The following is a 45,031-nucleotide window of genomic DNA, read 5'->3' as shown; positions in this document are numbered from 1 at the left end:
CTCGCTACGCTCGCCACTTCCCCCGCTCTGGCGGGGGAAGCTAAGATGCCATAATCCTAGCCTCCCCCGTCGGTACGGGGGAGGGGGACCGCGTAAGCGGTGGAAGGGGCGCTTCTAACGATACCGCTGATATAATGACAAGGACTGTCCTACGAAGTTTTCTAGCTTCGTAGGGCAGCCCTTTCTCTCTCGGGAAGTGCGCCCTCAGGCGAGCTTCTCCGTATCGACCGTCTGGATGGCAATGTCCTTGATGGAGACCGGATATGCCTCTCCTGCGACAATCGCCTTCTTGTCAATGACGTTCTGCAGACAGGTCGCGACCTCCGCCTTCGTGAGTCCGTCCTCCGGATCCATCAGGTTTACCGTCAGCTCCTTGCCGCTGGACATCTTCATCGTCATGCGCAGCTGTTTCTTCGTCGACATTGTGCTTACCTCCTTTCCTCCGTATTCTCAGCGCCCTCCTCAGTCCTCGAGGACGGCAGAGTCCGTGCGCGTCACCATACTCAGACCGTGGCGCTGGAGATCCGCGAAGCCCTTGCCGACCGCAAGCGCATCCGCATCTGTGAGCGTCGGCGCAATGGCGCTGATCGTACGGTTCTTGTAGATGTTCTTCCCATCCGTACCGACGCCGGTGATGACCCTGAGCGTGATCTTGCTCGCTGCATCTTTGCGTGCCATGTGGATCAACTCCTTTCTCTTTTGATATCCGTAAGCGCTTTACACAGGAATACCTGCCACAAATGAGAAAAGGAGGAGTCCATTTGAAAAATTTCTTTACATGCGAACACATTTTCTATATAATACAGATCAGAAAGGAACAGGTGATTATTTTCTCGTGTCTGTGCGTCTCGCCAACGGCAGACAGGAGGGGCGGCATGCCCGCCCATAGGAAAGGAGATCCGAAATGAACTGGACGAAGAGAGAAATGCTCATGCAGGGTCTGCCTGAGGCAGCGGATATTCTCGCACTCGTACCCATCACCGGCGCGGGCGGCGGCAATGAGACCGTGATTCACACCGCCGCAGGCGACTGTCTGACACTGCACGCCGCCACAGAATACGTCCTCTCCTGTCTCGCGGGACGTGAGGACAAGGAGCTGCGGCTCATCCGCCGCAATGCGGCACGGCAGCTCGCGCGACGGCGCAACATCATCCTCCCCATCCTGCACGGCTGCGTCCTTGCCCCCATCATGGTGCGGCACGTGCAGAAGCGCCTCGGCAGGCTCGGCTACATCAACATCGCGCGCACGCCCCTCATCGCACGCAGTGCACACGGCACGGACGTGGCTCTGCAAAGCGGCACGGTCATCCATACGCTCTGGCAGCCGCCCACCGTCAGGAAACTCATGCAAGAAGGACGCGCCGTCCACTACAAGCTGCTCCTCGATGTCAAGCGGCAGCTCGACAGCGCAGCAGAATACGCGTAGGCGCGACAGTTGACGATATGATATCAGACTTGTATTTTTTCGCTGTTCGTTGTATCATACAGATACAGAACAATGGAGGGTACAATATGCAGATTTCGAGCCGTTTCACCATCGCCATCCACATCCTCATCTGCGTCGAGCTCTACGGAGAGCAGGCGCCCGCGACGAGCGAAACGCTTGCGGGCAGCATCGGCGTACATCCCGTCGTCATCCGCCGCATTCTCGGGCAGCTGCGCCGTGCGGGACTGATTACCGTTGCACGCGGCAGGGAGGGCGGTGCCCACATCGCGCGTCCTCTCAGTGACACCACCCTCGCGGACATTTTTCGTGCCGTGGAGAGCATCGGGGACGACACGCTCTTCAGCTTCCACGAGAATCCGAATCCTGCGTGCCCCGTCGGACGGAGCATCCACGCGATCCTCGACCGCCGCCTCGATGCCATCCAGCGCGCAATGGAGCGCGCGATGGAGTCGGTCACGCTCGCGGATGTGATTGCCGAGGCGCGGGAGCAGGTTGAAGCAGAATGATCCGCGCTGCCCATGATATTTCGCCGTAATGCCGCATCCCATACCTACTTTCCGATGCAGAACTCGCTGAAGATGCGATCGATGAGGTCGGTGTCCAAGGTCTCACCGAGGATTTCGCCGAGGATGTCGTAGGCGGCGCGCAGATCGATGGAGACGAAGTCGCTGCCCATGTCCGCCGCGAGCGTCCGCTCCGCTTCATCGAGGTGACCGAGGGCACGGCGCAGTGTCTGTACCTCGCGTTCCTTGTTCGGCAGCGCGCCGTCGCTGAGGTCGCCCTCCATCATCCGGACGCGCGCAGCGATGGTCTCGCGCAGGACGTCCATCCCGGTGCCGGCGTGCGCGGAGATCATCAGGACGGGGGCGTTCATGCCGTCGAAGTCGGTGGCTCTGAGAACGGAGGCACAGTCTTCCTTGTTGCAGAGGATGATGGTGTCGGCGTTCATCGTACGCAGGCGTTTGAGGATTTCCCTGTCCTCGTCGGTGAGTGCGCTCGAGCTGTCAAAGACGGCGAGGACGAGCTCTGCATCCGCGAGATGCTGCTTCGTGCGTGCGACGCCGATCCGCTCGACTGCGTCCTCAGCCACACGCAGTCCTGCGGTATCGAGGAGTCTGAGCGGAATCCCTTCGACGCTGATCTCCTCCTCGATCACATCCCGCGTGGTGCCGGGGACATCGGTGACGATGGCGCGCTCCGTGCCGACCAGTGCGTTGAGGAGGCTGGACTTGCCGACGTTCGGGCGGCCGACGATGACGGTCTTGACGCCCTCACGCAGGATGCGCCCCGCCTCCGCGCCCATGAGGAGGCGGCGAACGGCGTCCGCAGCAGCAATAATGTCCTCTCTGAGTGCGGCATTTTGCACGGCAGGAATGTCGTCCTCGGGGAAGTCGATCCCCGCCTCAATGCGTGCGATCGCGCCGAGGAGACGCCTGCGGATCGCTGTGATCTTCTCCGAGAGTGCGCCCGCCATGCGCTCGCGTGCGGCATGCGCGGCGCGGGCGCTCTTTGCCGCGATGAGTTCCATGACACCGTCGGCGCGCGCAAGGTCCAGCCGTCCATTGAGAAAGGCACGCTTGGTGAATTCGCCCGCCTCTGCCGGACGCGCCCCTGTTTCCCATGTGCGCAGCAGCACCTCGCGCAGGACGATCGTGCCGCCGTGGCACTGCAGCTCGACGGTATCCTCGCCCGTATACGAGTGCGGCGCACGCATGTAGAGGAGAATCCCCTCGTCGATGATGGTGCCGTCTGCCGCAACGATATTCCCGTAGCGTGCGGTGTACGGCGCAATCTCCCCAAGCGTCCCGCGTATGGGACGAAAAACCGTACGCGCAATGCGCAGAGCGTCTGCCCCGCTCACACGAATGATGCCGATGCCGCCCGTTCCCTGCGGGGTGGCAATCTGGCTGATGGTTTCCTCGGTCATGCTTTCCCTTTCCCGTTTCTCAAAAATGTCGGAAAGAGGTGTGCTGTATGAAGCGTTCTGCTCCGTACAACACACCTCATTTTATTGATCCGTGTTTCCATATTGCAGGTATTTTGTATGATTTTCCCGTATCATCCAAAGTACCCTCATCGGGGTGCTCCCTCACCGCTCGTAGCGGTCGTAGCTGCTCTCCTCATAGTCCCGCGCGTAGCGTCTGCGCTTCGGGACGATGACGACGTAGCGGCGCGGGTTGTCGCCCGCACTGTAGGTGGTGACGCGGCGATTGTCCTGCAGCGCCATGTGGATGATCTTGCGCTCGTGGCGGCTCATCGGCTCAAGGTGGATCTCCTCGCCGATGCGGCACGCCTTGTCCGCGAGATGTCCCGCGAGCCGCGTAAGGGTCTCCTCACGGCGCGCACGGTAGTCCTCCACGTCGAGGATGATGCGCCCATAGCCGGTCTCCGGAATCCTGTTTACGACGAGGTTCGTGAGGTACTGCAGTGCGTCGAGAGTCGAGCCGTGCTTGCCGATGAGGATGCCGAGATTTTCGCCCCGCATGTTGAAGATCGTGCCTGACGGGGTATCCGTTCGGCGCAGTGCGACGGTGAGATGCATGGAGGCAAAGATCTCGCTGAGGAATTTCTCGGCAGCAGCCACCATCTCGTCCGTGAGTGGGATGAGCAGACTGTCGGTACGCTCACGACGCTGCGGACGAAAATCATCCTGCCTCTCGTCGATGCCGGAGCGTGTATGGTACGTACGATGCTCGTCTGCACCGCTGCGCGCACGGTAGTCGCGCGGTGCGCGGCTCTCTCCATAGCTGCGCGCAGGATAGTCCCGCCGCGGTTCACCGTAGCCGCCGCGGCTGTTTTCGCGCGGCGTGCGCGCTTCTTCATAGGAGCCGCGCCCAACGTTCTCACGGCTCTCGCCGAAGGTGCGGCGCGGTGCGTTCTCCGCAGCATTTTTGCGCGCGGAGGAACGCAGATCGGTGTGAAATCGCTTCGGACGCACGCCAAAGCCGTCGTCCTCTGTGCGCGCTTCCTCGGTCGGCGACGCTGCCGGCACGGGCGGCGGCGCGAGGACGGTCGGCGGCGGCGGGGTCTGTATCTCTGTACGCTGCGGCAGGATCACGGGGCGTGTCGTGACGCGGATGCGTGCCTCGCGTTTGCCCCATAATCCGAGGAATCCGCCGGACGGCTCCTGAATGACCTCGTAGGTGACCTCGGCTCTCCCGCAGCCAAGTTTATCAAGGGCGGCTCCAAGCGCTTCCTCGACGGTATTTCCGGTGGTCTCGATGATCTCTGCCATATCAGTGCGCCTCCTTCACCGGTGCATTCTCGCCCCGATACATCCACCACTGCTGGGTGATCTGGACGACGTTCATCGTTACCCAGTAGAGTACGAGCCCCGAGGGAAAGGTGAGGCTGATCCATCCGATGAAGAGCGGCATGACGGTCATCATGATCTTCATCTGCGCGTTCATCTCGGTGGAGGTCATCTTCTGCTGGAGGTAGGTCGTCGCAGCGGAGAGAACGGGCAGGATATAGAGCGGGTCAGGCTCGCTCATATTCGGTAGCCAGAAGAACGCCGCCGCCTCCGGACTCGGGAAGGTAAAGTTAAAGAGGGCGTAGTACATGCCCATGAGAATGGGCATCTGCACGAGGAGCGGCAGACAGCCGGCGAGCGGGTTGACGCCCGCCTCACGGAAGAGCTCGCCCGTCTTCTGCTGGAGCATCTGCGGATTGTTCTTGTACTTTTCTTGGATCTTTTTCATCTTCGGCTGGATTTCCTGCATCGCCTTCATGGATTTGATCTGTTTGACGGTGAGCGGGTAGGTCACGACCTTGATGAGGATGGTGAGGAGAATGATGGGAAAGCCGTAGCTGACGAGTCCGGCGGCGCTGGTAACGGTGTAGAATGCGCCGAGGATCAGCTGCAGGAGATGAATGATGGGTGCAAAGAGGTTGCTAAAAAATTCGATCAACGGTATTTCCTCCTACTTTTTGGAAGTATGTGCGTAAAATTTCGATTGTATGGTTTCTCTTTGTTTTCGTGTTCGTGATACGATGCCCAACGCGAACACATCGTTACGTCATCCTATGGTACGGGATCGTAGCCGCCCGCGTGAAACGGATGACAGCGCAGGATGCGGCGAAATGCCATCCATCCGCCGTGCCATGCACCATAGCGCTCGATTGCCTCGACTGCGTACGCGGAACACGTCGGATAGTAGCGGCAGCTGGGCAGGGTGAGCGGCGAGATGGCGCTCTGATAAAATCGTATGAGAAGAAGGAGCAGGCACTTCATCGCCGCTCCTCCGCACGCGCGGCACCGCTTGCAAAGATGTTCGCGCGGCGTGCCAGCCGCCGGAGCTCTGTGGCGGCATCCTGCATTTTGCCCGCAGCAAGTCCCGCGCGTCCGATGAGGAGGATCCCCACATCCGTACGCAATTCGTGCTGCATATGGCGATACGCCTCGCGCAGAAGGCGCTTCGTGCGGCTGCGCACGGCGGCACAGCCCAGTTTTTTCCCGGCGGCAAAGCCGACCTTGCCCGCAACGCGCTGCTCCCGCAGAACATACAGGACCATGCCGCGTCCTGCGACAGCGGTCCCCTTTTGATAGACGTGTTGAAAGTCGCTGCGACGCTTGATCATCTTTGCACGCGGCAATGTGTATTTTTTTTCCATATCGCTTTTTCAATCCACGTCGGTATTTTCAGAGGTACGACGGGGGATGGACTGCCTGTGGGTGAGGGGATACCGTTTCACTCCGCCCCCCGCGCTCGACCGGAGCATCTCTCATAATGTGAAAAAAGAGGTCACCCGCGGTGACCTCTGATCGGCTTCGGCTTACGCCGACAGCTTCTTTCGTCCGCGCTGACGCCTTCTCTTCAATACGAGGCGGCCGCCTTTCGTCTTCATGCGCTCACGGAATCCATGTGTCTTTTTTCTCCAATGATTGTTGGGCTGAAATGTTCTCTTCACCTCTCGTCACCTCCTTTGCTGCCGATTTCATACGGCATGTGCCATCTACGGCAATCATCATATGTATTACTAGGCGTCATTATAGACGAAAAAAAGCGGCACTGTCAAGGCGAAAGCACTCTATTTGCACCTTTTTTTCAGGAGATGAGGCAAAAGCCCCTGTTGATAAGTCCATTTTTTTTTGCTAAAATATCCCCGTTGTTATTGTGGAAAACCTGTGAAAAAAAGGTGTATAATTTCACATCTGTGCATAGAATCGAATCCTTTTCATCGACAATGTTATCCACAGCTGTGAATAACTCTGTGGATAACAGGAACATGTGCAGGCCAAAAAATTTTTGAAGGGACGCAACGGTATGTCCGAAAAAAAGTCATCATCCATCGAGAGTCAATGGCAAAAGGTATTGGAAAAAACCGACGGTATCATCCACGAGGACGTTGTGAATGCATGGATTGCCCCCAGCGTTCCCGTTTCTCTCGAAGGAAATGAACTCGTTCTCGCCGTCGATCTGCCCGGCAGAAAGCAGTACATCGAGTCGCGCCTCGGTGCGCTTCTCGGCGATATCGTGCAGCAGGCGCTCGGTCCGGACTTCACGTTCCGCGTCATCGTCGATCCCGAGGCAGCGGTAAAGAAAAAACCCGCGAAGAAAGAAAAAGTCCCGCCGACAGAAAAAAACACGGTGGAAAATCCTTCCGCCGGAGAAATGACGGCAGCGGAAACCGTCGAATATCCAACGCAGGGCAGTCTCCCGCTTGCACCAAGCGATGATACGCACGCGACAGCGCCGGATGATATCACGACACTGAACCCGAAGTACACCTTCGATGCCTTCGTCATGGGCCGCTCGAATCAGTTCTCGTATTCGATGGCAAAGGCGGTCGCGGACGCGCCGGGGCTGCCCTCGCACAACCCGCTCTTCATCTACGGGGGCGTGGGACTCGGCAAGACTCATCTCATGCATGCGGCGGGGCACAAGATCCTTGCCAATCACCCCGAAAAACGCGTGCTCTACATTGCGAGCACGGATTTTACGAACGAATTCATCCGCTCCATCCGCGAGAAGAGCATGGACGCATTTCGCAAGAAGTACTACAGCATCGACGTGCTGCTGATCGACGATATCCAATTCTTTGCGGGGCAGGAGCAGACACAGACGGAGTTCTTTCAGACGTTCAACAAGCTGCGCGACAACGGCAGTCAGATCATCCTGACCTCCGACCGCCAGCCGCAGGATGTCAAGGATCTGGAGGATCGTCTGATCTCGCGCTTCGCCGGCGGCGTGGTCGTCGATATCCAACCGCCGGAGTTTGAGACGCGCGTCGCAATCCTACAGAAGAAAGCACAATCCGAGGAGGTAGACATCCCCGAGGATGTCGTGACCTACATCGCAAGCCGCGTCGACAGCAACATCCGCGAGCTTGAGGGCGCACTGATGCGCCTCATCAAGTACGCCTCGATGATGCGCATGCCGATCGACGAGACGACCTGCATCGCGGCACTCGGCAACTATCTGCGCGGCGAAAAGGGACGGCGCATCACGATGGAGATGATCGAGCGCATTGTCTGCACCCACTTCAAGGTGACAAGCGATGACATCCGCTCCACGAAGCGTAGCAACGACATCGCCTATCCGCGCCAGATTGCCATGTTCCTCTGTCACGAGCTGACGGAGGTCTCATGGCCGACGATCGGCGGCTTCTTCAACCGCGACCACTCGACGGTCATTCACGCGCACAAGAAGATCCAAAACCTCACGGACAGCGATGCCGCAACCAAGGCACTCATCGAGTCGCTGACGATCCAGATCAAGGGGATCTAAGAGATGATGCTGCTGAATTTATCAGTGCTTCCTTAACCTGTGCATATCCCTGTTCATTTCCCACCTCATTTCATGTGGACGTTTTGTGGATAACATTTCATCCACTCCTCATCTGTGTAAACTGTGGATAACTAAGAAATAACTTCCCCTAATTTATCCACAACCAGCTCTTTGATTTTTCAGGCGTTTTTCCACTTTTCCACAAATCCACAGCCCCTACTACTACGACTACTATATTTATATATAACACAGTACCCATAGAAAACGGGAGCCTGCCCCCAGAAAACTCCGGAAAGGAACGCATATGAACATCACACTCGGAAAATCGGATCTCATTTCCGCGCTGCAAATCGTCAGCAAAGGACTCTCCACCAAACCGCAGACTCCCATCCTCTCGGGCATCTACATGACGGCAAAAGAAGGACAGCTCGAACTCCAATCCACCAACTACGAGCTCGGCTTCATCCTCACAATTCCCGCAGAGATTCACATGACAGGAACGTCAGTTCTCCCAGGGAAATACCTCACGGAATTTACACGCAAGCTGCCTGCCGAAGAGGTCTCCATCGACACGGAAAGTTCCGACGGTCTCGCCATCATCAAGTCCGGTACGGCACGATTCACCCTGCGTACAATGGAAGTCGCAGACTTCCCGGTCCTGCACCGTATGGAGGGAACACTGCAATTTACTATGAAAGACCGTACACTCGCACGTCTTGTCAAGAAATCGGCATTTGCCTGTCTGCGCGAGGAACAGCGTGATCGCCGTCCCATCTTCACAGGCTGTCAGCTTGAGGTCGAGGGCAGGGAGGTCACATTCGCCGCGACGAATATCCACCGCCTAGCCGTCAAGAGTGAGATGCTCGAAGAGGATGCCGGACAGATCCGCATCATCATTCCCGCACGCTTCCTTGAGGAGGTCACGCGCACGATCACGGGCGAGGTGCCGTCCGATATTCACATCGCCTGCTCCTACAACCAAATCAGCATGTCCTCGGGCAGTATCTATATGACCTCGCGCCTCATCGAGGGGGCGTTCCCGGACTATCGCAGCGTCATACCGACAGAGGAGAGCATCAAGACGCGCGTCGTACTAGATGCCGCGACCTTTGCCTCCGCCGTCGAGCGCGCCTCCCTCATCGCACGCACGGATCAGTACAACATCGTCAAGCTCGCCTTTGCGCAGGGACTCATGCGCATCTCCTCGAACAGCCCCGAGATCGGTGAGGCGGAGGAGACGATTCCCGCAGAGGTGACGGGCGATGATGCCAAGATCGCGTTCAATGCCTCCTATCTCATGGATGCGGTGAAATCGCTGGACAGCGATACCCTCATCCTCTCCCTGCAGGGCCCAAACGCGCAGGGCATGAACCTCTCACCCATCACGATCTGTGAGGACGTTGACCCGAACTATATCTATGTTGTAACGCCTGTGAGGACACATTGACAGAAGTAGAGATTCATACGGACACGATTCAGCTCGATCAGTTCCTGAAGCTCGCCGGTGCGGTTCCGAGCGGCGGTATGGTGAAGGAACTGATCGCAGCCGGAGCGATCCTCCGCAACGGGGCGGTCGAGACGGCACGCCGCCGCAAACTCTTGGTCGGCGATGTCATTACAATCGAGGGCGAAGATACATACTGTGTCGTTCGTTCGTAATTATGCAGATTACATCACTTGTACTGCGTTCCTACCGCAACTATGAAGAACTGAGTCTTGCCTTCGATGCGGGGGTGCAGATCTTTCTCGGGGCGAACGCACAGGGCAAGACAAACATCATTGAGGCACTTTACTATGCCGCGTTCGGACGCTCCCATCGCACATCGAGCGATGCGGAGCTTATTCGCATGGGCGATCCGGGGGCGCACATCGCGCTCCGCTTTCTGCGGCACGACGTACCGGGGGAGCTTTCCTTTACCTTTGCGCGCGGGGCGCGGCGGCGCATCGAGCGCGGCGGAGAGCATCTCCGGCAGCGCGATCTCGTCGGCATCCTGCCGATGGTGCTCTTCTCCCCCGAGGATCTCTTTCTCGTCAAGGGCGCGCCGGCACTCAGACGCCGCTATCTGGACGCGGAGCTCTCGCAGGCAAGTCCCGCCTACTACGGAGAGCTGCTGCGCTATACGCACATCTTGCGCCAGCGGAATGCTCTTTTGAAGGACATCCGTGAGCGCCTTGCCCCGATTGACGCGCTCCTGCCGTGGGATGCGCAGCTTGCGCGCAGTGCGGCATACATCGTTGCGCGGCGGATCGCGGCGACCGCGCAGCTCGGGGCGCTCTCGGCACGCGTGCAGGCAGTGCTTGCCGCAGGCGAGGAGCTCACGATCTCCTATTGCATCGCACATGCGCCGGAGGGGCTGACGAGCGACAAAGATGGCATGACACAGCGCCTCGAACTGTGGTATAATGAGGTATTCACGGACGAACGCGCGCGCGACATTGCGCGTGCGACAACGGGAACAGGCCCCCATCTCGACGATCTCGTGCTCGCGGTTGACGGCATGAATCTCAGGAGCTACGGCTCGCAGGGACAGCAGCGCACGGGCGCACTCGCGCTGAAACTCGCCGAGCTCTTCTACCTGCGCGAGAACGTCGGCGAGGCGCCCATCCTCCTGCTCGACGACGTGATGAGCGAGCTGGATGCAGAGCGCCGCAGCGCCCTCCTCTCCTTTATCCGGAGCGAGGAGATCCAGACCTTTATCACCGCGACGGATGCGGCGTATTTCCCCGTCGAACGCATGGGGACGTATCGCTCTGTGGAGGCGGGGCAGATACGGGAGATGTAGCAGGGAAAAGCCTCCCCGCCACAGCGGGGGCACTTCTATCGGCTCAGAGATGCTCTCGCAGATCCGTAGCCAACCGCTTGCATAACGAGGCGTTCGCGTGGAGCACACGCGGCGCAGGAATGGAGGTGGATTTATGCGCACCACACTCGGAACGGCGAACGCGGGCGATGACGTGCGCGCCGCGATCCATCGCCTCGGTCCAAAGTTCGAGCGCGACTACATCGCACATACAACACTCTCCCACTGGGCAGACATCGTGGGCGATATGATCGCACGCCGCGTGCGCGCCGTTGCCGTTCGGGACGGCAAACTCTTCCTCTATGCGCCCGATGCCACATGGAAGAACGAGATGCGCATGAGTGCCCCCGAGATCATCCAGCGCGTCAACAACTATGCGGGCGGGCGGCTCGTGAAGGAAATCGCCTTTGCGCGTACGATGCGCCCTGTTCCGATGGACGCAGAGGAGGACGGCGATGCGGAGACACCTTTCGCCTACGCCCGCGCCCTCATTCGCACCGGACTCAGCGATGCGGAGATCGCAGCAGGTGCGCAGCTCGCAGAATCCGTCAGCGATGAGAAACTTGCCGTCAAGATCCGCCGTGCCTATCAGACGACGCGCAAGGCAAAGCGCCTCAAGGAGCAGCGCGGTTTTCTGCCCTGCCCGATCTGCGGACGTATGGTCAATGGTGTCTGTCACGACTGCCGCCGCAGCGAGGAGCGCCGCGTGCGCCGCGAAGTGCGTGCCATCCTGCAACGAGAGCCGTGGGCAAAGCTCGCGGACATCGTGCGCCGCGTTCCCTCCTGCGACGCCCTCCTGCTCGGCAGTGAACGCGCCGATCTCGTGCGCCGCATCGCGGGCGAAACCGACTATACCGCGCAGGACAGCGAAAACGCCCGTCTCCTCACCATGCTCCACCGCGGACTCCCCCCGGAGGAAGTCACACCGAAGAAGATTCAGAGCACCTTTTGGGAGCTGCGGAACGAACTCATCACCACGCGCGAATTCTGGGAAGAGATGAAGAAACGTAAGGGCTCGAAGAAGAAATTATAACGAAAGGGGCGTTTCCGCTGATCCTCAGTATTGACGAAATCCGCGATAAAATCCGCCCCATCTGCGAGAAATATAAAGTTGAAAGCAAATAACTGCAAGATTATTCGCGTAGAGCCGACAAAAAAAATAACACCCCCAAGGAGGATATAATGGCAAAGACAATCGACCTAAGTGCAAACGAAGAACAGACCGAGGTACGCCCGATGACCGAGGCAGAGGCAAAGGAAGCCGCCGAAATGGCGGATATGCCCGACCTCTCGGGCATCGCCATCTCCGCCGAGGAGATGGGCGATGAGGTGACCGCCGTCGACGCCGACTATGGCGCGGGACAGATCCAAGTCCTCGAAGGACTGGAGGCGGTGCGCAAGCGTCCCGGTATGTACATTGGCTCGACATCGGAGCGCGGACTGCATCACCTCGTCTATGAGGTCGTGGACAACTCCATCGACGAGGCACTCGCGGGCTACTGCGACAACGTCGAGGTCGTCATCCACCGCGACAACAGCATCACCGTCACCGACAACGGGCGCGGCATCCCCGTCGACATGCACGAGAGCGGCATGCCCGCCGTCGAGGTCGTGCTGACCGTCCTCCATGCGGGCGGCAAATTCGGCGGCGACGGATACAAGGTCTCGGGCGGTCTGCACGGCGTCGGCGTCTCCGTCGTCAACGCACTTTCGTCCGAAATGGACGTCGAGGTGCGGCGCGACGGAAAAATCCACGCCATTTCCTTTGCGCGCGGCGTAACCGTGGAGAAGCTGCACGAGATCGGCACATCCGAGACCACGGGCACGCGCGTCCACTTCGTCCCCGACCCCGAGATCTTCACCGTCACCACGTACAGCTTCGAGACACTCAAACATCGTCTGCGCGAGCTTGCCTTCCTCAACCACGGCATCACGATTACACTCGTCGATGAGCGCGGCGAGGAGGAGCGGCGCGAGACCTTCCACTTCGACGGCGGCATCCGCTCCTTCGTCTCCCACCTCAACCGCAAGAAGGAAACGATCAACGAGGAGCCGATCTACTTCAACGGCGTCAAGGACGACACCGTCGTCGAGATCGCGATGCAGTACAACGACAGCTATCAGGAGAACATCTACAGCTTCGTCAACAACATCAATACCGAGGAGGGCGGCACCCACCTCGCGGGCTTCAAGATCGCCCTCACACGCGCGGCGAACGACTTTGCACGGCGGCTGAACGTGCTCAAGGACAAGGACGGCAACCTCTCCGGCGAGGACGTGCGCGAGGGGCTCACCTGCGTCATCAGCCTCAAGGTGCGCGAGCCGCAGTTCGAGGGACAGACCAAGACCAAGCTCGGCAACTCCGAGGTGCGCGGCATCGTCGACTCCATCGTCACCGAGGGGCTGACCGAGTACTTCGAGGAGAACCCCACCGTCACAAAGAAGGTGCTCGACAAGGCACTGATGGCTTCCAGAGCGCGCGAGGCGGCACGCAAGGCGCGCGAACTGACGCGGCGCAAGAATGCACTGGAGGTGTCGAGCCTGCCCGGCAAGCTCGCGGACTGCTCCGTCAAGGATCCCGATCAATGCGAAATCTACATCGTCGAGGGCGACTCTGCGGGCGGCTCCGCGAAGCAGGGACGCGACCGCCGTTTCCAGGCGATCCTGCCCCTGCGCGGCAAAATCCTGAACGTCGAGAAGGCGCGCCTCGACAAGATCTTTGCGAACGCAGAGATTCGTACAATGATCACCGCATTTGGCACGGGCATCGGCGAGGAGTTTGACCTCGCGAAGCGCCGCTACAGCAAGATCATCATCATGACCGACGCGGACGTCGACGGCGCGCACATCCGCACACTGCTCCTGACCTTCTTCTACCGCTACATGAAGCCGCTCGTCGACCACGGGCACGTCTACATCGCGCAGCCGCCGCTCTATCAGATCCGCAAGGACAAGAAGCATTTCTACACTTACTCCGACGAGGAACAGGCGAAAAAGCTCGACGAGATCGGACGCGACGGTGTCACCATCCAGCGCTACAAAGGTCTCGGCGAGATGAACCCCGAGCAGCTCTGGGAGACCACCATGAACCCCGAGGGGCGCACCATGCTGCAGGTCGGCGCGGAGGATGCCGAGGCGGCGGACGAGCTCTTTACCATCCTTATGGGCGACAAAGTCGAGCCGCGCCGCCAGTTCATCGAGGAAAATGCACGTCTCGTGCGGAATCTGGATATTTAAAGATAAGGGAATTTGTTGGCATGACAGATTCCCTTTTTTGAAGGAAAATGGATATGAAGGAATTTTTTGATCGGCTCTCGGTGGATCGGAGCAACTGGCGTGATGTTTTTTCTGCGTGCCTCGGCAAGATGATGTGCGTTCAGAATGCCTGCGCGGAGCGCGTCGTGCGAAATGAGGACTGGAATGTCGACCTCGAGCGGGGCGTGATTCTATTTGATACGCGGGAGTACCCCATCCAATTCATCGGTAGCGAGTCCAAATCGAGTGGTACATGGCTCTGGGGATGGGAGAATATCAATCAATTTCCCGATTCGCTCATTCGTCTCGCGGGCGATACAAGGAAGTGCGGAGAGGTGTGGCAGCTGGAGGCGCTGACGGTGGATGAGTTCGAACTGAATGATATATTCAACGGGCATAATCTCTCCATTGTTGCCTGCGGGCTGGCAGACGGGTACTGCTATTATCGCTGTCCGCATGAAGTCGGGGCGTTCTTTGTCGGGATTTCGGACGTGCCGGACGAGGTCTTTGCACCCGTTGATCTGCCGCGCTTTGTATCTGTGGTCACGCAGTGTATTGAGCAATTTGCGCTGGATCACCGTATCTTCGCGGAGGCATTCCTCCTTTGGAATCGAACGCCGTATGAGGCAGACGGCGATGCGCTGATTGCACATTTTGCGCAGGACTTACGCATCGAGTTTGAACGCGCGGATGATGATCTGCGTATCGCTTCGATTGCGACGCTGTAATTGCATTCTGCATAGGAAAATCCACTTGACATAGGCGTGTCAAGTGGATTTTCTTGTCATACGTATGTTCTTGTGGTATACTCACGATAAGCACTGTCGAAAGGGCGGTCACTCAGCCCCCGAAAGGGGGGATTCAGATGGAGAGCTATGAGTTTCTTACGTTTCTTGTAGTGTTCACCATACTGGTCATATCGGTTCAACGGTAAATGAGAAATCCCCGCCTTGCGCTGCAAACCTTGGCGGGGGAATCTCTGCTAATAATGGGGGCGACCGCTAGGCAATGCCCTTTTGTATCTCTATTCTAACATCTGTGCGCCGCATCGTCAAGATTGCTGTGCGCTTTTTGCATACGAAAACGGCTCTGTGTGACCGAAAGGACACGCAGAGCCGTTTTGCTGTCAATACCGCACGCAGCATTGTGTGTGTCGGGACAACGCTTGTGGAGCGACGTTCTTCGATGCGACGTTGTTTCAATGCCGCACGCGGCATTATGTGTGTCGGGACCGCATCGGTCGTCACCAGTGAGTACATGGAGCACTTGTTTCAATGCCGCACGCGGCATTATGTGTGTCGGGACCTCTATAAGGCGGCGGACATCCTCAAGGGGATGAACGTTTCAATGCCGCACGCGGCATTGTGTGTGTCGGGACTTCATCGTTCAGGCTCGCGGTGGGAAAGTGACCCACTGTTTCAATGCCGCACGCAGCATTGTGTGTGTCGGGACCGCATCTTAATGCAAAGTTTCATCGAAGAGGTCAGTTTCAATGCCGCACGCAGCATTGTGTGTGTCGGGACTCTGTGTCCCTCAGCCCTTGTCCCGCGCGGGCTGCACCGTTTTGGAAAGTCGAAACGGCGGTATGCGGCTTTGCGCCCGTGCCGGAGCACTCTCCATTTCCTTCTCCTCTATGATAGCATACGCTTCGTTCTTTTTCAATGACGTTTTTGCGTCGATGCAGAGAGGTCGGTAAAAAATATATTGTATCTGTTGACGTTCTTTTTTATCTGTGTTATACTCCATACGTAACTGATTTAATTACAAAATTATTTTATGGAGGTATTTCATATGAAAATCGCAGTTGTGGCATCGAACGGAAAGGCAAGCAAGTCAATCATTGCGGAGCTGATCGCGCGCGGTCATGCGGTGACGGCATTTGCGCGGGGCGCAAATCAGAGCGCGGCAAAGGAGTTTGTGCAGAAGGACATTATGGCGCTCACGAAGGAGGATCTTGCGGGATTCGACGCAGTGGTGGACGGGTTCGGCGCGTATACGCCGGAGACGCTGCCGCTGCACACGCAGACGAGTCAGCATCTCGCCGATCTCGTGGCGGGGACGGATACGCGTCTCTATATCGTCGGCGGTGCGGGCAGTCTCTATGTCGATCCGGCACATACGGTGCAGCTGCTCGATACGCCGGAGTTCCCGGCAGAGTTCTATCCGCTCGCGAAGGCACAGACGGAGGAGCTGGCGGCGCTGCGCTCTCGTACGGATGCAAGGTGGGTGTTCGTCAGCCCTGCGGCGGATTTCCGTGCGGATGGGGCAAAGACGGGCAAGTACATCCTCGGCGGCGAGGAGATGACGCTGAGCGCGGTGGGCGAGAGTGTCATCAGCTATGCAGACTATGTGCTCGGCATGGTCGATCTGATCGAGAGCGGCGCACATGTGGGTGAGCGCGTATCGCTGGTACAGGCGTAAACAAAGGAAGTGTTCCCATGTCCCTTGCTCTCATTCAAAAGCTGAATGCGATGCTCCTTGCCGAGATGCCGGAGTATCGCGTGCAGGCGACACAGGTCGCGGCGGATGCGGCGGCGCAGCGCACTCTCTTGCGTGCGCTGATGAATGTGCGCCCGCCGCGTCCCCTGTCCGAGGCGTATCTGCGTCTCGAAGGTGAACTGCTGTCCAAGGAGCGGGAGCAGCGCGGTGTGGTGGATGTGATGACGCTCCCATCGGTGTCCTCGGATGCGCGTATCATCCTTTGGCAGGGAGATATCACGCGCCTGAACGCCGATGCGATCGTGAATGCGGCGAACTCCGCTCTGCTCGGCTGCTTCATCCCCTGTCATCGCTGCATCGACAACGCGATTCACTCGGCGGCAGGACTTCAGCTGCGTGCGGAATGCGCAGAGATCATGGAGCGGCAGGGGCATCCGGAGGAAACGGGCAGAGCAAAGATCACGCAGGGGTATCATCTCCCCGCGCGTCATGTGATTCATACGGTGGGTCCGATCGTCAGCGGCACATTGACCGATGAGCACAGGGAGCTTCTTGCCTCCTGCTATCGTTCGTGTCTGCATCTTGCGGCGGAGCATGGGCTGAAGTCCGTTGCGTTCTGCTGCATCTCTACGGGCGAGTTCCATTTCCCGAACGCGGCGGCGGCAGAGATCGCCGTGCGTGAGGTGCGTAGCTTTCTCGCGCACGATTCCACGATTGAGCGCGTCATTTTCAATGTGTTCAAGGATGAGGACCGCGTGCTCTACGAAGGACTGTTACAATGAAGAAATCCATCGCACAATTCAAAAACGCCCTCTCCTCTGCCGACTGCATTCTGATCGGCGCGGGGGGGGGCTGTCGGCGGCGGCGGGCTATGACTATGCGGGCGCACGCTTTCTTAAATATTTTTCGGATTTTCACGAACGCTTCGGGATCGAGGATATCTACAGCGGCGGCTTCCATCCGTTTCCCGCGCGTGAGATGTTCTGGGCGTGGTGGAGCAGGAGCATCTACATCAACCGCTACGCGCCGCTGCCGGGAGATGTATACGCAGATCTCCTGCGACTCGTACGGGGGCGCGACTATTTCGTGCTGACGACGAATGTGGATCACGCCTTTCAGCGGGCGGGCTTTGATAAGGAGCGTCTCTTCTATACGCAGGGAGATTACGGGCTCTTTCAGAGCAGCAAACCTGCGGGAGCATCGGCAGGAAGGACATACGACAACGAGGAGAGTATACGTGCCATGCTCGCAGCGCAGGGCTTTGCCTTTGCGGAGGATGGGGAGCTCCTTCTACCCGAGAGCGGTGCGCCTCGGATGGCAATACCGACCGATCTCATCCCCTACTGCCCCGACGACGGCGCGGAGATGACAACGAACCTGCGTGCGGATGAACGCTTTGTCGAGGATGCGGGCTGGCATGCGGCAGCGGAGCGATATACGGATTTCCTCCATCACACGGAGGGGAAGCGGACACTCCTCATCGAGCTCGGCGTCGGGATGAATACGCCGGGGATCATCAAGTATCCGTTTTGGCGCATGACGGCGGAGCGCACGGATGTGACGCTCGTCTCGATCAATCTGGGGAGGGCGTATGTGCCGGATGAAATCGCGGAGCGCAGTATTGTGATCGACGGGGATATCGCGGAGGTGCTGCGCGATATCGCATAAGAAAAAGCTGCCAATCGGCAGCTTTTTATTGTGCTACATATGTTCTTATGATATACGCAAGGCAAGCACTGTCGAAAGGGCGGTCGAATCTTGCCCCCGGGAAGGGGGAGGTTGGTTATGATAGCACACGCTTCGTTCTTTTTCAATGACGTTTTTACGCCGGTGCGTGGGCGGGCAGATGCTTTCCCCAAAGTCTATATGCTACCATTTATCCTATTAAGTACATCTATCCACTTCCTATTCATAATGTCCTTTGCAGGAGAAAATCTGTATGGAGCCATCGCTGATAAAATAAACGAGACGGTTTTTTTCATCAATCCGTCTGCTCCATAAGCCACTGAAATTTCCCCGCAGGGGTTCCGGTTTTCCGATTCCCTCGAAAGGGGATCTTTCGATGTCTTTGAGAATGGCGTTGATGCGCTTCAGGGTTTTTTTATCCTGGATTTGCCAGTACAGATAATCTTCCCACGCTTCATCAAACCAGTTCTTATTCATCGTCTGCAACCTCAATCAAGTCATGCCGCTGAAATTTCCCTGCCTTAAAATCTTCGATCCCGCGGCGCAGGTGAGCCATATTGCTTTCCGAATAGAACGGATCAGAGAGGCGCGGGGATGCCGTAAGCTCGAATGGAATTTTACGATCTCTTGCTACACGGCGGGCGAAAATCATAATGGCAGAAGGGACAGAAATTCCAATATCTGCACAGACTTCTTCAAAGTTCGACTTCAATTCCTCGTCCATTGATATGACAATATCCTTCGTCATTTGAAAACCTCCTTAAAACAATAATATATTTGAAGCATATAGAAGTATTTCATTATTGATGATCGTCGTTCGACGATAAATAAGAAAAATCCGCCTTCAGCTTCCAAACAGTAGGCGGAAATTTCATCCTATTATTGGGGAGCCGACTACGGCAGTGCCCTTTTTGTATCTCTATACTACCATCTGTGCGCCGCATCGTCAAGGATTGCTGTGCGCTTTTCGCATACGAAAACGGCTCTGTGTGACCGATGTGGACACGCAGAGCCGTTTTGTTGTCAATACCGCACGCAGCATTGTATGTGTCAGGACCAAAACAGCTAATCACGTCATGATTATATGCATGATGTTTCAATGCCGCACGCAGCATTGTGTGTGTCGGGACAGCAAACCTGATTTCGATCGTGACCTCGCCGAGGGTTTCAATGCCGCACGCGGCATTATGTGTGTCGGGACATCTATAACTATAGGAGGAAACAATCATGAAAGACGCGTTTCAATGCCGCACGCAGCATTGTGTGTGTCGGGATATCAATACGAATCGCAGATACTTTATCTGCCAACTGTGTTTCAATGCCGCACGCAGCATTGTGTGTGTCGGGATTCCTGTGTCCCGCAGCCCTTGTCCCGCGCGGGCTGAGAAGGCGTTTTGGAAAGACGAAACGGCGGAATGCGGCTTTACGCCAACGCCAGAGCACTTTCCATTTCCTTCTCCTCTATGATAGCACACGCTTCGTTCTTTTTCAATGATATTGTCCATGCGTTCTCCTTTCTGCTGCCTACGATGGCGGATTTTTTGATTGGACTAGGAGGCGGTAGTTTCGTCCGATGAGTCGTCAATCCCAGTTAATTTCATCATGAGAAACCGTTTCCCCGTTCTTATACTCCTGCATGGCGCGGCGATGGGCATTCAAGTCATCCTCCGTCATACGGTCATCGGCATCGTTTGGTATGAAACGCTTGACAACCTCCAAAATAATGGGAAGTTCACGGGCGGGAACAAAATCAATCATCTCCACAATCTGTGCTTTTACAGTCATATCAATCAGCCTCCTTTGTAGACATCCCCGCGTGGGGCGATTTTCTCAATCAGAATCGTATTTGTATCAGGAAGAGAGAACACAATGCGCCAACCGCCGACGCGCAGCCGATATAGTGAATCGCTTCCCTTGAGTCGTTTTACGTCGCCTTTTGGCAAATCCTCAATCGCTTTTTTGAGGCGTTGTTTCATCGCCTTATCTATGCTCCCGATGGTTTTCACAGCGGTTTTGGCATATTTTATGTCCATAGGTGTCCTTCCTGCCGCCTACGATGGCGGCTTTTTTATACCCGTTTTGCGGCGGCGGTAGAGGAGGAGGCTGCGACAGCCTCTTTTTCGGCAAGGAGGGCGGCGCGTTCTTCAGGAGGCAGAAAGAAGCAGTACCGCATAACCTCCACCTCTGCGTGGGTGAGGTTATGGCGCGCCGCAAACACTGCGAAATCATCCTGTGCACCGCATCGTCAAGATTGCTGTGCGCTTTTTGCATACGAAAGCGACTCTGTGTGACCGATGTGGACACGTAGAGCCGTTTTGTTGTCAATGCCGCACGCAGCATGATGTGTGTCTGGACATCAATGTGAACATCCGTAACTTCGGCGCAGGTTTGTTTCAATGCCGCACGCGGCAATGTGTGTATCGAGATCTACTTCATCATAGCACACGCTTCGTTCTTTTTCAATGACGTTTTTGGGGGCGTTCGTGCAACAGCCCCTTTCATTCCATTCATTATATAAAACGAAAAATATTTTCCTATATCATGTGAAATAAAAAATTATCTAAGATATTATGAAAAATAATTGCATTTTAGTTTGAAGTGTGTTATATTATAGGAGAATTCAGAACAGATACATAGAGGGGAGTATCGCGATGCGTATTATTTTTACGGATACCTATAAGAAGATGAGCGAGGAGGCGGCGAAGATCATCGCGGGGCAGCTCTGGGTGAAGCCGGACTCTGTGCTCGGGCTTGCAACGGGCAGCACGCCGGTCGAGCTGTATCAGAATCTGGTCTGGCTGTATCAGACGGTGGGGCTCGACTTCTCTCAGGCGACCTCGTTCAATCTGGACGAGTATGTCGGGCTCACGGTGGAGGATCCCCAGAGCTATCATCATTTTATGTACGAAAATCTCTTCGACCATGTGAATATGCGAAGGGACCACATCTTCTTTCCGAACGGTATGGCAGAGGATGCGGAGCGCGAGGCAGAGGACTATGAGGCGCGGATTGCGGCGGCGGGCGGCATCGACATGCAGCTGCTCGGCATTGGGCGGAATGCACATATCGGCTTCAACGAGCCGGGCGAGGCGTTCGCAAAAGCGACGCACAAGGTTGCACTGAAGGAGAGCACGATCGAGGCAAATGCGCGTTTCTTCGCATCGGCGGCGGAGGTGCCGCGCGAGGCGATGAGTATGGGGATCGGTACGATCTTCCACGCACGTCACATTGTCCTGCTCGCGAGCGGTGCGGAGAAGGCGGAGGCGGTGCGCGATGCGGTGGAGGGGACGATCACGCCGTCGGTACCCGCCTCCATTCTCCAGCTGCACCCGAATGTGACGCTGATCGTCGATCATGCGGCAGGCGCGCTCCTCTCTCGGAAAGAGGACGGATCCCGATGAAGGCGATCAGAAACGGCATTCTCATCCTGCCGAACGAGCACGGGAATTTTACGGCAAGAACAGAACTTGTTCTTTGCTATGAGGAGCGGATCGCGCGGATCGTCCCTGTGTCGGAGTTCTCGGCAGCGGATGCGGATGAGGTGATCGACGCGGCGGGTGCGTATGTCGCCCCCGGTTTCCTGAACGTGCACATCCACGGCTGCGACGGTGCGGATACGATGGATGAGGACGCGGATGCCCTGCCCCGCCTCGCCGCGTTTCAGGCGCGAACGGGCGTGACCTCCTTCCTGCCGACGACGATGACCTGCGCGTTTGACGCGGTGGAGCGTGCACTCGTCCGCATCCGCCGTGCGCTGCATCGGCGCATCCACGGCGCGCGCATCCTCGGGGCGCATATGGAGGGACCGTTCATCAGCCCCGCGAAGAAGGGGGCGCAGGACGAGCAGTACATCCTGCCGCCGATGTTTGCAAAGATTGCACCGTATGCAGATGTGATCAAGATCATCACGGTCGCCCCCGAGATGATCGCGGAGGAGAACTTCATCGAGAGCTGTCGCAAAAATGGCATCGTCGTCTCGATTGGGCATACGGCGGCGGACTACGAGATGGCAATGGCGGTAATCGCACGAGGGGCGTCACATATCACGCATCTCTGCAATGCCATGACGGGGCTGAACCACCGCCATCCCGGCGTGCTCGGCGCGGCGCTCGACACGGACGCGAACTGCGAGCTGATCGTGGACAATGTGCACGTCCACCCCGCCATGCAGCGCATCATCTACGCGGCGAAGCGCGGCAGGCACATCATCCCCATCACGGACTCGCTGCGCGCCTGCGGACTCTCGGACGGCGTCTCGGAGCTCGGCGGGCAGAGGGTCTACGTCAAGGGAACGCGCGCAACCCTCGCAGACGGCACGATCGCGGGCAGTGTGCTCCGCATGAACGACGGGCTCTCGATCCTGCGCGCGAATACGGGCGCAGAGATTCCTGCCGTTGTGGAGATGGCGACGCGCACCCCTGCCGAGGAACTGAACGTATATGATCGACTCGGCTCGCTCACGGTTGGAAAATACGCGGATATTGCGATCTTCGATGAGGAGTTTCGGATACGGCGCACGATTGTTGGCGGGCGGGATTGTTTTGTCGAAGGGGAAAAATAGGATGATTCCCTAGTGGAGTAAGTGATCGCATTGGGTATCATATATCGAAATCAAAACAATATATTTCACTATAAAATATTATATTATAAATCATAATAAATAAGAATTAATTGGAGGGCTTTGGATGGATTTCTTTGAGAAGGTGAAGGGAAAACTCATCATTTCCTGTCAGGCACTGCCGGACGAGCCGCTGCACAGCCCGTTCATCATGGGGCGTATGGCGCGTGCGGCAAAGGAGGGCGGCGCGGTCGCGATCCGTGCGCAGAGTGTCGCGGACATTGAGGAGATCCGCAGCGAGGCGCAGCTGCCCGTGATCGGTCTTATCAAGCAGAACTACGCGGACTCCCCCATCTTTATTACACCGACCATGCGCGAGGTGGAGGCGCTGATCGGGACGGGCTGCGAGATGATTGCGCTGGACATGACAGCGCGTGAGCGCCCGCAGCAGACGGACGTGCGCGATCTCGTCGCGCGCATCCATGCCGCACATCGCCTTATCCTTGCCGATATCTCGACCTATGAGGAGGGCATGAGGGCGGCGGAGCTTGGCGTCGATGCGATCTCAACCACGATGTCGGGCTACACTCCGTACAGCCCGCAGATCGCGGGTCCGGACTTCGAGCTGATGCGCCGCCTCGCGCAGGACGCGCCCATCCCCGTCTTTGCCGAGGGGCGCATCAATACGCCGGAGGAACTGGTGGAGGCGATGCAGACGGGCGTCTTCGGCGCGATCGTCGGCTCTGCCATCACGCGTCCGCAGCTTATCGCGCGCCGCTTCACCGACGCGATTGCATAGGAATTTCAATCATCCTATATTTAAGGAGGAAATCATCATGAGAGATCTCAGAGGTCTGTATTCCGCACTGCTCGGCTCCTTCAACGAGGACGGCAGCGTCAGCGAGAAGGGGCTGCGCCAGATCATCCGCCACAACATCGACCACAACAAGATGGACGGACTCTACGTCGGCGGCAGCACGGGCGAGAATTTCATGCTCTCGACCGATGAGAAGAAGCGCATCTTCGAGATCGCGAAGGACGAGGCGAAGGACGACATCACCCTCATGGCGCAGGTCGGCTCAGTCAACCTCAAGGAGTCCATCGAGCTCGCGAAGTTCGTCGAGGACCTCGGCTACGACGCCATCAGCGCCGTCACGCCGTTCTACTACAAGTTCGACTTTGACGAGGTGCACCACTACTACGAGCGCATCCTCGAGGGTGTCGATATGCGCATGGTCATCTACTTCATTCCGTTCCTCACGGGGGTGAACTTCAGCATCGAGCAGTTCAAAACACTCTTTGAGAACAAGAAGATCGTCGGCGTCAAATTCACGCAGGGCGACTTTTACCTGCTCGAGCGCATGCGCAAGACATTCCCCGACAAGCTCATCTTTGCGGGATTCGACGAGATGCTCCTGCCTGCGACCGTCCTCGGCATCGACGGCGCGATCGGCTCGACCTACAACGTCAACGCGGAGCGCGCCCGTCAGATTTACGACCTCGCGCGCGCGGAGAAGATCAGCGAGGCGCGCGCGATCCAGCACGTCACAAACGACCTTATCACGGACATTCTGGACAACGGGCTCTACGGCACGATCAAGCTGCTCTTGGAGGAACAGGGCATCGAGGCGGGCTGCTGCCGCGAGCCGATGAAGCCGTATACGCCCGAGATGCGTACGCGCGCCAAGGAGATCTATAAGAAGTATTTCTGAGTCGCAGTATTGTGGTTGCTGTAGGATATCTTGATATGAGGATTGGTGTCCCAAAGCGAACCCTAGTGGAGCAAGTGAGTAAAGTGTGCGTTTCGCCCCCGACGGATTTCTTTCGTTCAAGCGAAGCGCGTTTAAGAAGTCCGTCGGTATTTAGGCGGATAAGCACACGATCACTTGCGTAACGAGGCGTTCGCGTGGGACACCATCCGAATATCCCATTACATAATACCTTTTGAAATCATCTCAGGAGGAGATTCTCATGCATGAGGGATTTACCTGGATTGACACGGCAGTCCTCGTTATCTACCTGCTCGGCGTCCTGCTCGCAGGTCTCTACTACTCGAAGAAAGAGATGCAGGGCAAGGAGTTCTTCAAGGGCGACGGTACGATACCGTGGTACGTCACCTGTGTCTCCATCTTTGCAACCCTGCTCAGCCCCATTTCCTTTCTCGCCATCCCGGGCAACTCGTATCACGGCTCGTGGATCTTCTGGTGGGCGCAGCTCGGTATGCTGTTCGCCATCCCGCTGACGATCCGCTACTTCCTGCCGATCTACAGCCGCCTGGAGATCGATACGGCGTATCACTACCTCCAGAAGCGTTTTGAGAGCGGCAAACTCCGTATCCTCGGCGCGCTCATGTTCATCGTCTTTCAGCTCGGACGCATGTCCATCATCATGTATCTGCCGTCCGTTGCACTCGCGGAAGTTACGGGGATCGATGTCAATATGCTGATCGTCGTCATGGGTGTCATCGCCATCATTTATTCCTACTCCGGCGGACTCAAGGCGGTGCTCTACACCGACTTTATCCAAGGAACGGTTTTGATTGTCGGCATCGCCCTCTCGCTCGTCGTCATGATCGGCAGCATCCACGGCGGCTGGGGAACAGTCTGGGATACACTCACCACAGGACATAAGTTCCTGCTCGAAAACGAGGTCTGGTTCAGCCCCGATATCGTGTCAAGCAGCGTCTTTATTACCTTTATCGGCGGCGGTCTCGTCACGTTCGCATCCTATGTATCCAGTCAGGACATCGTCCAGCGGTTCACCACGACGACCGACATGAACCAGCTGCGCAAGATGACACTCGGCAATGGAGTCATTTCCATCTTTGCCGCGACGGTGTTCTTCCTCGTCGGTACCGCACTCTTCGTGTTCTATCAGCAGAACCCCGGCCTTCTCATGACCGACCGGCGCGATCTCGTGCTGGCGGCGTACATCACATACGAGCTGCCCACGGGTCTGACGGGCATCCTGCTGGCCGCGCTCTTTGCCGCCGCGCAGTCCACGCTCTCCACGGGCATCAACTCCGTGGCGACAAGCTGGGTGCTCGATATCCAGTCCGTGCTTCATCCTGAGATGCCGATGAAAAAGCAGACGCGCATCGCGCAGTTCATCTCGCTCGGCATCGGTATCCTCTCCATCGTCGTTGCCATCATCATGGCAGGCAGCGACATCCGCTCGGCGTATCAGTGGTTCAACAGCTTCATCGGGCTTGCACTCGGTGCACTCGCAGGCGTCTTCGTTCTCGGTGCATTCAGCCGCCATGCCAATGCGGCAGGTGCTGTCGCAGGCTTCCTCGTATCGACGGCAGTGGTCATCTACCTGAAGTACTTCGTCCCCTCCGTTTCGTTCTGGTCGTATACCCTCATCACCATCGCTCTCACGCTTGGGGTCGGTACGATCGTCAGCCGCCTCACAGCACCCGGCTATACGGCACCTGCGGGTACGACGGTCTACACGACACGAAAAGAAGAGGAGCGGTCTGCTTCGTCGAATGCCGCTGCCGGATGATTTTTGTCAAATGAGTTGCGCGGCGGACGCGGGACTGGTAAGATAGGAGAAGAGACGAAGGAGGTTTCTATGATTTACGGTAACATTTATCACGAAAAGACCTACGCATTTCTTCCGCCGCGTATTCAGGAGGCGCTTGCCTTTGCGCGGTCGCATGACCTCGGGGAGCTTCCCAAGGGGCGCAATGAGATCGCAGGCGATGATCTCTATGTCAACATCGCGCACTATACGACGGGCGAGCGCAGTGAGAAGATCTGGGAGGCGCACCGCGCCTACATCGACATCCACGTTCTTGCCACGGGGACGGAGCGCATCGATGTGAGCCATATGGAGCGCATGGAAATGGGCGCCTACGAGGAAGACAAGGACTTTGTTCCCGCAGAGGGCGATGTGACCTCCTCGACGATCATGCGTCCCGGGGACTTCCTCATCTGCTTCCCGGTGGATGTGCACCGCTCCGGTGTGAAGGTGGACGCGCCCGCCCCGCTCAAGAAGGGAATCTTTAAGGTCAAGGTGGAGTAGGTGTATTCCCTGAGATGCCGGTGCTTTGAATGGACAGAACACTATAGGAAGCACTGATAAATTCAGCACCGCCATCTTGACGCATCTTTTTCGCCCTCTCTTTGTCGACAAATCCTCCACATAGCTTTGGCTATGCGTCCGGTTTGTCTCCTTGACAGGACGAAAAATCTACGCCAATCTGACGGACTTCATTTTATCAGCGATTCCTATATAGAACGGAGGGACCGAATGTATATCTGCATCGATATCGGAGGTACTGCCATTAAATACGGTGTCGCGGATACAGACGGGCACTTCCTCACGCACGGCTCCGTGCCGACCGAGGCGCGGGAACACGGCGGTGCGGGTATCGTTCAGAAGGTTTCGCGCATCGTGCGTGAGGCGTGCGATGCGTACGTCATCGAGGGTGTCGCCATCTCGACGGCGGGGATGGTCGATGCGGCGGCGGGGTGCATTGTCTACTCTCTGCCGGACGCCATTCCGGACTACACGGGAACGAACTGGAAAGCCCTGATGCGCGAGCAGTTTGACCTCCCGGCCTCCGCCCTGAACGATGTCAACTGCGCGGCGCTCGGTGAGCTTTGGAAGGGCGCGGGGCGGGGCTGCTCCTCCCTCTTTGCCATGACCGTCGGTACGAGCATCGGCGGATGCCTCATCGTCAACGGACAGGTCGTGCACGGTGCGTCCATGAGCGCGGGTGAGATTGCCTACATGCGCGTGCCGGGCGGGCGGCTGCACGAGCGCTGTTCCGCGACCAGCCTCGTCGCCTCCGTCTGTCGGACGAAGGGGCTGCCTGCCGGCAGCATCGACGGGCACGCAGTCTTCGACCTCCTTGCGAAGGGGGATCTCGCCGTTGCCGAGGAGGTTGCGGAACTCATCGACGCACTTGCTGATGCGATCACGAATGTCGTCTGTGTCGCGAATCCCGAGCGCATTGTGCTCGGCGGCGGCATCATGGCGCAGGAGGAGGCGCTGCGCCCTCCGCTTGAGGCGGCGCTGCGTGACCGCCTCCCTCCCCTCATCTGCGAGGCGACCGAGATCGCTTTCGCCGCCACGCAGAACGATGCGGGCATGATCGGTGCGCTCTATCACTTTTTGCAGGAGCATGGGGAACGTCCCGATAGAAAAGAAATGTAGGTTGCTCCAAAGCAAAGTACGCATGGCGAGAAAGATCGAACAAAAGGGCTGCCCTACGAAGTTTTAGCTTCGTAGGGCAGCCCCTTTCTTTTTCACAAAAATCTGCTATGATGAGAAATAAGAACTGAACGAGGTGAACCAATGAAGATACTCAGCCGACTCGACGATCCGCCGTTCCGCGTCTCCAAGGGCGACCGCAAGATCATTGACTGCATCCGTACGCATCTGACGGATATCCCGCGCATGACCATCTCTGAAATCGCGCTCGCGAGCGGTACGGCGGAGGCAACCTGCACGCGCTTTGTCCGCAAGATGGGATTCGCAAGTCTCGCGGATTTCAAGGCGGCGCTCGCCGAGGAGGGCGCGGGGCTCGGGCGCTACATGGATCGCGGGAACATCCGAAATAACGAGACGGCGCGCGAGACGGCGCGCAAGCTCCTCTCCGCGAACATGATCGCCCTTGAGAAGACGCAGGACATCATCCGCGATGAGGTCATCGACGCGTGTGCGGACCTCCTCATTGCGGCACAGCGGATCGTCTTCATCGGTCTCGGCTACTCCGGCATCATCGCGCTGGACTCGTATTTCAAGTTCATGCGGATCGGCATGAACTGTGTTGCCCCGCGCGACAACCATACCATGCGCATGATCGCCGTTCTCCTTGAGCCGAATGATGTCGTCTTTGCCATCTCGCACTCGGGTGAAACGGCAGAGATCTTGGAGACGGTTGCGATCGCGCGCGTGCGCGGGATCAAGGTGATCTCGCTCACGGAGGATCACACCTCAAGCCTGCGTGCCGCCTCCGATGTCAGCCTTACCTACATTGCGGAGGAGACGCCGCTTGAGACCGGCTCCATCGCCTCCAAGACGGCGCAGTTCTTCCTCGTCGATCTCGTGTATACCGAGGTGCTCAAGATCCTCCCGCCGAGCGCGATGGAAAAGAAAATCCGCACGACCGAAGCCGTGCGGAATGCGAAACGATCGTAAGGGAAGCCCAACGCGGGATCATTCTCCATTTGCTTCCCCGCTGTGGCAGGAGAGGCGAAAGACCCGTGCTCACTCCCCCGTGCTGTCGACGATCCGATTCATGGTCGCCATTGAGGCGACGCGGTCATTTTCGCCGATGGTCATGAGCTTGACGCCCTGCGTGTTGCGGCTGATGAGGGAGATCTCATCGACGGTGGTGCGGATGACCAGCCCATCTGTGGTGATGAGCATGAGCTCCTGATTCTCGCGCACGACGCGGATGCCGACGACGGGACCGGTCTTATCCGTGACCTTCATGTTGATGAGTCCCTTGCCGCCGCGCGTCTGCGTGCGGTACTCCTCGGCGGTGGTGCGCTTGCCGTAGCCGCCCTCGGTGACGGTGAGCACCTCGGAGCCCTGTTTCAGGATGTCCATCGCGACGACCTCATCCCCGTCGCTGAGACTTATGCCGCGCACGCCGCGTGCACCGCGTCCCATCGAGCGCACGTCCTCCTCCGGGAAGGTGATCGCCTTGCCGCCGCGCGTGCCGAGCATGATGCGGTTTGCGCCGTCGGTGAACTTGACGCCGATGAGCTCGTCGTCCTCGTCGAGGTTGACCGCCTTCAGTCCGCTCTTGCGGATGTTCGCAAACTCGATGAGCGGCGTCTTTTTCACCACGCCGCGCTTCGTACCGAGGAAGAGGAAGCGGTCGGGGCGGAACTCCTTGATCTGGATGACGGCGGTGATGCGCTCGTCGGATTCGACGGCGAGGAGGTTGACGATCGCCGTGCCCTTCGCCTGCCGTCCGCTCTCGGGGATCTCGTATGCCTTGAGGAAAAATGTGCGTCCGCGGTTCGTAAAGAAGAGGATGTCGTGGTGCGTTGTCGTGATGAGGAGGTCGCTGACGATGTCCGTCTCCTTCGTCCCCATGCCCTTGACACCGACGCCCCCGCGCCGCTGGCGGCGATAGGTGTCGAGCGGGATGCGCTTGATGTAGTTGCTCATGGTGAGGGTGACGACGACGTCCTCCTCCGCGATCAGATCCTTGATGTCCATCTCGCTCGCGTCGTATGTGATCTCCGTGCGGCGCGCGTCGCCGTACTTGTCACGTACCTCGCTCAGCTCGTTCTTGATGATGGCAAGGACTTTCGTGCGGTCGGCGAGGATGCCCTTCAGCTCCTCGATCATCTTGAGGACTTCCTGATACTCCTCCTCGATCTTCTCGCGCTCCAGTCCCGTGAGGCGCTGGAGGCGGAGGTCAAGAATTGCCTGTGCCTGCTTCTCGGTGAGCCGGAACCCGTCCATGAGTGCCGTGCGTGCGATGTCTGCCGTGCGGCTCTCGCGAATCGTTGTAATGACAGCGTCCAGATGATCGAGGGCGATCGTGAGTCCTTCGAGGATATGGGCGCGCGCCTCTGCCTTTGCGAGCTCGTACTGCGTGCGCCGCGTGATGACCGTTTCCTGATGGCTGATGTAGTGCCCGAGCATCTGCTTCAGGTTCATGATGACGGGCTGACCATCGACGAGGGCGAGCATGATGACGCCAAAGCTGTCCTGTAGCTGCGTGTGCTTATACAGCTGGTTCAGTATGACGCTCGGGGTACTGTCGCGGCGCAGCTCAATGACGATGCGCATACCGCTGCGGTCGGACTCATCGCGCAGATCGGTCACGCCGTCGATCTGCTTGTCGCGGACGAGTTCGGCGATCTTCTCGATGAGGCGCGCCTTGTTGACCTGATACGGGAGCTCGGTGACGATGATGCGCGGCTTCCCGTTTGACATTGTTTCGATGTGGGCGCGTGCGCGCATCTTGATAACGCCGCGTCCCGTCAGATATGCCTTGCGGATTTCCTCGGTACCGAGGATGAGCCCCGCCGTCGGGAAGTCGGGCCCCTTGATGACGCCCATGAGTTCCTCGATGGTCGTCTCGGGGCTATCGATGAGCATCAGTGTGCCATTGATGACCTCGACCATGTTGTGCGGCGGGATGTTGGTCGCCATGCCGACGGCGATGCCCGCCGTGCCGTTGACGAGGAGCTGCGGGAATTTCGCGGGCAGGACGGTCGGCTCTTTCTCCGAGCCGTCGTAGTTGTCGGTAAAATCGACGGTCTCCTTGTCGATGTCGCGCAGCATCAGCTCGGCGATCTTCGACATGCGCACCTCGGTGTAGCGCATCGCCGCCGCAGAGTCCCCGTCCACCGAGCCGAAGTTGCCGTGCCCGTCCGCGAGCATGTACCGCATGGAGAAGTCCTGCGCCATGCGGACGATCGCGTCGTAGACGGAGGTGTCGCCGTGCGGGTGATATTTACCGAGCACTTCACCGACGATGCGCGCCGACTTTTTGTACGGCTTGCTGCTCGTCATGCCGGAGCCCTGCATCGCGTAGAGGATGCGGCGGTGTACGGGCTTCAGTCCGTCGCGCACGTCGGGCAGGGCGCGTGCGACGATGACGCTCATCGCGTAGTCGATGTAGGAGTTCTTCATCTCGTGTTCGAGGTTGACCGGGACGATGCGCCCCTGTCCAAAATCCAGATCCAAAATGTCACCTCTCCGTGTTCGTTCCATAAGTATCCACAGTGATTATAGCATTTTCGCGGGGAAAAGTCTATGAGGGGGTCTATGTCAAGTGTTACGGACTGCGATGCTCCACGCAAACGCCTCGTTCGCAAGCGTTCGTGCGCTTGTACGCTTAAATACCGGCGAATTTCTAAACGCCCTTCGGTTGAACGACGAAATCCGCCGGGGCGTACCGCGCAAGCGGTCAACGTCATCCAATCACACTTCGCTAACGCTCGTGTTCTTGGGACGTTTTCCCATGCGACCTGTTACCCAATCAGCTTCGTCCTACGGACTTGCTTCTTGGACAGGTCAGTATTTTCCCGCTTGCTCCACTAGGGTTTGCTTTGGAACATCGCATCCGCATTCTTCCGTAACAATTATCATAGAACCGGAGAGGTTCCGCGAGGGGTATGCATGGCTGTGCTGAAAGGAATTCACTGCATGTTTGTCGAATAAGAATCTGAATTGGTGAGGAGGGATGTTGTGAAGAATATGCAGGCGCGACGGCAGGAGATGCTCCTGCGGGCGAACGCGCTGTACGAGGCGAAGGAGTACGCACGCGCGGCAGAGGTCGCGACGGAGCTGCTCGCGGCTCTGCCCGGGGATGCAGAGATGCGCTACATCCGTGCGGCGGCACTGACGGAGCTGGAGAGATATGAGGAGGCACGCGCGGATATTGCTCAGATTCGTGCAGTGCGCCCCGATCATCCGGGTGCAGCGCGGCAGGAGATCTACATTGACCGTGCGGAGGGCAAGATCCGTACGCAGATCGCACATCTGCGTACCTTCATTGCCGATCTGGAACAGCGCATTGCTGCAGGGAATGACATCGCCTATCATACGGTCTTTCTCGCAAGTGCCTACAGTATGCTCGGTGAGGCACTGACGCTCACGGGCGAGAGCGCGGCGGCGATCGATGCGTTCCTCGCATCCAGCCGTCATGAGACGCGCCCCACGCAGAGGGCGGAGGAGTACAGCAACGCGCTCTTTGCCGCGAACTATCTGCCCGCGCGCCTGCGCTCCTCGTACACAGACCTCGCACACGGCTACGGGGCGCTCTATGCGGATGTCACGCCGCTCGCGTCTCGTGCGGATGCTGTGCGCGGACACGACCGCATCCGCATCGGCTATATCTCGCCCGACCTGCGCACGCACCCCGTTGGGAAGCTGATCCGCCCGCTCCTCGCGCTCCATGACCGCATGCGTTTTGCCGTCTGCTGCTATGCGAACTGCATGGAGGATGCGCTCTCACACGCGCTGCGTGCATCCGCAGATGTGTGGCGCAACATACAGGGAATGCCGGCGGCAGAGGTCGCGGCGCTCGTACGCACGGACGAGATCGACATTCTCGTCGATCTCGCGGGGCACACGCAGAACAACTGCCTGTCCGTGCTCGCGTACAAACCTGCACCCGTGCAGGTGACGGGCATCGGCTATTTCAACACGACGGGGCTGCCCGCCATTGACTATATGCTTTCGGATGTGCACGTTGACCCCGCAGGGACAACAGACCCTGCCTTTACCGAGGAGATCATACGCCTGCCGCACAGCCATTTCTGCTACACGCTGCCCGAGGATCTCCCCCCCGTTGCCCCGCCGCCAATGGAACGCAACGGATATGTGACGTTCGGCAGCTTCAACAATTTCAGCAAGGTGACGGACGATGTGCTTCTTTTATGGAGATGGCTGCTAGACAATGTACCTCGTTCACGCCTCATCGTCAAGAGCAAGCTCTTTGATCGTGCGGAGGGGCGGGCGATCGCAGCGGAGCGCTTCGTACGCAGCGGCATTCCGACGGAACGCGTGGAGATGCGCGAATTCAGCCGCGGTTATCTCATGGAGTATGCAGATATGGACATCGCGCTCGACACCTTCCCCTACACGGGCGGCATCACCACCTGCGAGGCGCTTGCGATGGGCGTGCCCGTCATTACCCTGCGCGGGGAGAGCCACGGCGCACGATTCGGGGAGAGTCTTCTGACAAATGCAGACCTCGCGGAACTGATCGCCGATACTCCTGCGGACTATGTGCAGATCGCGGCGACACTTGCATCCTCACCCGAGACCCTGCGCACCCTGCGGGCGAATCTGCGCACGATCCTTGCGCACGCGCCGTTGACCGATGCGCGCACGTATGTTCATGACGTGGAGGCGGCATATGCGGAGATCTGGGAGCGCTTTGTGCATACTTGACGAATGCGGGACAGGGTCGTATAATAAACATAGGAAAGGCGCTGCCGGTAAACGGTCAGCCCCCAAGAGTTTATGCAGAGTAAGAAACCCCGCCTAAAGTTTGGGTGCTAGAGGCGGGGTATTCTTATGCCTTGGATATTACGATGCAGATCGTAACGAGGAAAACCAACGAAAGAAACTCGTATGGTCCCATAAGCATCACCCCCTCGCAAAGGGGGCTGAGAATGACCGCCTACCGCACGGCAACGCCTAGGATGATGATAGCATAAATGTTTTCTTTTTACAAAAATATTTTCCGGATGATATGAAAACCGCCGCTGAAGGAGCAATCCCCCAGCGGCAGTTTCATTTATGTTGACTTCCTCAGGCAACCGTATGCCCCAGCAGTTCGCGCGTATGAGCGGCGACGGCCTCGGGGGTGATGTCCGTCAGGCGCGCGACGCCGGTCTCAAGCGCTGCTTTTGCGACGGCGGCGGCGACGGTCGGTGCGACGCGCGGGTCGAGCGGGCTCGCGATGATGTTGGTCTCGTTCAGCTCGCTCTCGGCGACGAGGGAGGCGATCGCGTTCGCAGCGGCAATCTTCATCTCATCGTTGATCTCCTTGGCACGTACGTCGAGTGCGCCACGGAAGATGCCCGGGAAGGCGAGGAGGTTGTTGACCTGATTCGGGAAGTCGGAGCGCCCCGTGCAGACGATGCGTGCGCCCGCTGCCTTTGCCTCGTCGGGCAGGATCTCGGGAACGGGGTTCGCCATCGCCATGATGACGGGATCCTTGCTCATGCTCTTGATCATTTCCTGTGTGAGGCTGCCGGGTGCGGAGACGCCGATGAAGATGTCCTTGCCCTTGATGATCTGGGCGAGGCCGCCCTTTTCCTTTTGGCGGTTGGAGACTTTTGCGAGGCTCTCCTTGTACGGGTTCATGTTCTCCGTGCGCCCCTCGTAGACGGCACCGGTGGTGTCGCAGAGGACGACGGTCTTGATGCCGTAGGCAAAGAGGAGGCGTGCGATCGCCTGTCCCGCCGCACCTGCGCCGTTGATGACGATCTTCGCCGTGCGCAGGTCACGGTCGAGGTACTTGTATGCGTTGAGGAGGGCGGAGACGACGACGATGGCAGTGCCGTGCTGGTCGTCGTGGAAGACGGGGATGTCGAGGGTCTTTTTGAGCTCATTCTCGATGTCAAAGCACTGGGGTGCCTTGATGTCCTCAAGGTTGATGCCGCCGTACGTGGGGGCGATCAGCTGGCAGACCTTCACCACGTCTTCGACCTTCGGACTGTTCACGCAGACAGGAACGGAGTCGACGCCCGCAAAGCCCTTGAAGAGGATGGACTTGCCCTCCATGACGGGCAGGCCTGCGCCCGCACCGATGTTGCCGAGGCCGAGGACGGCGGTGCCGTTTGTGACGACGGCGACCATGTTGCCCTTGGTCGTGTAGTCGTAGATCTTCGCGGGATTCTCCTTGATCGCCAGGCACGGTGCCGCAACGCCGGGTGTGTAGGCGCGGCTGAGGTCGTCGCGCGTGGCGATGGGGACGGTCGGGGTGACCGCGAGTTTGCCATGATGGCTCCGGTGAAGTTCGAGTGCCTCTGCGTCAAATTTGCTTGCCATGATGAATCTTCCTTTCTGCGGGATGCTCCCGCAAAGTGTGATGTCCAACGCCAACACCTCGCTCCGCAAGGGATCGCGTGCTCGTTCTCCTAAGGAATCACTTGCCTCCCTAAGGTTTGCTTTTGGTCATCACAATTGCTGCGTTGTCACTCTTCCTTGCCCATATCAGCACTGCCGCGCGTGGGCGCGCCGTCATTGCTTGGCGCGGTGCGCTGTGTGCGCTCTGTGGGTTGCTCGGCGGGGACGTCCGCGCTCTGCCGTGTGCTTGCATGTCGGCCGCTGTCGGAGGAGGGGACGGTTTCGGAGGAGCGGCCGGGACGCGACGGGCGCTCCTCCGCATCATCGCGATCATTTGTGCGCGTGCGGTCGGCGGAGGTATCTTTGCGCGTACCCCTGTCCTCTTTTGCGTCCTTGTCGGAGGATTTTTTTCGGCTGCGCGTATCCAGTGCCTCATCGGCACCGACGGCGCGTCCGATACCGTTCTCGCCCGCGGGCACCTCGGTGGCGTTTGCGGGGATGGAGTCCTCGTACTCGCGCACGTCGCGCTCCATGCGGCTGCGTTCCGTGTTCGTGAGGGTGACGCCGAGGGAGTTTACCATACCGCGCCGCAGCTGTGCCATGTCGGGGATCCAGTAGCTCACCTCGTCGATGTAGAGCGGGCGGCCGGGCACCATCTCGGTTCTGAGACCCTTTGCCTGCGACTCCTTGAGCGTGCCGATGAACTCGAGCATCTGACGGACGCTGAGGTCAGTCTTGACACTGTCGATGACACTCGATATGATCCCGGGCAGGCGCGGCAGGATGGCGGGGGTGGTGACGGCGTCGACGATGGCGCGCATGAATTTCTGCTGGCGCTTGACGCGGCCAATGTCGCCGTCCTCGTCGCGGTAGCGGACGTAGGTGACGGCGGTCTTGCCGTCCATGTGCTGGAGCCCCGGGCGCAGATTGATGATGAGCCCGCCGTCATCGTCCCACGGATCCTCATAGTACATACGCTTTTCAACATCGATGTCGATGCCGCCGATGGCATCGACGATCTTTTGAAAGGCGTGGGTGTTGATGATGATGTAGTGGTCGATGCGGATGCCGAGGAAGTCCTCGACGGTGCGCTGGGTGAGATTCTCTCCTCCGTAGGCGTAGGCGGCGTTGATCTTGTCGTAGCCGTAGCGCGGGATGGCGACGCGCGTGTCGCGCGGGATGGAGAGGAGAGAGGTCTCGTTTTTCACGGGGTCGATGGTCGCGACCATGAGCGTATCGCTGCGTCCCACATCATCGCTGCGCTCGTCGACGCCCATGATCATAATGGTCGCCTTGTCCGTGGCGACGAGCAGATCCTCCTTGTGCTCTCTCTTCGCGCGGTCGAGCAGACTGCTCTGGGCGAAGAATGCGCCCGCAATGGCAGCGAGTACGAAGATGAGAATGACGCCAAAGAGGACGTATGGCCAGATTCGTTTCTTTTTTGTTGGTCGTCTCTTGGGTGGTAATGTTGTCAAAGTGGGATCGATCCTTTCCTCCCTTAGTGTTAGACAGGCTCCCTACCGCCGGACGTGTATTCAGTGCCGCCGGCTTGCGTTCGGGCACGAGCACTGATAGAATAAGTCCATCCGTCTAGTATCACATAATATATAGCAAACGCACGGAATATGCAAGATATTCTTCAATAGAATCTAGAAAGGACGCGATTTCATGGGCGTGGAAATCGAACGAAAATTCAAGGTAAAGGAAGATTTTCGACCGACAGGCGTCGGTATTGAAATAGCTCAGGGCTATCTCTCACGTGATCCGAAGCGAATCGTACGAATCCGAATAGCAGGTATACAGGGATTCCTGACGATCAAGGGGGAAACGCGCGGCGCCAAACGGCTTGAGTACGAGTACGAGATCCCCGTGGAGGAGGCGCGCGAGCTGCTCGCGCTCTGCGATCCTCCGCTTGTGGAAAAGACGCGCTATGTGGAGCCGTTTGCCGGAAAGCGCTGGGAGGTGGATGTTTTTCACGGGGCGAACAAAGGGCTCGTTGTTGCGGAAATTGAGCTGATCTCCGAGACGGAGGAATTTGTGTGTCCCACATGGGTTGGCGCGGAGGTGACGGGAGAGGAACGGTACTACAACGCAGCTCTGATCGCACGTCCTTACAATACATGGACAGCGGATGAGTGCTGAACGGAGTCGATTTTCGATCGGTTTATATTGTGGATAAATGCACCGATCCAGTGCAAAATAATCCCTGTGCTTTCCTGCAAAACTGTGGATAAATACACTTCTCCACAGTACAAAATATGGAATGCAGAGCATTTTTTTATTCAATATATGGTGTTATCCACTGTTTTATCCACATTATCCACAGAAAATGGAAGAGCGTTCGGAAAAATTATGCACACTGTGTAAAACTATGTGGATAAAGGTGATTTCAGCCTTTTGAACAATTTTATCCACAGAGTTCTGCACAGGTGTGGATAACTTTCTCAGGTTGTGGATTTCATCAAATTATAAAAGACAGAAGGGAATTTTTACCGATGGAAGAATGGGAAATCTGCCTGCGTCTTGTGCTTTCCTGCGCGATGGGCGGCATCATCGGCTACGAGCGTCAGATGCGACACAAGTCGGCAGGTCTCAGGACGAATATGTTGGTCGCGCTCGGATCGTGTCTGATCATGCTCATGTCGCAGGCGCTCTACGATCACGTCGAGGGGAAGACGAATGCGGATCCTGCGCGGCTTGCGGCACAGGTGGTAAGCGGCATCGGCTTTCTCGGCGCGGGCGCGATCATGAAGGAGGGGCTCACGGTCACGGGTCTCACGACGGCGGCGACGCTCTGGGTGGTCGCAGGTGTGGGACTCGCGGTCGGTGCGGGCTTTTATCTGAGTGCGGGCGTGACGACGGCGATCGTCTTTTTGATCCTCGGCAACCTCTCGCGCCTCGACGCATGGGTCGACCACGATCACATGCTCTCGCTCTCCATCCACACCGTCGATCGACCGGGGCAGATCATGCGCATCAGCGCCTGCATCGAGGATCTCCACCTGCGCTCGCGCGGCGTCAAGGTAAAGACGGATGAGGACGAGGCGGAGACCGTCGGCGAGCGGCGCGTGTACCTCAACTTCGAGGTGTATAACGGTGAGCATCTGAAACCTACATTTATTGTAGATACCCTGCGCCAGATCGACGGCGTGCTGCGCGTGGACCTCGTGTAAACGCAAAGCATACGCCGAACTGCGGGGGCGTGTCGTCCCTCTGACCGAGCGCCTGTCCTAATGAGGAGAAAGACCACATGATTGTTCCATCCCAAGACCACCTTAACGATTCCTGTAGACGTGAGAACAAGAAGGAGAAAGACCACATGATTGTTCCATCCCAAGACCACTGCGACGTGCTGGTGATCGGCGCGGGCATCGCCGGGATCTGTGCGGCGATTGCGGCGGCAAAAGAGGGCTGCGCCGTCGTGCTCACGAGCAGTACGGAGATCTTTTCCGGCTCCAGCTTTTTCCCGGGGACATGGGGACTGGGGCTGATCGGTCCTGTGGACGCGGCGGACGAGGACGACCTTGCCGCAAGCATTGCACGGGTCGGGGCGGGGATGACGACACCCGCGCTCGTCAAAACCTTCGTACACAAGATCAATCCCGCGATCAACGCGCTGAAAGCACGCGGCATCCGGCTGAGGACGGCGGAAAAATCCGATGAAAAAGAGTTTATCCCCTGTTTTGACCACAAGCGGCGAAATTGGAACGGTCTGGAAGCCGCCCGTATGCGTGCCGTCTTCCAAAAGGAGCTGGCGAAATACGGGGTGCGGCTCTGCCCCCATCACGAGGCGTTGGAACTCGTTCAGCACAGCGGACGCGTGTGCGGCGCAGTGTTCGCGGCGAAGAACCGCCTCCTCGCCATCCGCAGCAAGGCGGTCGTCCTCGCCACGGGCGGCTACAGCGGGCTGTTTCAGAACTGCCTCACGACCGCCGATGTCACGGGGACGGGACATGCCTTGGCACTGCGGGCGGGGGCGCGGCTCATCAATATGGAGTTCATGCAGATGATGCCCGGCTTCCTCTCCCCTGCGCCAAAGACCGTATTCAATGAAAAGACCTTTCGTTTTGCCACGTTCCGCGACGCGGACGGGAACGACATCTTGGCGCATCTGCCGAACCGCGCCGCACTGCTGGCGCAGCGATCCACGCACGGCCCGTTTACCTCTGCGGGCGCGGATCGCGCGGTCGACTTCGCCATTGCACGCGCGGAGCAAAGCGGCGGGGCGTATGTGAGCTATTCGGACGAGATGAAGCAAAATCCGCCTGAGTTTATCGCGACCTATTTCGACTGGCTGCACGAGAAAAAGGGGCTGACCCCGAACGATCCCGTGCGAATTGGGATGTACGCCCATGCAGCGAACGGCGGCATCGTGATCGACAGCGATGCCGCAACGGATGTCCCCGGCCTGTATGCCTGCGGCGAAGTGACCGGCGGGATGCACGGGGCGGATCGGATCGGCGGGCTGTCCAGTGCAAACGGGCTGGTGTTCGGAGAGATCGCGGGCAAATCCGCCGCTACAGAGGCGGGCGGCACGATGGCTGCGGACGATGAGATCCTCCTGCGCGCGCGTAGCATCCCCGACGCACACGCCATACGCAGCCGTCTCCGCAGCCTGATGACAGAGAACGCCATGATCGCACGCAGCGAAGAGGGGCTGATACGGGCGATTCGCTTCTGCACGGACGCACGGGAGGAAATGGAGCGTAATGCCCCCGCGACAGCTGCAGCGGATGTCGCCGCAGCCCTCCGCTTGTCCGCTCAGCTGCGGACGGCGACGGCAGTTCTGACAGCAGCTCTGCTCCGACGGGAAAGCAGAGGCGCACACTACCGCACGGATCACCCTGACACACTGAAATCGGAGGAAAAGAGGATCATCGTTACCGAAACGGACGGCGCGATCACGGCGCGGCACGAAAGTTCCGAAGAACGCACGCATGAATAATATGAGGGTCTTTGTCAAATGTCACGAACATGCATGCTCCACGCAAACACTTAGTTGCGCAAGCGTTCGTGTGCTTGTACGCTCAAATACCGCCGGACTTCTTAAACGCGCTACGCTTGAACGAAAGAAGTCCGACGGGGCGTACCGCACCCTTTTCCCGCTTACTCCACTAGGGTTTGCTTAGGAGCATCGCTGTCCTCATTTTCCCGTAACATTTATCATAGAACCTAATATGAAAAATATTTGAATTTTATCATCAAATATGCTATCATTTCCTTGTAAAAATAGAAAATATTTTTAGGAATTACCGATAACATGAAGTCCGTCAGATTGGCGTAGATTTTTCCCGTCAGAGAGATCGGTCGGGCGCATAGCGAGGGCTATGTGATGGATCGACAGCGCAGCACAGGTGAAAATATGCGCCAAGATGATGGGGACTGCGTGTATCCGCGCTTCCTATGCCCCGATACAAAAGGAGGAAATGATATGACTCGTTCATTCCGTCACGCCGCGCTCGCGGCACTCATCGCCCTTGCCCCGCTCACGGCTGCAGCCGCGCCCGCCGAGGTCGGCACACCGGCGATCGCGTGGCAGTCGGTCGGCACACTCTCACCCGCCGCAGGATACGCGGAGAACATCGGCGTTGCGGGTCTCGTACAGGGGACGTTCGGCGACTGCATCATCGTCGGAGGCGGCGCGAACTTCCCCGATGGCGGGCCGCTCACGGGCGGGGCAAAGGTGACCTATCCCGACATCTACGTCCTGCGCGCCACGGCAGCAGGGCTCACCGAGGCAGATCACGCGCAGATGCCGTACCCCGTCGGCTACGGCGTATCCGTGACGACACCGGACGGCGTGCTCTACTTCGGCGGCAGTACCGACGAGACGGGGGCGCGTGCAGTGACACGCCTCACCGCGCCGAACGGGAAACTCCACACAGAGACGCTGCCCGCCCTGCCCTTTGCCCTCCAGAACGGTGTCGCCGCCTATGACAAAGGCACAGTGTACCTCGGCGGCGGCAAGCAGGACGGCACACTCAGCAAGAAGTTCTACACCTACGATGTACGGACGGGAGCGCTCACCGCACTGCCCGACTTCCCCGGCGAGGCACGCGAGCAGTCCGTTGCGGAGTTCCTCGGTGGGCGGCTCTATGTATTCAGCGGCGGCGCGAACGTAGCGTACACGGACGGCTATGCCTACGATCCGAAGACGCGCGCGTGGACAGAGGTCAAGGGGCCGAACGTGGACGGCACGCCCGTCTCGCTCCTCGGTGCGCGTTCTGTGCGTCTCAATGCGGACGAAATGCTGGTCGTCGGCGGCTTTAACCATGAGATCTACAACTGGGCAGTTTCCAATCTAAACACCCTGCAAGGCGAGGAAAAGGACGCATTCCGCGCCCACTACTTCACCATGTCCCCCGAGGACTACCATTGGAATCGCGACATCCTCGTCTACAACGCCAAGACCGACGCATGGCGCACCGTCGGACAGCTGCCGTTCCCCGCACCCTGCGGTGAGGCACTCGTCATGGCAAAGGGCGCACTCTACTCCATCAGCGGCGAGATCAAGCCGGGCGTGCGCAGCCCGCGCCTCTATCGCGGAATCTTCGTGAAGTGAGCGCAACGCTTGACGAACTGCGCGAATTGAAGTAAAATAAGCATAGAAAAAGGGCACTGCCGCTCAGCGGTTGCCCCTGACATATGACGAGATTCCCCGCCTATTGTTTTAGGGACGCAAGGCGGGGTTTTCTCATTTATCGTTTAACGGATAAGACTAAGATGGTAAACACTACAAGAAACGTCAAGAACTCGTAGGTCTCCATACAGATCCCCCCTTTCGGGGGCTGAGTCACCACTGTGCCTATCAGTGCCTTTTCTCATTATAGCAAACAAGTGTATGTCGCGCAATGCTTGACGAACGATCGGAATTGCAGTAAAATAAGCATAGAAAAAGGGCACTGCCGCTCAGCGGTTGCCCCCAATGCTAAAGCAGAGATTACCCCGCCTATTGTTTTGAGGACGCAAGGCGGGGCTTTCTCATTTATCGTTTAACGGATAAGACTAATATGGTAAACACTACAAGAAATGCTAAAAACTCGTAGATTCCCATACCGATCCCCCCTTTCGGGGGCTGAGTTACCACTGCGCCTATCAGTGCCTTTTGCTATTATAACAAACGAACATATGTTATGCAAGGATTGAGGAATACGTATGATCATCTCATGGGACGAATACTTCATGGGCGTGGCGATCTTCTCCGCCTACCGCAGCAAGGATCCGCACACGCAGGTCGGCGCGTGCATCGTCAACGAGGACAAGCACATCGTCGGCGTCGGGTACAACGGTATGCCGAACGGCTGCGACGACCGCGAGTACCCGTGGGGGCGGACGGGCGACTTTGCAGAGCAGAAATATCCCTACGTCGTGCACGCAGAACTCAACGCCATTCTCAACGCGAGCACCTCGCTCAAGGGCTGCCGCATCTACGTCTCGCTCTTCCCGTGCAACGAATGCTGCAAGGCGATCATCCAGAGCGGCATCCGCGAGGTCGTCTACCTTTCGGACAAATATGCGGCTCTGGATGCGATAAAGATCTCCAAGCGCATGTTTGACTCCGCGGGGGTCAAATGGCGGCGTATGGAAACCGACCTCAGCGCCGTGCCTGTAGACTTTAGCGTTGACGATCGGTCTTAGACCTGCGATTATATCAAAACGATAACATGATTCATGTGATAAAAACAAAGGAAATCATTACGTGAGCGACACTACAAACTATGATATCATTGTGATCGGTGCGGGACATGCCGGCGTCGAGGCGGCACTTGCGGCGGCACGCATGGGACGCCGTACCCTCATCGTCACGCTCTCGCTCGACAACATTGCCATGATGCCGTGCAACCCGTCCGTCGGCGGTCCCGGGAAGAGCCACCTCGTGCGCGAGATCGACGCGCTTGGCGGAGAGATGGGCATCGCAGCGGACCGTGCGAGCATTCAGCGCCGACTGCTGAACACGGGCAAGGGGCCTGCCGTCCACTCCCTGCGCATGCAGGCAGACAAATTCCTCTACCAGCGCATCATGAAGGAAACGGTTGAGAACACGGAAAACCTCGACGTGCGTCAGCTGCTTGTGACGGAGCTCCTCACCGAGGGCGACAGCGGCGCAAGGCGCGTGACGGGCGTTCTCTGCGAAACGGGCGAACGGATTGCCGCGCGCGCCGTCATCCTCGCCACGGGGACGTATCTGCGCGGGCGTATCATCCTCGGTGAGACCATCTACGACAGCGGCCCGAACGGACAGCGCCCCGCGATGGCGCTCTCGGATTCACTCAAGTCACTTGGGCTGAAACTGATGCGTTTTAAGACGGGGACGCCCGCGCGCGTGGACCGTCGCACGATTGACTTCGAAAAGACATCCATACAGAAGGGCGATCCGACGGCGCCCGCCTTCTCCTTTTTGACCACGGAAATGCCAAGAGAGCAGACGCCCTGCTATCTCACCTATACGAATGCGGCGACGCACGAAGTCATCCGCGCGAATCTCCACCGTGCACCGATGGCAAACGGTGTCATCGAGGGCATCGGGCCGCGCTACTGCCCGTCCGTCGAGACGAAGATCGCGCGCTTTCCCGACAAGGACCGTCATCAGCTCTTCCTCGAACCCGAGGGACTGCACACGAACGAAATCTACGTGCAGGGCATGTCCACGAGTCTGCCGACGGATGTGCAGGAGGCGTTTCTCACCACGATCCCGGGACTTGAGCACGCCCGTATCATGCGCCCGGGCTATGCGATCGAGTACGACTGCCTCGACCCGCTCCAACTGGAAGCGACACTTGCCGTAAAGCACATTGTGGGACTCTACTCGGCGGGACAGGCGAACGGTACGAGCGGCTATGAGGAGGCGGCGGCGCAGGGCCTTGTCGCAGGAGTGAATGCCGTGCGGGAGATTGCAGGGGAGGAACCGCTCGTGCTCCGCCGCAGCGACGGCTACATCGGCGTCCTCATCGACGATCTCGTGACGAAGGGCACGGACGAACCCTATCGCATGATGACGAGCCGCGCCGAGTACCGCCTGATCCTCCGGCAGGACAATGCCGACCTGCGCCTCACACCGATGGGACGCTCCATCGGACTCGTCAGCGACGAGCGGTGGGCGCGTTTTACCGCAAAACGGGACGCCATCGAGGAGACCCTGCATCTCCTTGAAAGCACAAAGCTCAGCCCGAGCGCAGAGACGGAGGCACGCCTCGCGGGGGCGGGTATTCAGCCCCTGCGCGTACCGATGAGCCTCTTTGCCCTCCTCTCGCGCGAGGGGAACTATGACGTGCTCGCCCCGCTCTTTGATCTGCCTGACATCCCCGACGACGTTAGGGAAGAAGTCGAGATCATGGCGCGTTATGATGGATATATAAAGAAGCAACAGGAGCAGATCGCACGCATGGAGCGCCTTGAGAGCCGCCGTATCCCAAAGACCCTCGACTATGCAGCGATCACGAGCCTGCGTCTTGAGGCGGCGGAGAAACTTGCCGCGATCCGCCCGCGCTCCATCGGACAGGCAGCACGCATCAGCGGCGTCTCGCCCGCCGATATCTCCGTCCTCCTCGTGTATCTTGAGAAGGAGCGGCGCACACAATCTTGAGCAAACAAAAAGGGCGGTTGC

41 protein-coding genes and 2 pseudogenes are annotated in these 45,031 nt (G+C 58.1%); 27 read left to right on the top strand and 16 right to left on the bottom strand.

Annotated elements, in window-relative coordinates:
• Positions 1–204 precede the first annotated feature (204 nt).
• Positions 205–423 carry a DUF2922 domain-containing protein gene (locus tag HMPREF9081_RS02605; protein ID WP_006305408.1) on the bottom strand — a complete coding sequence of 73 codons (219 nt, stop codon included), beginning with the start codon at positions 421–423 and terminating at the stop codon, positions 205–207.
• A 39-nt stretch (positions 424–462) separates the two neighbouring features.
• Complete coding sequence (locus HMPREF9081_RS02600) at positions 463–678, bottom strand: DUF1659 domain-containing protein (protein ID WP_006305407.1); 216 nt, start codon at positions 676–678, stop codon at positions 463–465.
• Between the two features lie 226 nt (positions 679–904).
• Between HMPREF9081_RS02600 and HMPREF9081_RS02595 the strand changes: the two genes are divergently transcribed.
• Both HMPREF9081_RS02595 and HMPREF9081_RS02590 read left to right on the top strand, forming a co-directional pair.
• Positions 905–1,426 (top strand): hypothetical protein, encoded by a 522-nt coding sequence (locus tag HMPREF9081_RS02595; RefSeq protein WP_006305406.1) that lies wholly within the window; start codon positions 905–907, stop codon positions 1,424–1,426.
• An 86-nt stretch (positions 1,427–1,512) separates the two neighbouring features.
• Positions 1,513–1,953 (top strand): Rrf2 family transcriptional regulator, encoded by a 441-nt coding sequence (locus HMPREF9081_RS02590; RefSeq protein WP_174262942.1) that lies wholly within the window; start codon positions 1,513–1,515, stop codon positions 1,951–1,953.
• 44 nt (positions 1,954–1,997) lie between these two features.
• Here HMPREF9081_RS02590 and mnmE read toward each other — a convergent pair whose 3' ends face one another.
• The 6 genes from mnmE to rpmH all read right to left on the bottom strand — a co-directional run bounded on the left by mnmE (position 1,998) and on the right by rpmH (position 6,358).
• The gene (mnmE, locus tag HMPREF9081_RS02585) at positions 1,998–3,374 is read right to left on the bottom strand and encodes a tRNA uridine-5-carboxymethylaminomethyl(34) synthesis GTPase MnmE (RefSeq protein ID WP_006305404.1); all 1,377 of its coding nucleotides are present in this window, start codon (positions 3,372–3,374) and stop codon (positions 1,998–2,000) included.
• A 162-nt stretch (positions 3,375–3,536) separates the two neighbouring features.
• A complete protein-coding gene (gene jag, locus HMPREF9081_RS02580; protein ID WP_006305403.1) occupies positions 3,537–4,682 on the bottom strand; it encodes an RNA-binding cell elongation regulator Jag/EloR in 1,146 nt (381 codons plus the stop codon).
• Between the two features lies 1 nt (position 4,683).
• Positions 4,684–5,358, bottom strand: coding sequence for a YidC/Oxa1 family membrane protein insertase (locus tag HMPREF9081_RS02575; protein ID WP_006305402.1), 675 nt, complete (start codon positions 5,356–5,358; stop codon positions 4,684–4,686).
• A 113-nt stretch (positions 5,359–5,471) separates the two neighbouring features.
• Entirely contained in the window at positions 5,472–5,681 is a 210-nt protein-coding gene (yidD, locus tag HMPREF9081_RS02570) for a membrane protein insertion efficiency factor YidD (protein WP_006305401.1), read from the bottom strand.
• Positions 5,678–6,061, bottom strand: a complete 384-nt coding sequence (rnpA, locus tag HMPREF9081_RS02565) for a ribonuclease P protein component (RefSeq protein WP_006305400.1) — start codon at positions 6,059–6,061, stop codon at positions 5,678–5,680. Before rnpA ends, yidD begins: the two co-directional genes overlap by 4 nt.
• Positions 6,062–6,223: 162 nt before the next feature.
• A complete protein-coding gene (rpmH, locus tag HMPREF9081_RS13000; protein WP_006305399.1) occupies positions 6,224–6,358 on the bottom strand; it encodes a 50S ribosomal protein L34 in 135 nt (44 codons plus the stop codon).
• A 356-nt stretch (positions 6,359–6,714) separates the two neighbouring features.
• On the opposite strand from rpmH, the gene dnaA reads away from it, so the two are divergent.
• The 10 genes and pseudogenes from dnaA (at position 6,715) to HMPREF9081_RS02515 (ending at position 18,341) form a co-directional block, all read left to right on the top strand.
• The gene (dnaA, locus tag HMPREF9081_RS02560; RefSeq protein WP_040394337.1) at positions 6,715–8,178 is read left to right on the top strand and encodes a chromosomal replication initiator protein DnaA; all 1,464 of its coding nucleotides are present in this window, start codon (positions 6,715–6,717) and stop codon (positions 8,176–8,178) included.
• A 304-nt stretch (positions 8,179–8,482) separates the two neighbouring features.
• Positions 8,483–9,625 carry a DNA polymerase III subunit beta gene (gene dnaN / locus HMPREF9081_RS02555; protein WP_006305396.1) on the top strand — a complete coding sequence of 381 codons (1,143 nt, stop codon included), beginning with the start codon at positions 8,483–8,485 and terminating at the stop codon, positions 9,623–9,625.
• Positions 9,622–9,837 carry an RNA-binding S4 domain-containing protein gene (locus tag HMPREF9081_RS02550; protein WP_006305394.1) on the top strand — a complete coding sequence of 72 codons (216 nt, stop codon included), beginning with the start codon at positions 9,622–9,624 and terminating at the stop codon, positions 9,835–9,837. Before dnaN ends, HMPREF9081_RS02550 begins: the two co-directional genes overlap by 4 nt.
• 2 nt (positions 9,838–9,839) lie before the next feature.
• Positions 9,840–10,961: a DNA replication/repair protein RecF gene (gene recF / locus HMPREF9081_RS02545; RefSeq protein WP_006305392.1), complete on the top strand. Its 1,122-nt coding sequence runs from the start codon at positions 9,840–9,842 to the stop codon at positions 10,959–10,961.
• Positions 10,962–11,094: 133 nt separating this feature from the next.
• Complete coding sequence (locus HMPREF9081_RS02540; RefSeq protein ID WP_006305390.1) at positions 11,095–12,012, top strand: DciA family protein; 918 nt, start codon at positions 11,095–11,097, stop codon at positions 12,010–12,012.
• A gap of 149 nt (positions 12,013–12,161) precedes the next feature.
• A complete protein-coding gene (gene gyrB / locus HMPREF9081_RS02535) occupies positions 12,162–14,216 on the top strand; it encodes a DNA topoisomerase (ATP-hydrolyzing) subunit B (RefSeq protein WP_006305388.1) in 2,055 nt (684 codons plus the stop codon).
• A 47-nt stretch (positions 14,217–14,263) separates the two neighbouring features.
• Positions 14,264–14,962 (top strand): DUF6882 domain-containing protein, encoded by a 699-nt coding sequence (locus HMPREF9081_RS02530; RefSeq protein WP_006305387.1) that lies wholly within the window; start codon positions 14,264–14,266, stop codon positions 14,960–14,962.
• A 1,063-nt stretch (positions 14,963–16,025) separates the two neighbouring features.
• The gene (locus tag HMPREF9081_RS02525) at positions 16,026–16,655 is read left to right on the top strand and encodes an NAD(P)-dependent oxidoreductase (RefSeq protein ID WP_040394333.1); all 630 of its coding nucleotides are present in this window, start codon (positions 16,026–16,028) and stop codon (positions 16,653–16,655) included.
• Positions 16,656–16,672: 17 nt separating this feature from the next.
• On the top strand, positions 16,673–17,455 hold the full coding sequence (locus tag HMPREF9081_RS02520) for a protein-ADP-ribose hydrolase (RefSeq protein WP_006305383.1): 783 nt from the start codon (positions 16,673–16,675) through the stop codon (positions 17,453–17,455).
• Positions 17,452–18,341: pseudogene (locus HMPREF9081_RS02515) on the top strand (SIR2 family NAD-dependent protein deacylase). The gene HMPREF9081_RS02520 and the pseudogene HMPREF9081_RS02515 overlap by 4 nt, the downstream one beginning before the upstream one ends.
• Before the next feature lie 237 nt (positions 18,342–18,578).
• Here HMPREF9081_RS02515 and HMPREF9081_RS02510 read toward each other — a convergent pair.
• The 4 genes from HMPREF9081_RS02510 to HMPREF9081_RS02495 form a co-directional block, all read right to left on the bottom strand.
• Positions 18,579–18,836, bottom strand: a complete 258-nt coding sequence (locus HMPREF9081_RS02510; RefSeq protein WP_006305380.1) for a Txe/YoeB family addiction module toxin — start codon at positions 18,834–18,836, stop codon at positions 18,579–18,581.
• Positions 18,829–19,107 (bottom strand): type II toxin-antitoxin system RelB/DinJ family antitoxin, encoded by a 279-nt coding sequence (locus HMPREF9081_RS02505; protein WP_006305378.1) that lies wholly within the window; start codon positions 19,105–19,107, stop codon positions 18,829–18,831. The genes HMPREF9081_RS02510 and HMPREF9081_RS02505 overlap by 8 nt, the downstream gene beginning before the upstream one ends.
• A gap of 833 nt (positions 19,108–19,940) precedes the next feature.
• A complete protein-coding gene (locus HMPREF9081_RS02500) occupies positions 19,941–20,144 on the bottom strand; it encodes a hypothetical protein (RefSeq protein ID WP_006305372.1) in 204 nt (67 codons plus the stop codon).
• 5 nt (positions 20,145–20,149) lie between these two features.
• On the bottom strand, positions 20,150–20,392 hold the full coding sequence (locus HMPREF9081_RS02495; protein WP_006305370.1) for a type II toxin-antitoxin system RelE family toxin: 243 nt from the start codon (positions 20,390–20,392) through the stop codon (positions 20,150–20,152).
• A 618-nt stretch (positions 20,393–21,010) separates the two neighbouring features.
• Between HMPREF9081_RS02495 and nagB the strand changes: the two genes are divergently transcribed.
• The 6 genes from nagB to HMPREF9081_RS02465 all read left to right on the top strand — a co-directional run bounded on the left by nagB (position 21,011) and on the right by HMPREF9081_RS02465 (position 26,946).
• Positions 21,011–21,760: a glucosamine-6-phosphate deaminase gene (gene nagB, locus HMPREF9081_RS02490; RefSeq protein WP_006305366.1), complete on the top strand. Its 750-nt coding sequence runs from the start codon at positions 21,011–21,013 to the stop codon at positions 21,758–21,760.
• Positions 21,757–22,920 (top strand): N-acetylglucosamine-6-phosphate deacetylase, encoded by a 1,164-nt coding sequence (nagA, locus tag HMPREF9081_RS02485; RefSeq protein WP_006305365.1) that lies wholly within the window; start codon positions 21,757–21,759, stop codon positions 22,918–22,920. Before nagB ends, nagA begins: the two co-directional genes overlap by 4 nt.
• Before the next feature lie 124 nt (positions 22,921–23,044).
• Complete coding sequence (locus HMPREF9081_RS02480; RefSeq protein WP_006305364.1) at positions 23,045–23,716, top strand: N-acetylmannosamine-6-phosphate 2-epimerase; 672 nt, start codon at positions 23,045–23,047, stop codon at positions 23,714–23,716.
• 37 nt (positions 23,717–23,753) lie between these two features.
• A complete protein-coding gene (locus HMPREF9081_RS02475) occupies positions 23,754–24,629 on the top strand; it encodes an N-acetylneuraminate lyase (RefSeq protein ID WP_040394330.1) in 876 nt (291 codons plus the stop codon).
• Between the two features lie 259 nt (positions 24,630–24,888).
• Positions 24,889–26,424, top strand: coding sequence for a sodium:solute symporter family protein (locus tag HMPREF9081_RS02470; protein WP_006305362.1), 1,536 nt, complete (start codon positions 24,889–24,891; stop codon positions 26,422–26,424).
• Positions 26,425–26,493: 69 nt separating this feature from the next.
• Positions 26,494–26,946, top strand: coding sequence for a NanQ anomerase/TabA/YiaL family protein (locus tag HMPREF9081_RS02465; protein ID WP_006305361.1), 453 nt, complete (start codon positions 26,494–26,496; stop codon positions 26,944–26,946).
• 45 nt (positions 26,947–26,991) lie between these two features.
• On the opposite strand, the pseudogene HMPREF9081_RS14340 reads toward HMPREF9081_RS02465, so the two are convergent.
• A pseudogene (locus HMPREF9081_RS14340) lies at positions 26,992–27,114 on the bottom strand (ABC transporter substrate-binding protein); the annotation flags it as partial.
• Between the two features lie 60 nt (positions 27,115–27,174).
• On the opposite strand from HMPREF9081_RS14340, the gene HMPREF9081_RS02460 reads away from it, so the two are divergent.
• Positions 27,175–28,083: an ROK family protein gene (locus HMPREF9081_RS02460; RefSeq protein WP_006305360.1), complete on the top strand. Its 909-nt coding sequence runs from the start codon at positions 27,175–27,177 to the stop codon at positions 28,081–28,083.
• A gap of 141 nt (positions 28,084–28,224) precedes the next feature.
• Positions 28,225–29,070: a MurR/RpiR family transcriptional regulator gene (locus HMPREF9081_RS02455; protein WP_006305359.1), complete on the top strand. Its 846-nt coding sequence runs from the start codon at positions 28,225–28,227 to the stop codon at positions 29,068–29,070.
• Between the two features lie 69 nt (positions 29,071–29,139).
• Here HMPREF9081_RS02455 and gyrA read toward each other — a convergent pair whose 3' ends face one another.
• On the bottom strand, positions 29,140–31,587 hold the full coding sequence (gene gyrA / locus HMPREF9081_RS02450; protein WP_040394327.1) for a DNA gyrase subunit A: 2,448 nt from the start codon (positions 31,585–31,587) through the stop codon (positions 29,140–29,142).
• 513 nt (positions 31,588–32,100) lie between these two features.
• Here gyrA and HMPREF9081_RS02445 point away from each other — a divergent pair.
• The gene (locus HMPREF9081_RS02445) at positions 32,101–33,801 is read left to right on the top strand and encodes an O-linked N-acetylglucosamine transferase, SPINDLY family protein (RefSeq protein WP_006305356.1); all 1,701 of its coding nucleotides are present in this window, start codon (positions 32,101–32,103) and stop codon (positions 33,799–33,801) included.
• 363 nt (positions 33,802–34,164) lie between these two features.
• Here the strand turns inward: HMPREF9081_RS02445 and HMPREF9081_RS02440 are convergent, their stop codons facing one another.
• Positions 34,165–35,409, bottom strand: a complete 1,245-nt coding sequence (locus tag HMPREF9081_RS02440; protein WP_040394321.1) for an NAD(P)-dependent malic enzyme — start codon at positions 35,407–35,409, stop codon at positions 34,165–34,167.
• A gap of 146 nt (positions 35,410–35,555) precedes the next feature.
• Entirely contained in the window at positions 35,556–36,902 is a 1,347-nt protein-coding gene (locus tag HMPREF9081_RS02435; RefSeq protein WP_006305354.1) for an LCP family protein, read from the bottom strand.
• Between the two features lie 193 nt (positions 36,903–37,095).
• On the opposite strand from HMPREF9081_RS02435, the gene HMPREF9081_RS02430 reads away from it, so the two are divergent.
• The 6 genes from HMPREF9081_RS02430 (at position 37,096) to mnmG (ending at position 45,010) form a co-directional block, all read left to right on the top strand.
• Positions 37,096–37,569: a CYTH domain-containing protein gene (locus HMPREF9081_RS02430; protein WP_006305353.1), complete on the top strand. Its 474-nt coding sequence runs from the start codon at positions 37,096–37,098 to the stop codon at positions 37,567–37,569.
• 353 nt (positions 37,570–37,922) lie between these two features.
• Positions 37,923–38,600 carry an MgtC/SapB family protein gene (locus tag HMPREF9081_RS02425; protein ID WP_006305351.1) on the top strand — a complete coding sequence of 226 codons (678 nt, stop codon included), beginning with the start codon at positions 37,923–37,925 and terminating at the stop codon, positions 38,598–38,600.
• A 146-nt stretch (positions 38,601–38,746) separates the two neighbouring features.
• Positions 38,747–40,372 carry an FAD-binding protein gene (locus tag HMPREF9081_RS02420; RefSeq protein WP_040394318.1) on the top strand — a complete coding sequence of 542 codons (1,626 nt, stop codon included), beginning with the start codon at positions 38,747–38,749 and terminating at the stop codon, positions 40,370–40,372.
• A gap of 486 nt (positions 40,373–40,858) precedes the next feature.
• Positions 40,859–41,989 (top strand): cyclically-permuted mutarotase family protein, encoded by a 1,131-nt coding sequence (locus tag HMPREF9081_RS02415; protein ID WP_006305349.1) that lies wholly within the window; start codon positions 40,859–40,861, stop codon positions 41,987–41,989.
• 593 nt (positions 41,990–42,582) lie between these two features.
• Entirely contained in the window at positions 42,583–43,065 is a 483-nt protein-coding gene (locus tag HMPREF9081_RS02410) for a deoxycytidylate deaminase (protein ID WP_006305348.1), read from the top strand.
• Between the two features lie 61 nt (positions 43,066–43,126).
• Entirely contained in the window at positions 43,127–45,010 is a 1,884-nt protein-coding gene (mnmG, locus tag HMPREF9081_RS02405; RefSeq protein ID WP_006305347.1) for a tRNA uridine-5-carboxymethylaminomethyl(34) synthesis enzyme MnmG, read from the top strand.
• The last annotated feature ends 21 nt before the right edge of the window (positions 45,011–45,031 follow it).

It is taken from the genome of Centipeda periodontii DSM 2778 (assembly GCF_000213975.1).
Lineage (GTDB): Bacteria > Bacillota > Negativicutes > Selenomonadales > Selenomonadaceae > Centipeda > Centipeda periodontii.
This window is presented reverse-complemented; position numbering and strand designations above follow the sequence as displayed.

Coding starts and splice junctions, on each gene's coding strand:
- HMPREF9081_RS02605 (WP_006305408.1), bottom strand. CDS start 423: ATGTCGACGAAGAAACAGCTGCGCATGACGATGAAGATGTCCAGCGGC.
- HMPREF9081_RS02600 (WP_006305407.1), bottom strand. CDS start 678: ATGGCACGCAAAGATGCAGCGAGCAAGATCACGCTCAGGGTCATCACC.
- HMPREF9081_RS02595 (WP_006305406.1), top strand. CDS start 905: ATGAACTGGACGAAGAGAGAAATGCTCATGCAGGGTCTGCCTGAGGCA.
- HMPREF9081_RS02590 (WP_174262942.1), top strand. CDS start 1,513: ATGCAGATTTCGAGCCGTTTCACCATCGCCATCCACATCCTCATCTGC.
- mnmE (WP_006305404.1), bottom strand. CDS start 3,374: ATGACCGAGGAAACCATCAGCCAGATTGCCACCCCGCAGGGAACGGGC.
- jag (WP_006305403.1), bottom strand. CDS start 4,682: ATGGCAGAGATCATCGAGACCACCGGAAATACCGTCGAGGAAGCGCTT.
- yidD (WP_006305401.1), bottom strand. CDS start 5,681: ATGAAGTGCCTGCTCCTTCTTCTCATACGATTTTATCAGAGCGCCATC.
- rnpA (WP_006305400.1), bottom strand. CDS start 6,061: ATGGAAAAAAAATACACATTGCCGCGTGCAAAGATGATCAAGCGTCGC.
- dnaA (WP_040394337.1), top strand. CDS start 6,715: ATGTCCGAAAAAAAGTCATCATCCATCGAGAGTCAATGGCAAAAGGTA.
- dnaN (WP_006305396.1), top strand. CDS start 8,483: ATGAACATCACACTCGGAAAATCGGATCTCATTTCCGCGCTGCAAATC.
- recF (WP_006305392.1), top strand. CDS start 9,840: ATGCAGATTACATCACTTGTACTGCGTTCCTACCGCAACTATGAAGAA.
- HMPREF9081_RS02540 (WP_006305390.1), top strand. CDS start 11,095: ATGCGCACCACACTCGGAACGGCGAACGCGGGCGATGACGTGCGCGCC.
- gyrB (WP_006305388.1), top strand. CDS start 12,162: ATGGCAAAGACAATCGACCTAAGTGCAAACGAAGAACAGACCGAGGTA.
- HMPREF9081_RS02530 (WP_006305387.1), top strand. CDS start 14,264: ATGGATATGAAGGAATTTTTTGATCGGCTCTCGGTGGATCGGAGCAAC.
- HMPREF9081_RS02525 (WP_040394333.1), top strand. CDS start 16,026: ATGAAAATCGCAGTTGTGGCATCGAACGGAAAGGCAAGCAAGTCAATC.
- HMPREF9081_RS02520 (WP_006305383.1), top strand. CDS start 16,673: ATGTCCCTTGCTCTCATTCAAAAGCTGAATGCGATGCTCCTTGCCGAG.
- HMPREF9081_RS02510 (WP_006305380.1), bottom strand. CDS start 18,836: ATGAATAAGAACTGGTTTGATGAAGCGTGGGAAGATTATCTGTACTGG.
- HMPREF9081_RS02505 (WP_006305378.1), bottom strand. CDS start 19,107: ATGACGAAGGATATTGTCATATCAATGGACGAGGAATTGAAGTCGAAC.
- HMPREF9081_RS02500 (WP_006305372.1), bottom strand. CDS start 20,144: ATGACTGTAAAAGCACAGATTGTGGAGATGATTGATTTTGTTCCCGCC.
- HMPREF9081_RS02495 (WP_006305370.1), bottom strand. CDS start 20,392: ATGGACATAAAATATGCCAAAACCGCTGTGAAAACCATCGGGAGCATA.
- nagB (WP_006305366.1), top strand. CDS start 21,011: ATGCGTATTATTTTTACGGATACCTATAAGAAGATGAGCGAGGAGGCG.
- nagA (WP_006305365.1), top strand. CDS start 21,757: ATGAAGGCGATCAGAAACGGCATTCTCATCCTGCCGAACGAGCACGGG.
- HMPREF9081_RS02480 (WP_006305364.1), top strand. CDS start 23,045: ATGGATTTCTTTGAGAAGGTGAAGGGAAAACTCATCATTTCCTGTCAG.
- HMPREF9081_RS02475 (WP_040394330.1), top strand. CDS start 23,754: ATGAGAGATCTCAGAGGTCTGTATTCCGCACTGCTCGGCTCCTTCAAC.
- HMPREF9081_RS02470 (WP_006305362.1), top strand. CDS start 24,889: ATGCATGAGGGATTTACCTGGATTGACACGGCAGTCCTCGTTATCTAC.
- HMPREF9081_RS02465 (WP_006305361.1), top strand. CDS start 26,494: ATGATTTACGGTAACATTTATCACGAAAAGACCTACGCATTTCTTCCG.
- HMPREF9081_RS02460 (WP_006305360.1), top strand. CDS start 27,175: ATGTATATCTGCATCGATATCGGAGGTACTGCCATTAAATACGGTGTC.
- HMPREF9081_RS02455 (WP_006305359.1), top strand. CDS start 28,225: ATGAAGATACTCAGCCGACTCGACGATCCGCCGTTCCGCGTCTCCAAG.
- HMPREF9081_RS02445 (WP_006305356.1), top strand. CDS start 32,101: ATGCAGGCGCGACGGCAGGAGATGCTCCTGCGGGCGAACGCGCTGTAC.
- HMPREF9081_RS02440 (WP_040394321.1), bottom strand. CDS start 35,409: ATGGCAAGCAAATTTGACGCAGAGGCACTCGAACTTCACCGGAGCCAT.
- HMPREF9081_RS02430 (WP_006305353.1), top strand. CDS start 37,096: ATGGGCGTGGAAATCGAACGAAAATTCAAGGTAAAGGAAGATTTTCGA.
- HMPREF9081_RS02425 (WP_006305351.1), top strand. CDS start 37,923: ATGGAAGAATGGGAAATCTGCCTGCGTCTTGTGCTTTCCTGCGCGATG.
- HMPREF9081_RS02420 (WP_040394318.1), top strand. CDS start 38,747: ATGATTGTTCCATCCCAAGACCACTGCGACGTGCTGGTGATCGGCGCG.
- HMPREF9081_RS02415 (WP_006305349.1), top strand. CDS start 40,859: ATGACTCGTTCATTCCGTCACGCCGCGCTCGCGGCACTCATCGCCCTT.
- HMPREF9081_RS02410 (WP_006305348.1), top strand. CDS start 42,583: ATGATCATCTCATGGGACGAATACTTCATGGGCGTGGCGATCTTCTCC.